Source organism: Olsenella porci, assembly GCF_009695875.1.
Taxonomy (GTDB): domain Bacteria; phylum Actinomycetota; class Coriobacteriia; order Coriobacteriales; family Atopobiaceae; genus Olsenella_H; species Olsenella_H porci.
Genome location: NZ_VUNC01000008.1, coordinates 1 through 57,671, shown reverse-complemented (window position 1 = coordinate 57,671; position 57,671 = coordinate 1). Strand labels below are relative to the sequence as shown.

The window sequence follows — 57,671 nt, the reverse complement described above, 5'->3', positions numbered from 1 at the left end:
ACGTGGAACTCGGCCATGAGGGTGGGAAACGTCACGTTCATGGCGGTCTCGACCACAACCCCCGAGAACGACATGATGCCCGCCGCCACCACGGACAGCACCAGCCTGACGTCCAGCCTTCGCTCGTATTCCATTTTGCAGTCCCTTCGAATCTTCCGGTACGCAACGGGAGACTCTAGGCCATGTTCGTCAGCGCGAAGGCCTCGGGACCCAACCTGAACGAAGGCTGACTGTCAGCCACGGAGCCCACGTCCGAGCGTGGCGAGAAGCGCCACCCCCGGGAGCAGCGCCAGCACGGCCGCCGTGCCGCCGTCGAGCCGTCCCTGCATCCCGAGCACGACCATGGGGATGCCCAGCGTGACGAGCAGCGCGACCATGGTCGCCCACGAGCCGCGCCCCGGCCGCGCGGTGGGCCCGAGGATGGCGCGCATCTCCCCCAACGGGAAGGCGACCATCGCGACGAGGCCGACGGCGCAGGCAACCGCCCGTGCCACGGGACCGAGAAGCTCGCACACCTGGAACACGACGCCCAGCACGATGGCCGTGGCCAGCGCGCCACCCGCAAGCCTGAGGATGAGGTCCCTCTCGTCCATGTAGCCCGCCTCCCCCGCCGGAACCAGGATCGTCTCGCCCGGCCGTTCTCGCACACTGCATATGTTCCCGCTGGGTCACGCAGGTTGCAGCTGGCAAACGAAAGACCGGCCAACAGCGTATCCCGTCAATGCCTTCACCTATATTTGTGCAGGCGCTTACGTGCGACCGCCCCGCGCTCGACGACGAGGCGGCAACGAGGAAAGGAGACGCATGGCGAGAGAGACGCGAGAGATCATTGGGGTGGACGACCGCGTGTCGGTCGGTCGCGCCATCCCGCTGGGTATCCAGCACATGATGAGCATGTTTGGCTCCACGGTGCTGGTCCCCGTGCTCACCGGGCTGGACCCCAACCTGGCGATCATGTGCTCGGGTATCGGCACCATCTGCTACCTGCTGGTCACGCGCAACAAGATCCCCAGCTACCTGGGCAGCTCGTTCGCGTTCATCAGCCCCATCGTGATCATCGGGGCGAGCAAGGGCCTGGACGCGGCGCTCTCGGGCGTCGTGGTGGCAGGCCTGGTGTTCCTGGCCGTGGCGGGCATCATCCACCTGGTGGGAACCGGCTGGCTCGACCGGCTGCTCCCACCCGTGCTAGTCGCCTCGGTCATGGTCGTGATCGGCGTGGGCCTCTCCGCCACCGCGGCCAAGATGGCGTTCCAGACCACCGCCGCCGACGGCACTACCAGCTTCTATGCGGCGGGCGCCATTGTCGCGGCGATCACGCTGCTCGCCGCCGTGGTCTTCTCCAGCATGGGCGGCCTCATCGGCACCGTGCCCGTCCTTCTCGCCATCATCGTGGGCTACCTGGTGGCCCTGGCCATGGGCATGGTCGACTTCTCGCCCGTGGTCCAGGCCGCCTGGATTGGCCTGCCCACCCTGCACCACCCGCAGTGGGACTGGGGCGCCGTCGCGCTCATCGGGCCGGTCGCCCTGGTCGTGGTGATCGAGCACATTGGCCACCTGCTTGCCGTGGGCGAGATCGTGGGCAAGGACTACCGCCCCATGCTGCCGCGCTCCCTTGCCGGCGACGGCATCTCCACGGTCATCTCGGGCTTCATCGGCGGACCCCCGACCACGACCTACGCCGAGAACATCGGCGTCATGAGCGTGACCCGCGTGTACTCCACGCAGGTCTTTTGGTACGCCGCCGGCTTCGCGCTGGTGGTGGGCGGCCTGTGCCCCAAGCTGGCGGCGCTCATACGCTCCATCCCCTCCCCGGTCATGGGCGGCGTGAGCCTGCTGCTGTTTGGCCTCATCGCGTCCAACGGCCTGCGCATGTACGTGACCAACAAGGTCGACTTTGGCATCAACCGCAACCTCATGATCGCCTCGGTGGTCGTGATCCTGGGCGTGGGCATGGAGACCTCCGGCATCTCCATCCCCATCGGCGACTACGCGCTGCCCGGCATGGCAACCTCCACGCTGGTGGGCATACTCATGAACCTGATCCTGCCCATGCCGGCAGACCCTGGCGAGGGCAAGGGCGTCGCTGCCGATGCAGCTGACGTTGAGGTCGAGGCCAAGGCGGATGGCAGGGAGGCTTCGCAGGCGAGATAGGCGTGGCATCGCGGGCCCGTGCCCGCTCACATGCTTGTCCGGCCAAGGCGGGGCCGTCGCAACCCAACGTGGGGGCGGCGGCCCCACTGCTGTAGGCGGGTGGTTGGGAGCAGTGGAATCATGACGGGGCTGGAGGCAGACGTGGAATCGGGAGTGACATGGAGAACGAGAAAGGGCTCAAAGAGGGCGGGGTCCTTTAGGGCAGTCGGGGGGTGACGGTCACGGTACCCCTCACCGTGCGCACGGGCGGGCGGGGGGGCGACGGTCACGGTGCGCTTTGCGCCATGCGAAGGCGGTCGCGACCGAAATGCCCAGGGCTTCTCCCCCACCGCACAGGTTAAGCCTCGACGCGCCTAACCTGCCCCGAGCTCGTGTGATCTGGGGCCCACGTGCTTAATGTCCCTAGCCCTCATGCTGATTCCACGCTGAAATGCTTAGACCTCTTAAACCTCTTGCACATTCTGCAACCGAATGCTTAACGTTCTTAGGCCTCGTGGTGATTTCGCCAGCACAACTCACATTGAGAGCTAGCGACGCTAAGCACCAGGCACCAAAATCCCCATGAGGCCTAGTGCGGCTAAGCACCAGGCATCCAGATCTACACGAGGGCTAGCATCGCTAAGCATCACGCGCCGGCATCCTCGAAGGATGGGTAACGCACCCAGGTCCACGCGGCTAACCGGGGGTAATTGCTTAGAGAAATCGGTGCCCGCACGGACAGTTGAGACAGCCCGTAGTGATTTTCGCAATTCGAGCAGGGGGAGAGACGCGCCGCCCCTCTCCCCCGCGCCATCACCCGCTGGTCGTGTACTCCACGTGGTCCAGGTCGGGCACGTGGACGCGGATCAGCCGCTCCACGCGCGTTCGATCATCCACCGAGAGCGCCTCGGACGTCCTCACGTGCGCCACCACCCGCGCGTCGCGGCCCGAGTGCCCCGCGTACTCCTCCCCCACGCTGTAGCCCTGCAGGCTGGGGCAGATGGCCTTGATCTCGTCTGCCGTGAGCGACGCCTCGTAGCGCTCCTCGGTGGGCGAGACTGACCTGCCCTGGGTGGCCTGCGCGCTCACCACGTTGCGCGTGAGCAGCACACAGGGGATGGCAAACACCACGGTCGCCGCCACGACCCTCCAGCGAATCCGACGCGCGCGCTCGCGGGTGGCGGCGGTCGCAACCTGCTTGGGCTCGCCGTCCTCACCCAGGTCGCGGGCGAGCGGCACGCGCAGGAGGAGGAGCACGAGCTCGCAGGCCAACGCGATGAACACCACGTTGATGGCGAACTCGTAGGTTGCGCCCAGGAAGCGCGTCAAGCTGCCCACTGCGATCCCGTAGCCCGCGGCGCAGAGCGGCGGCATCAGCGCGGTCGCCACCGCCACGCCAGAGATGATGGTCGCCGGCTCCTGGCGACGGGAGTTGCCGAGCCCACCCGCAAAGCCGCCGGCAAGGGCGATCATGAGGTCCCACACCGTGGGCGTGGACTTATCCAGGATCTGGCTCGTCTCGACCACCAACGGCGTGAGCCTAAAGTAGATGGTGGACGTGACCAGGCAGAACGCCACCTGCACCAGAAGGCCCTCCAGCGCGGTACGAAAGACCCTGCGGTCCGCAGTCGCCACCCCGTACGAGATGGCAAGGACCGAGTTCATGAGCGGGCATATGAGCATGGCGCCCACGATGGCCTCGGTCGAGTTGGTGTTGAGCCCGATGCAGGCGATGAGCATGGCCACCACCAGGATGCACAGGTGGGTGCCGTCCAGGCGGGCGCCGTTCACAAAACGGCGACGTATGACCAGGTACGAGGCGCGTCCCTCGCGGATGTTAAGGAGGTTCCTCAGGCGGCGCCTCAGCGTCGCGAACGCATGGGCAACGGGGCGCACACGCCGTCCCACGTTGCCGTCTGCCTTGCCCGAGCCTTGCGCCATGCCGTTCCCCCTCAAGCCGGGAGAGGAAACCTCTCGCCTGGCTTGGGATGTGCCGCGTTGGGGAGAGACCCTCTCACCCGTCCTTGTTCCCCAAAGAGCAGAGAGGAGACGGACTGAGACGCGTCGACGGCAGCTTAGGGGCGCCCGCACCCCGCGGGCATGCCAGGGCACTTTGGCGGGGCACCGTTGGCGGGAACCTCCGACGAACAACCACGCCCCTGGATCGGAGAACCTGCCGGCAACGCCGAACGACAGGGGCGTATGGCTTTTCCAGGCCGAACCACGGGGAAGGCTGTGACCCGCTACCTCGCCGCCAGCGCCGCGATGCCAAACGAGCCCGGGCCGGAGTGGCTGGCGATGACGCAGCCGGACTTGACCCACTCGATCTCCTGCGCTCCGTGGTCCAAGAGAATCTTCTCCACAACCGCACGCATCAGCGGATCAGGCGCGTTGCCCGAGGTATACGTGAGATTGACGCGCGAGAGGTCCATGGGTTCGCGCGTGACGAAGTCCTCCACCAGCTGGCCCACACACTTTACCATGGCGCCGCGGCGCTTCTTGGTAGCGACGAGCTTGCCATCGATTACCTCGACCGTAGGCTTAATGCGCAACAGCGTTGCTCCCAAAAAGGCGGCGTTGGAGAGCCTGCCGCCAGCGCGCAGGTAGTCGAGGTCGCCAGGAACGAAGGCAAAGCGAATGCGCCTCACCTGGTCGTCCACGAAGTCGACGATCTGCTGCTCGGTGGCGTCAGGGTCAACCTCGAGCATGCGCGCGACGTTGGTCACGACCAGACGCTGGGCGGACGACACCGCCTTGGTGTCGATCATCATGACATAGTCCCTGCCCTCGGCAGCCAGGTGCGCGCTGCGGAACGAGATGGTGGTCGCAGCAGAGTAGGCCAGGTAGAGGATCTTCGCCGTGGGGTAGGCAGCGTGCACGCGGTCGAAGGCCACCGTAAAGTCCTGCGGCGAACAGCCGGCGGTCTGGGGCAGCTTGCCCGTGGCCTTGTAGCTCTCGTAGAGCTCTTCGGGAGGAAAGCTGTCGTCGTCGCGCGACTGGTCGCCAAAGTTCACGTGCATGGGAACCACGACGATGCCGTGACGCCGGGCGGTCTCCTGGTGGATGTCGGATCCGGACTCGGCCATGAGGATGTAGTCTGCCATAGGACTCCCTCCGTGCGTGTTATTGAACACTCATTATGGCAGGAGTCCAAGTTTGAACGCATTTGCTCCGCTATGGCCCTACAACTTATTTGCGAACGGCACGTCGAGGCAGGCGAGAAGGGCGCGGCCCCTCGCTGAATCCTCCCGGGGCCGGCCTGTTTTCTCCCCTTTTCGGCATCACTCTCACCAGCGAGATTAAGCATCTCACGTGTCACTTCGCACGGGCACCGTGGCCCCGAAGCATCCGAGGGGCAAACCCCTCCTCCCGCTAGAACGGTGCCTTGGTCGAGCGGTGGATGCGAATCTCGTCCACCACGGCATCGGTCCGGTGCGTGAGCAGGTACTCCACGGCGTCCGCCATGTCGTCGGGCTCGATCATTGGCACGCTCGCCAGGTCGGGTCGGGCCTCTCCCACCATTGCCGTTCGCACGCCGCCGGGCGAGACCACATGAACGCGAATGCCCTGCTCGTACACCTCGTTTGCCAGCGACTTGCTCATGCCCAGGAGCGCGTGCTTGCTCGCAGCGTAGGCAGACTGCATGGGGTAGCCCTCGTGGGCGACCACCGAGCACACGTTCACGATCTCCGCCGCCGACGACTCGCGCAGCAGGGGGAGGCACTCGCGGCACAGGATGTAGGGGGCGCGCACGTTGGTTGCCAGGATGGCGTCGAGCTCGTCGGTCGTGGTCTCCTCCAGGCTCTTGCGGACCATGACCCCCGCGTCGTTCACCAGGACGTCCAGGCGACCGATGGTCTCGCGCACCTCTTGCACGAGGGAAACGATCGCCTCTGCGTCCGTGAGGTCACAGGGCATGGGATGAGCTGTCCTCCCCTTCTCCGCAACCATCGCGGCAGTCTCCTGTAACTTCGCGGCGTTCCTCCCCACGAGCACAATGTCGCAGCCCAGCTCCGCGAGCCGTACCGCGATTGCCCGCCCGATGCCCGAACCCGCACCCGTGACCAGTGCCACCTCTCCGTCGATGTCGTTGCGCATGGCAAGTCCCCTTTCCCCAAGGCCGTCGGATGCACCCATGGTAGCCCCGTCGCTGCCCGTGGCGCGGCTCCTCTCCCCTGTTTCCGGGAGGTGGCGGGAGACTCGCGCACGTATTTCCAGACACGACCGAGCGGCTAGAATCCCCTCAGGCGACGGCGATGGGAGGACGCGTGCCAACGAGGGTGCTACTTGTGGGAGGACGGGAGCGCTACCTGCGCTACCTGCCGACGGACGTTCCGGTTGCGATGGAGAGCGAGAAGGTCTTTGTGTCGCGCGACGCATCTGAGGACGAGGTCGTTGGGCGGGGACGCGGCTGCGAGTTCATGTCCGTGGACGCGATTGTGCCCGTGCGGGCGTCGGTCATCGACGAGCTGGCGGATGCCGGACTTCGCCTGATCCACTCCGAGGGCGTTGCCTACAACGCAATCGACGTCGAGGCAGCCGCACGGCGCGGGATTCCCGTCTGCAACTGCAAGGGTGCAAACGCGAGTGCGGTGGCGGAGCAGACCGTGATGCTCATGCTCGCAGCCCTGCGCGATGCCGCGTTCTGCGACGCCGCCGTGAGGGACGGCCGGCAGATGCAGGTGAAGGAGCAGATGATGCTGCGGGGCTACCGCGAGCTCGCGGACTGCCGCGTGGGACTCGTGGGGCTTGGCGACATCGGAACCCAGGTCGCACGGCACCTGCAACCGTTTGGCTGCGAGGTCGCCTACTGGTCGCGGCATCGGCGCAACGAGGGGACGGAGCGGGAGCTCGGGGTCCGCTACCTGCCGCTGGACGAGCTGCTGGCACAGAGCGACATCGTCTCCCTGCACGTGGCGGTCACCAACCAGACGCGCGGAATGGCAGGCGAGAGGTTCCTCTCCCTCATGCCCGAGGACTCCATCCTGGTGAACACCGCCCGCGGAGAGCTGGTGGACAACCACGCGCTCGCGGTCGCACTGGAGTCCGGCCACCTCGCCGGCGCCGGGATCGACACCCTGGCGCCCGAGCCGGTGACCTGCGACAACCCCGTGCTGCGCCTCTCTCCCCAGGCGATGCGCCACGTGGTCCTGTCGCCGCACATCGGGGGCAACTCCGCGGGGTGCTTTCGACGCGCACACCGCATGGTGTGGGAGAGCTTCCAGGACGTGCTCGACGGGCGCCGGCCCCAGTTCGTGGTCAACGGCGTGTAGCGGAGGTGCTTGAAGTCCCCCTCCCGTCTCGCGATGTCTGCAGGGGAGAAGTGCCGCCCGATCTCCCCCCAACCCCTCCCGCCGGCAGCAAGCGCGTCCCGCGCGTACGCGCGGGACGAGGTCTCCGGCATGGGCTTGCTTCGCCGACACGCGCTCCCCCGGCAGGGACTCGCTCGCGCGTGCGCCCCGGGAGGCCGGGCGGCCGTCGGGCGAGAGGGGCGTCCCGGCGTTTGGGCGGGTGGACGGCCTGACGATTTGTAGCCGCTCCCCGCTGGTGGCAGAAGACTCCCTGCGTGGGCACTCCCCGCGGGCGAGTTGCTGCCATGGGTCGATTGCTGATTCCACTCCCTCACCGCTGAACCCGGCAGAACACCCGGACAGCGGTAAGGCTGACTGTCTCCACCCTCATAGACCACGAGGAACAAGGAGCGTCCAACGCTGACGCGATTGACGTCACGTACTTCAAGCAACGAGGGCGGCAGTGGGACGACGATTACCGTTCGACGAGCATCACTCGTACAGCCTCTCGGCGTCCACGAATAACCAACCCTCTCCCATCTCTCTCTTGAGCTCGTTATCCAAGTGATTGCGCGAGAAGATTGCATAGGTCGTGGAGTCATACGCCCCCAGCAGCTCCGCACGGTGAGAGAGGTCCTTTGCCACTTGTCGGACGTCGAACCGATTGCGCCACTTGCACTCCCCCACCAACAGCTCGCCCCTGCGTTCGTTCGCGGCAACGACGTCTATGTCAGTCTGTTCATGAGCCGAGGGGTCAGTCCCCCACCAAGACCCAAAATGAACGGGCCGCAACGGCAGAGCACCTGCTTTTGCCTCTGCGACCACCCATTGCAAGCATATCTCCTCAAACCAGTGTCCGACGTAGGTGGGAATGTCACTGCTTCCCAGGAGGTCGTGGGCGACCAGCTCCCCTGCATCCATCTCGATTGAGTCAAGCTCCGGCTGTACAAAGCGATACCAGAAGGAGAACGCGGGCTCGCTGATTCGGTAGATACCCCTCCGCGACCTCTCCCTACTCTCCCCAAACGGGACGCGCTTCTCCACGAGCCGCATCGCGACGAGCGTCCTCAGATATTTGGTCAAGGAAGACCGCTCCTCACCTATTCGATCGGCAATTAGCTGCGGCTTGTTTGCCCCGGAGGCAATCGCGTCCAAGATGGAGCTATAGATTGCGGGCTCCCGCAGCTCTTGCCTCAGGAGCATGAGCGGCTCCTCGTAGAGCAGGCCCTCCTTGCGAAAGAACAACTCCTCGACATTGGTGAAGAAGTTCTCCCCAGGGTCGACCATCGACAGATAGTACGGAGTCCCACCAAACGTTGCGTAGTACCGAACTAGGTCATCGCGGCTCACCCCTGGAAGCATGAGCGCCGCCTCGCGATAGCCAAATGGCGCAAGGTGAATCTGTGCCGTACGGCGACCAAACAACGGGTTCTTCTCGCCCAGACTCCTTTGGACCCCCCGAGACCCCAGAACCTCCTCTTCCATGAACCCCTGGTTGCTTCCGGTAAGAATCATGAATACGTTCGTCGCGGAAAAGTACCTATCACAGGCGATCTGAAGCGTGGAAACGAGACCCGTATTCCTCTGGGCGGCATAGGGGAACTCGTCGAATACCACTACCAGATGCTGGTCTCCCACTTCGCTCGCCACGAACCGCAGGGCATCCTCCCACGTGTCAAACGAGCCAACGCCACGTGGGAGGCCAAAGTGCCCGTATATTGCGAGCGAGAAATCCGCGAGGTTCATAGAGTCACTCTGGACCTTCGCAGTAAAGGAGAGCGTAGGCTTGCCTTGGGTAAACCGCATCGTTAGAGCCGTCTTGCCAACCCGTCGCCGGCCGTAGAGAACGACCATCTGAAATCCGCCCTTTTTGTACAGGCGCTCGAGCTCGGCAAGCTCGTTTTCACGACCGACAAACATGGCCTTTCCCCTCCCCGCTTGGAGTTCTTTGTATGATTACGTTCATACTACTCGTAATCATACAATTTGAGAGTCGGCAGGGGGCGCGCTCCCCTGGACGGCGGGCGGGGTGGCGGCGGGAGCCCGACGCGGGCGGCCTGGAGGGCGGGCCGTCGGCGACGGGCCGAGACGGCCCGGCGTCTGCCCAGGCGGCATGCCCGACGGTCGCCGCAGCCGCAACCTCGATTGCAGAGGTCTCCCGATGTGCGCGCACACCTCGGGAGTTCCTTGCCATCCCGCCGCCGCCTCAGGCCCAAATGGCAGGGGAAGCCAGACTTGAGCGCTCATGTCGGGCGTCTCTCGCCAAGGCCGGGGACCGATGGTCCGCCGACTGGTCGAACGGGGGACTGCCCTCAGCTCGGGGGCAGGGGGGTCGCTCACATCGGGACCTGGCTGCCATGATCCGACCGTTGACGATGCCCGCCTCCACCGGACGTGCACGGCAGGGGCGCGGCGGGTAGCAGCTGTTCCGGGGGGCGCTCTCGCCGCGTTTGCCCTCCGGCTATCCCCGTCCTTAGGCTCCGACCGGCAGGAGCTCGCTCGCGCGTGCGCCCCGGGAGGCCGGGCGACCGTCGGGCGAGAGAGTCGTCCCGGCGCTTGGGCGGATAGACGGCCTGGAGATCTATAGCCGCTCCCTGCTGGTGGCAGAAGGCTCCCCGCGCAGGCACATCCCGCGGGCGAGTTGCCGCCATGGGTCGATTGCTAATGCCAGGAGCCAGGTCCGCACGGGACTCACCTCGATGAGGCTCCGGGAAGAAAGAGGAGTGACGGCCTCTTCCCCTTCTTAGACTTCACGGGAAACCACTCCGGAGTGCGCATGGGCATCATGATGTCGCCACCCACGTCGAAGTGGTCGATGCAGCCGGCCGCCGCGACCGGCAGGAAGGTCCCGTGGAACTTGAGGCTGCGGATGGCGTTGACCATCATGTACTGGTTGCCGGAGGTGTCCAAGGTGGCGTCAACGCCAGCGGGGCTTGCTCGCACCGCGGACCAAGGCGATCGCGCGGCGGGCGTGGGGCGAGGGTGATTCATCCGATGGAATTATCGGATACGCTCGAGTGGGGCGCGGTGACCGTTCCGCGAACGAGCTGCCAACGCGCCCGGACGCGGAATGACCATGCCCGTGCAGTCCGGTGCGCTGTCTGGCGGCATACGCAAGGAGGCAAGCACTGCGATCGCAGGGCAGGACCCTCAGTCCCGCGCTCCCCCCGGGCCCACGCCGCGCACGCCGAGAACCGCGGCGAGGCTCTTCCTAAAGGCAACGCGCCAATCGAGCAACCCACGGCTGATGCACCAGTAGCAGAAGTAGCCCGTGAACATACGGTCCGTCGCCTCGCGGAGCTGCCTGGCGTCGGAAGGGTTGTCAAACTCCCCGCTGGCCTGGCCACGCTCGATGATCGAGGTCATGGTGCGGCTGAGATAGGGTCGCTCGTCCAGGCTGTGGTGGTCCTCGCGCAGGTTGGTGATGAGCATGCGCCGCATGAGCTCCTCGCCAGCGCCCTCGGTCTCGTCGGCTATGGTGTCATAGCAGATGAGCAGCTGTTCCCACGCGCTCGTCGTTCCAATGAGCTCTCCAAGCTGGTCCCCAAGGCGCTCTGACACGCCATCGTAGAGGTTGACGATGATGTCGTCCTTGGAGTGGAAGCGGCTGTAGAAGGTCGGCTTGCTGATGCCACAGGCGTCGCAGACGTCCTGGACCGTGACGTTGGAGTACCCGCGCTCCTTGAAGAGCGAGAGCGCAGTCTCTTGGATTTGCTGCCTGTCCAATGCCCCTCCAAAGCTCAGACGATTACCAACCAACAGCTTCGCACCAGCGTCGTTCCAACGCAGTGAGAAGGGCTCGCATGAGCGCGCCGCAGTCGCCGCGACCATGCCGCCCTCATGATTATGTGCGAACGACCACGACGTCGCGTGTGCCGGCAAGAGAATATCAGCATCCTGAACTTACTTGGGTAAGGTCTTCCCTTACTATAGTCATACACCGATGCGCCAACGGGGACGAAGGTTGCATGCCGTCGCACGCCAGGGCAGGCAGGGGGCAAGCCATCTGACGATGGGACAACGTCGTCATCATGTCAGCGCCAAGTCGCACCACAAGGTCGCGATATCCCGAGGAGAGGGGAAAGCATGGACCACAGCGCACTGTTCACTCCGTTTTCCGTCGGCAGGATGCGGGTCAAGAACCGCATCGGAATGAGCCCGATGGGCACCAACTCCGCCTTCACAAACGGCAGGAAGGACGAGCAGGAGGTCGACTACTTCATCGAGCGAGCCAAGGGCGGCACCGGCGTCATCTTCATGGGCTGCCAGATGCTCAACGCGAAGGTCGCCCAGGGCTCGATGGAGGGTTACCTTGACTCCTTCACCGTTCTGCCCTCGCTCACGTCCGTCTGCGATGGGGTCCATCGCTACGGTGCCAAGATCGTGTGCCAGATAAGTCCCGGCACGGGCCGTAACGCGTTCCCGGACACCTTTGGCAACCCGCCGATCTCGTCGTCCGACACGCCCTCGGTCTTTGACCCGAGCGTCAAGTGCCACGCGCTCACCAAGGACGAGATCGCCGGCATCATGGATGGCTTCCGCTTTGCCGCCGGCGTCGCACGTGACGCGGGCTACGACGCAATCGAGGTGCACGCCCACGCAGGCTACCTCATCGACCAGTTCATGAGCCCGGTATGGAACCACCGTACCGACGAGTATGGCGGCACCCCGGAGGGCTTCGCCCGCTTCCCGGTCGAGATCGTCCACGCAATCAAGGACACGGTGGGCGATGCCCTGCCCGTCATCTTCCGCATCTCGCTCGACCACCGCTTCCCCGGTGGCCGCACCATCGAGGACTCCGTCGCCCTGCTCAAGATCCTGGAGCGCGAGGGCGTGGACGCCTTCGACGTGGACGCAGGCTGCTACGAGTCGCTCGACTACATCTTCCCTCCCAGCTACCTGGGAGAGAGCTGCATGAGCTACGTCTGCGACGCCGCGCGCAAGGCGGTGAGCGTTCCCCTCTTCACGGCAGGCACCCTCAACCCGGACGACGCGACCAGGCTCGTCGAGAGCGGCACGGTCGACTTCGTGAACTTTGGCCGCGCGCTCATCGCCGACCCCTACCTGCCCGTCAAGCTGCAGCAGGGCCATCCCGAGGACGTGAGGCCCTGCCTGCGCTGCAACGAGTACTGCATCGGCCGCATCTGGAACAGCCACACCAAGCTCAGCTGCGCCGTGAACCCCTCCGCGATGGAGGAGGTCCGCTTCAGGGTCGCACGCACCAACTCTCCCAAGGACGTCGTGGTCGTGGGCGGCGGCGTCGCGGGGATGGAGGCGGCGCGCGTTGCCGCCATCGAGGGGCACCGCGTCACGCTCCTCGAGGCACGCGACCACCTGGGGGGCACCGCCGGGGACATCAGCAGCGCCTCCTTCAAGCTCAACATCCGCAAGCTGGTCGAGTGGTACAGGGTGCAGCTCGACAAGTACAAGGTGAATGTGAGGCTCAATCACGCGGTCAGCGCGGACGACCCGCTGCTGGAGTCCGCCGACGCAATCGTCGTCGGCACCGGAGCAAAGCCCGTTGCCCCCAAGATCCCCGGCCTCGACGGCGCCAACGTGGTCCCTGTGCTCGACTTCGAGCGCGAGACGAGCCGCGCGACCGGCGAGAGGGTCGTCGTCTGCGGCGGTGGAGCCTCCGGGCTCGACTGCGCCCTCGAGCTTACCGCCGACCTCGGCAAGAGGGTGACCGTGGTAGAGATGCTGCCCGAGTGCGGCAAGGACGTCTTCTTCATCAACAAGATCACGCTCATGCGGCGCCTCCAGGAGGGTGGGGTGGAGCTCCGGACCTCCAACAAGGTCGTCTCCATTGACGCTACGGGCGTGACGGTCGAGCTCGCCGACGGCTCTCGCGAGCACCTGGACGCGGATTGCGTGATCGACGCCTTCGGCATGCGCCCCGACACCACGCTCGCCGACGCCATCGACGCGCGCTACCACGATAAGACCCGTGTGGTGGGAGACGTCCGTCGCCTTGGCAAGATCGGCGATGCCATCCGTGACGGCTTCTATGCCGCCACCAGCCTGGACATGGACCTCTACATCTAGGCAAGCAAGTAGGCAAGCGAACGAACGAGGAGAGGGCGGGACGTCCCAGATGGGTGCGTCCCGCCCTACGTTGTGGGGTCTCTCTCCCCTGCCCTCCCGAAACGTACGACGGGGATACGAGACGCATACCATGGGACGGAATAGACGCATCGGGCTGGCGCGAGACGCCCGTCCGAAACCGGAGGACAGCGATGGAAGGGGCTGGCAATGACACCAGAGGAGTTTGACGAGGCGGCACGCTACTGGACAAAGCGAGAGTCCGCTTCCGCCCGCATGCCCGAAGAGGAGCTGCGACAGGCAATTGACGCGTTTCTCGGCACGCACGATGTCTGCGCCCTGGCAACGGCATCGAGCGACCTCGTCCGCTGCACCCCACTCGAATACTCGTACCGAAACGGAAGGTTCTGGATCTTCTCCGAGGGTGGCCTCAAGTTCCACGCCCTGAAGGAGAATCGAAGCGTGTGCCTTTCTGTATTCAACCCCTCGTGCGACTTTGGAAAGCTCGAGAGTGTGCAGGTCACGGGTACCGCAGAGATTGTCGACCCCATGCGAGAGGAGTACGGGCGAGCGGCGGAGGCGAGGGGACTCACCGGCGAGTCGCTCGAGCGCATGCGCACGCGGCTTCACCTGATCGAGGTGACGCCCTTGCGCATCGACTACCTGTGCAGCGCCCTACGAAAGCGCGGGTTCGACGCACGTCAGTGGCTTGACCTGGGCGAGTAGGACCTACAACAGGCGAGATTACCGCGCAATACGAGAGGCCCATTTCCACACCTCGCCCGACAGAGTCACGATGCAGATCCGAAACTTTGCCGACAAGGGCTAGGCGGATCTCGTTTTGACGCTTTGGGACTCACGTTCCCCTCCCCTGCCGCGTCGCAAACCGCCATTTTTGGCCGTTTGCGATTTCGCGTTTAGCCATTTCTGGCGATTTGCGACTTCGCATTTGACCAAATATGGCTGTTTGCGAGATCCCGCAAGACGGCACACTTCCGGGCGGAGCCGCGCCACGCTTGGCAGACGCCCCACCAGTGTGAGAGGTGCCGTTAGCCTGCCCACCCAGAGCGTCCTACCTTGTTACAAAAGACGACCCCCGGACGAGTCGAGTTCGTCCGGGGGTCAAGGCCTGGGAAGGCCAGGGGGTGAGAAAGGGCGTAGGAAAGAGCCTACTGAATCGACGTGGAGTTGGCCTGGATGGTCTTGATGGCGTCGACCGTCTCGGCAATGTCAGTCTGGGCGAGGGTTGCCTTGCCGAGCTCGTTGCCCATGTCGATGGTGATGGTGCCGTCATCGTTCTTGGCAACTCCGAAGGTGAGGGTGTTGCCGGAGAGCTCGTCGGTGATGGTGACGAGGTTCTCGCCATCCTGCTGCGTCACGGTGGCGGGACCCATGAAGCTCACGTTAGCCTGGTTGTCAGCGTCGAGGAAGAAGATGCCGGTCTTGGAGCCGTCGTCATTGCCCACGTAGTAGACGGTCTCGCCTGCCTCGGAGGCACCCATGTAAGCCTCGGTAATCTCGCTCGTGGAGATGGAGTAGCTCTGGCCGGCGGAGCTGCTCGCGGAGCTATCGGCGGCCGTGGAGTCGCTCGACGCGGCGCTGTCTGCGGTTGCCTCCTCGGTCGCGGTGCTATCGGAGTCAGTGGACTCGGCAGCCGCGCTTGCGGAGTCAGAGGAGCTGGAGCCGCCGCAGGCCGTGAGGGCGAGAGGAGAGGCGGCCAGTGCGAAGGCGAGACCGATGGTGACGAAGCGATTCGTGTTGAGCATTGCGATTCCTTTCTCTCAGAGCATCTGGTTGGTTGGGCTCGTTGGTAGGCGTGCCCGAACTTCTGAAAGGAATCCTATAGAAGGGCCGATGAGTCTACATCATTCCAAAGTATGAGACGGCTTGACAATATGTAGGCTCGGTGGGAAGACAGGGGGACGTGCCAAAGCCCTGTCCCCTGTCTCATGCCCTACACCAGGTGAAGGCGCCGAGCTTCGCTTGCGGCCTGCGAGCGACGACTCACATCAAGCTTCGCAAGGATGTGGCTCACGTGCGTCTTTACCGTGGGAAGCTTGATGCTCAAGATCTCGCCGATCTCGGCATTGCTCTTGTCGCTGCAAATCAGGCGTAGCACCTGGAGTTCCGTGTCGGTGAGGGGCTCTGTTGGGCCCGAGGGCACCGCCATGAAGTTGGGGTAATGCGTTGCCTGCACACGCGTGGTCTTGATGAGACGTGACACCTGACTGGGATCGACGCCCATCTCCTCGGCATGCTTTTGCGTTTCGATGAGAAGCGGCAGCACGGCAGCCCCGTAGGTCGAGATGGTGCGCACATAGCCAAAGCGCTTTGCCATGTTGAGAGCCCGGACCATCCATTTCCTCCAGTCACCCTTGTTGCTTCGCCATGTGGCAATTGCGGCAAGGACGCTGTAGTTGATGAAGTCAATGAAGATGTCACGGGACTGCACGTATTCGCTGAGCGTGGACATGAGGCGCAGGGCCTCGTCGTAGCGGCACTCAGAGATCAGAACCTGGCTCACGGTCTTGTAGATGTAGCGGTTCAGGAAGTCGAGGGGCTTCGAGAGGTCTGGCTCGTTCTCCTCGAGCCATGCGTGAGCGCGTTCCGTCTGGTTCAAACGCAGCCAGATGCGGCAGCGCATGGCATCGAGGTTTGCGATGATGCGCCCGCACTCGTGTGGCTTCACCTGCAACAGGTGCCTGCGCTGGAGGTCGAGAAGGGAGAGTGCCTGTCGCGCGTCACCTTGGTCGACGAGGTTCCTGCACTCAATGCCCGTTGCGGCAAACTCGACTGAGGGGTCTCCGTTACGCCTGATCTTGGGGAGGACGGCGTTGACCTTGGAGATGTACGGCGTGACATCCTCGCCTTTCTCGAACTTGCTCTCGCACAAGGCCACCTCGGTGCAGCCCATGGCAAGCCTGCCAAGCGCCCGCCCGGCTAGCTTGCCAATGAGGATGCAGGTCTCTTCGTCTGAGGAAACCCAGGGGCTGAGGTCACGCCCGCCGTTGATGACACTGGGCATTGCGCTTGTCATGGACGGCATGAGCTCGGGATCGTTGCTGGCATTGACCCTCGCGAGTGCGGCCACGGCGTCGGTGAGACTGGTCAGCCGCCGGTGGGGCAGCGCGATGTCGAGGTACGCGAGGTTGGCGTTGGCGATCTTGAGCTCCTCGGGCGTTCGCTGGGGCGCATGCGCGTAGTCCTCGAGCTCCGAGTACCAACGCTCGGAGCCAACGGTGTCCATGAGCATGGAGTCCAGGAGGCTCATGATGCGCATGAGCCTGGGGGATGCGCACACAACGTCCTCGGGCAAGGCGTGATAGTAGTGCTCGAGCTCACAATAGCTGCCGTTTCCGGGGTTGAGCTTTGCGTGTTCCTCCAGGATGGCGAGCATGCGCTTGTTGTTCTTCGTGCGCGAGCACAGCTCCAGGGCCCTGATGTAGCTCCCGTGCGTCACGTAGTAGTCGACTGCGTGGTCGATGACGGAATAATACGAGGCGTCGTCATGCCGGCGCGTACGCTCCCACTCGAAGAACTTCCTTACGCCCGGGTTTACCGCCCATGCGTCACCCTCGGGGGTGACGAAGCATGTGGTGTGCTGGAGTACGTCGATAAGCTCCTTGCCGTCCTCCTCCCCAAGCACCCCCAAGACCAGATCCTTGTCGATGTAGTCAAAGAAGGGGACGAGCATCAAGAGCTCTTGCACCCTGGGGCTAAAGCGCCGCCTGAACTCCGCATCGAAGTAGCACATCACCTCTTTGAAGAGGCTTCTCTCCCAGGCGTCGCCATCGCCGCGCAGCATGTGGGCGACGGAGAGCGATACCGCCATGGGATAGCGAGACGTTACGTCGGCGATTCTCTCGACGAGCTCGGGCGTGGACGTAAGGTTGTTCGCGGCGAGGAGGTGCGCGATGTCCGTGTCCGTAAAGTACAGGTCCTCAGAGGTCACGACAAGCACTTCACCCTTGGCAAAGAACGGGGTGAGCCATCCGGGCATCGGTGCGCGGGACGTGAAGACAAAGCGCGTTCTGTCGCACTGCCTGATGACGGACGAGAGCTTCGACCCCTCTGCAGTCGAGAGGTCGTCATGGATGTTGTCCAGGAGGACGGCGTCATACCTGCTGGCGTTTTGCGTGGTCACGAGCTTGGTGACATCGTCCCTCTCGGCATCGATCTCAAGGACGTCCTGGTCCTGGAGCATGCGACGGGCAAACTCGGTCTTGCCAAAGCCCAGGGGTGCACATATAAACGCCAGGCGCGTGTAGCTCCACTGCGCCCAGATAATCTCGTCAAGCTCGAGGGCAACCATCTTTACCAAGGTAAACCACCACCCATAGAGATTTGCGACGCAGATGTCCTCGTCACCGATTCTATTAGGTGCAGGCCTTGCCCTCTTCCCGCAAACGGCAAGTACCCGACCGTCGTCTATCAAAGATAGACCACATCGGTCGGGTACGGAGAGAGGTATCGGTCCCCGATTATTTTCATGTGTTCAGTAGCGGCCTGAGGCCCAGGGCTAGAGGTTGAGCGCCTCGATCTCGGAAGCCGTAGCCTCGACGAGCTTTTCGATTTTCTTGGAGTTCTTCCCCATGATCGAGCCCACGGAGAACAGGCCGCCGGTCACGGCGTCGAACGCGGCATTGATGGCCTGGTCGGTAACGCCCACCACCTGGTTCTTCTGGATGATGATCTTGTTCTTGCCCTGGAGCATGACCCAGATCTGATTCTGACGGTCGAGGGGTGGGAATACGATCACGTCGGCAAAGCCGTTCTTCACGAGCTCGGGCTTGCCTGCGGTGAAGTCGACATCCTTGATGCGGTCGAAGAGCTGCTGGTAGTTCTCGAAGCTTTCCTTGGTCTTGACGGTCTTGAGCTTGAATCCAAATGCCATGATGAACTCCTATCCACGATGGTCGGGAAGGCGGTACCCTGCCCCGCCTGACTGAGCCCAGTTTGCCGTCGCGGACATCTCCTGTCCTCATTCCAAAGTATGAGGTGCCGCCTGCGGCGCGCAATTGGCCTACGGCATCTGACCCTCATACTTTGGTATGAGGTATGACGCTTCCAGCCTTCCTAGAATCACGGCAACGTTCAACCCCCCACCCAACAGCCTGAAAGGAATGATCATGGAAGCAATCTCGATGAAGTGCCCCAACTGCATGGGTGACGTCGTCCCGTTTGGCAACGGAGTCTATGGTCGCTGCAACAGCTGCGACAGCGTCTTCAAGCTCAAGGACGACGAGAGCGGCGTCACCGCCGGTTCCGAGGACTTTGACGAAGACGACAGTGACGACGAGGAGGTCTTCGACTTTGAGCAGTTCTTCCGGGACGCCTACGACGAGTATGTGGACGACGAGTCCGACCTGTCCGACGCCTACTTCGCAGACCGCCTAGAAGACAACTCGGACAAGGTCAGCGCTGCCGTCAAGCACTTCGACATCGACAAGGACGACGCCGACGAGGTCTACTGCGTTGTCGACACCACGATCTTCGGTAGCTGCAAGGTCGGCTTTGCCGTGACCGTCTCGGGAGTCTACATGGTCGACGAGGACGGGGACTCCGCGTTCGTCGACTGGGACGACTACGACGACTGCAGGATCGAGCGCAACGGAGGCAAGCTCATCATTGGCGGCCACCCCTTCATCATGTCCAGCGATGAGGCCAAGATCATGGCTCGCGTGATGCGCGACCTGCAGGAGTAGCGTGAGGCGCCACAAGTAAGGAGGCTTTCCCATGGCACTCATCAAGGCGGCCCTTGGTGCCCTCACGGGCAATCTCGCCGACCAGTGGAAGGAAATGATCTACTGCGAGTCGCTCGATGCTGATGTCCTGTGCGCCAAGGGTCAGAAGCGCGTCGGGTCTCGCAGCTCCAACACAAAGGGTGACGACAACATCATCTCGAACGGCTCGATCGTCGTGGTCAACGATGGGCAGTGCATGGTTATCGTCGAGCAGGGCAAGGTCGTGGACTTCTGTGCCGAGCCGGGCGAGTTCACCTACGACTCCAAGGCTGCCCCCTCCGTCTTTGCGGGCAGTCTCGGCTCTGGCATCGTCGATACGTTCAAGAACATAGGCAAGCGCTTCACCTTTGGTGGCGACACTGGCCTTGACCAGCGCGTGTACTACTTCAACACCAAGGAGGTCATGGGCAACCGCTATGGCACTCCAACGCCGGTGCCCTTCCGCGTGGTCGACAACAACATCGGTCTGGACATGGACATTGCCGTGCGGTGCAACGGCGAGTTCTCGTTCAAGCTTGCCGACCCGCTGCTGTTCTACCAGAACGTATGCGGAAACGTCGAGGACGAGTTTACGCGCGACCAGATTGCCTCTCAGCTGAGAAGCGAGCTGCTCACCGCCCTGCAGCCGGCGTTCGCGCGCATCTCCGAGATGGGCATTCGCTACTCCGCCGTCCCGGCGCACACCGAAGAGGTCTCCCAGGCGCTTTCGGACATCCTCTCGAAGAAGTGGCGAGAGACCCGCGGCATCCAGATCGTGGCGTTTGGAGTCAATGCCATTGCGGCAGACCCCGAGGACGAGAAGGCCATCAAGAACCTGCAGCGCACTGCGGTCATGCGTGACCCGCGCATGGCGGCCGCCAACCTCGCCTCTGCCCAAGGTGACGCCATGCGCACTGCCGCCGGCAACAGCAACGGGGCCATGTTGGGTTTTGCCGGCATGAACATGGCTCAGATGGCAGGCGGCATGGGTGGCATGAACCCCCAGAACCTCTTCCAGATGGGCCAGGGCGGCTATCCCGGTGGCGGTTATCCGCAGGGCGGACAAGGCTATCCGCAGCAGGGTGGCTATCCGCAGGGTGGACAAGGCGGGTTCCCCCAGGGACAGGACGGCTACCCCAACGCGCCCCAGGGAGGCATGGCTGGCGCCCCCGCGGGTGCCGGAGCGGACCTCTCCGCGGGTGTTGCCGCCGGCGCCGTGTCAGCGGACGTTGCGACCACCGGAGCAGGGGATGCGCCCGCTCCGGGCATGACCTCACCAGAGCCTGCGGCACAGCCCGGCGTTGCAGCTCACCAAGGCGCCGCCACTGCTGATGACGGGTGGACCTGTCCCGCATGCGGAACGACCAACAAGGGCAAGTTCTGCCAGGAGTGCGGTACGCCCAGGCCGCAGCCGGCGCCCCAACCTCGCTATCGCTGCGACAAGTGTGGGTGGGTGCCGGAAGACCAGACCCACCCGCCCAAGTTCTGCCCCGAGTGCGGCGATCGCTTCGACTCCAACGACGTCGAATAGGCACGCCAAGATCCTCGTAACCGGAGTTGCAAAGACCCATAGCACCGCCCTCCAAGCCCCCTTCCACAGGGGGGCGGTGCTTCCTGTGCCCGCATGGGCCGCCGAGGAGACCCGCATCACGCTCCCGCATGATGCCCGGCTTTTGGCACCTAAGCAGCCCGTCTTCAGGCGCGCCAAGTATTATTTCGCCTCACCGCCGCCAGTCATACTTTGGTATGACGCATCGGCAAGCGCAACTCCATAACATTCCTGAAAGCGAAGGGCAACGGGCCCTCGCCGTGATAACTCGCAAAGGAGAGATCAATGGATCAGAACAGCAGCAGCAAGCCTACCGGTAGCAGCGTACTGCGCGTGGCTTCGATCATCATGATCGTGTTTGCCGTCATCAACCTCGTGGTTGGCCTGCTCATGATGATGGGCGTCTTCTTCGCCTCGGCGGATGAGGAGCTGGGCATCGCGGCCGGCGTTGCGGCAGTCATCGGCGTGGTGGCCTTCATCGGTGGACTTCTCAACCTCTTCGTGGGCGTCGTTGGCCTCAAGGCGTCCAAGCGCAACGACAAGAACACTCTCGCCTTCATCCTCGGTGTCATCAGCGTCATCTACGGCATCTACGGCATCGTGAGCGCCGTCAGCACCGGTGACGGTGGCTCCATCGCAAATGCGTTTGTCGGCATCATCCTGCCTGCGCTTTACCTCTACGGCGTCATCCAGACCAGGAAGGCCATCGCGTAGGGCCAGGGAGACAAAGGGGGCAGCCCCCTGCCCCGCGTCGCAAGGAAACGCATCCCTAGGCACGCAAGGAGAGAATGAAGATGACGAAGAGCAGGGTGTGGGGCACGCGTGGGATGGCAACGCTTGCCCTGGCATGCATCCTTTCTCTCTCGTGCTTGGGGCTTGCGGGATGCGCGGACGAGACGCCCGCAGGCACGCCTGCGGGCGTCTCGGGAACAGACCTTAGCACGGCGGGCCTACGCGATTACTATGTGGACGTCGCTTCGGCAAAGAGCGCAACGGTGATGGTCTACATGTGCGGGTCGGACCTGGAGTCCGGCTACGGCGCGGCATCAGCCGACATCGAGGAGATGCTCGAGGCCGACCTCGGTGACAACGTGAACGTGGTCTTGGAGACGGGCGGGGCATCAGAGTGGTCCTTCTCGCCTGAGGCCGACCCCTCCACGCGCCAACGGTGGGTCCTCGAGGATGGCGAGGCAAGCCTCGTCCAGGATGCCGGAGAGGGCACGATGCTCGACGAGGACGAGGTTACGGACTTCTGCTCGTGGGCTGCCAAAGAGTACCCCGCGGACCGCTACATCCTCATCTTCTGGGACCACGGCGGCGGCACCATTGGCGGCTTTGGCTACGACGAGAACTATCCCGACGCCTCCGCCCTCACGCTCTCACAGCTGCGCAATGCCATCAAGGCGAGTGGCGTGGCGTTTGACATGGTGGGCTTTGACGCCTGCCTCATGGCCACGGTCGAGTGCGCCTGGGCCATGGAGCCCGTGGCAGACTACCTCGTGGCCTCCGAGCAGACCGAGCCTGGAGACGGCTGGTCGTGGACCGGCTTCCTCAATCAGCTGGGGTCTGATCCCTCCACCGCCACGACGGATCTTGGCAAGACCATCATCGATGACTTTTCGGCCCACTACGCGGAGACGGGCGAGGAGGATACGACCCTCTCCCTCATCGACCTGCGCGAGATCAGCCGTGTCTACGAGCGCCTCTCGTCGTTCCTTGACGAGGCCGCCGATAGCATCGAGGCGGATAACGCCCTCTTCACGACCATGTCTGGCGCCCGCTCCCGCGCGAAGTCCTATGCAGAGGACTCCGTGGACCAGGTCGACCTCGTTGACATGGTCGACCGCTCGGACTTCGAGGGGGCTGACGATGTGTCCGAGGCGGTAGCGAGCTGCGTCAAGTACCGAAGCGACACGTCTTCGGGCTCCAACGGCATTGCGATGTACTTCCCGTACTCCGAGGTCTCCCAGTACTCTGACGTACGCCAGGTTCTTGAGGACATCGGCTATACGGGGCCCGTCGCCTTCTATGACTACTTCTTGAGCGTCATGGGCAACTCTCCCACATCATCGAGCCATGGCATCGTCAGCTCGTATGCGAGCACGCAGGTCGCCCAGGACTCGGGCACGGCGGCAAGCGCGTCGTCATCGAGCGACAGCTATGCGAACGAATCCCTCTCGTCTGAGGGCTGGTTCGAGGACCTCTCGAACGAATTCTCCTACCAGGAGCTTCCCGACGAGCTGGAGCTTGCCTCGGACGGCTCGAACTGGGTCGTGGAGATGGACGACAGCCTGTGGGGTGACTTCGCAGACTTCCAGATAACGGTCATGCAGAACTATGACGACGGCTACCTCATGCTGGGCACCGATGATGCCTACCAGGTAACGGATGACGGGAACATCGCGGTGGACTTTGACGGCGAGTGGCTCTCGATTGACGGCAGCTTCTTCTCGTTCTATTGCGACGCGCCCGAGGAGACCGAGGATGGCGAGATTCGCTACTCCGGAACCATTCCGGCGATTCTCAACGGCGGGGAGCGGGTCGATCTGGTGGTGACCTGGCCCACGGCAAGCGAGCGCGGTGATGGCGAGACCATCGGGTACGTTCAGGGCTATCGGATGTCTGGGCAGGACTACGTCCTCGGTCGCGGCCTGGGGCAACTCGAGGCGGGCGACACGCTGACACCGGTCTTTGATTACTTCGACTCCGAGGGCAACTGGGTCGAGACGCTCCAAGGCGATGCCATCACGGTATCCGACCCATCGGACGTCGAGGTGCGCTACGAGGACACCGGCGATGCTAGCGTGCTGTTCTGGGGAACGCTGACCACGGTCTATGGCTCCCAGGTTGATACCGAGGTCCTGACCACGAAGTAGTGCGTCTTTTTTAGCTGATGAGGGTTCGGCCGTGCGATGGACGCGGCCGAACCCTCTTTTACAGCTTGCGGGCGGGACGGGGGGCGACATGGGGTGCAGAGGGGGGTCTCGGACCCCAGCGACGAACCACCAGCTCGGCCGAGACGAGCCCGGCGCGCACCGCTCCCGCTAGCCGCGCAGCCGGCGCACCCTGAGCGAGAGCTCGGCCAGCTCTTCCTGCGTCAGCTGGTCCAGGTGCTCCAGCTTGTCCAGGTACAGGGCCAGGCTCTCGTTGCGCCGCGCCAGCATGAGCTCGTTGCAGTAGCTGACCACCGCAGCCGTGAGCACCGCCACGAACAGAATCCCCACCACGCTGAGCGCCACCACGATCATGCGGCCGACGGCGCTCGTGACGGTGATGTCCCCGTAGCCGATGGTCGTGACGGACTGGAAACAGCACCACAGGGCGTCGCCAAAGCCGTCCACGCCTGGGTCCACCAGCGCGAGCAGCGCGGACGCCGCGACGAACGTCGCCAGAAACCCCCACGTGGCGCGGGCAAGGCCAGTGTTGCGCAGCACGGCGCGCAGCAGTTTTTGGTTGAGCATCGAAGCCTCCGTCTCGAACAAGGCCCCCGTCCGCCCAAAGGGACGGACGGGGGCCTGCGGCAGCGAGTCACCGTCTGCCGCAGCGTGGAAATCCCGGGTGCCGGGTCCTCTCACCCGACGCAGGTCCCCGCAGGTCGCTAGCCACGGTCCCTGGAACGGTGACGGAGCACCAGCGCAGCAACCAGGGACACAGCTCCGCCCAGGGCGATGAGGGCCAGCGCCCCGGTGCCCAGCGAGCTGTCGCCCGTCTGGGGCGTGCCCGATGCGGAGGCCGCCTTTGTGGAGCCGGTTGCAGTGCCCGTGTCAACGGAAGCGCTGGCTCCGCCACCGGTCGTGGCGTCGGTCGCGGTGCCGTTGCCTGCGGCACCTCCAGTCGTAGCGTCACCGGTCGCGGTGCCGTTGCCCGTGGCGCCGCCCTCATCCGGCTTGAGTCCGGACACGCTCTCGGCTGCGACCGGCTTGAAGAACCTGAGCAGGTCGGCATTCAGGTAGTTGAGACGCTTCCTGGTTGCCGAGTACGTGTTGGCAGAATCGACGATCGAGTAGGTGTGCGTGACATCAAGGGTGACCGTCTGGGACGAGACCACGATGTTGTTGTAACTCACGTCACAGCGATACACCGTGCCATCGTCCTCCGCCGTCACCTCGTCAATGGCGTAGGTGGACGTGTAGGTCTTGTTGTCCTGGGTGCTGACAGTGGGCCCGGACGAGATCTCTTGCCAGGTGGGCTTGGAGGCCTCCTTGCGATACCAGCGGAAGAGCGGCTGCTTGTCCGGATTGGCGGAGCCGGAGTCGTAGTAGCTGCCGCTCATGTCAAGCGTGAGGGACTCCCCCATCCTGCGCGTCGCCTTGCTGGTGGACGTGTCGCTCGCGTCGTTTGTGTTGGCCTGCCCCTGGATGTTGACGCCGCTCACGGCCATCGCGTCGCCGGTCGGCAGCGTGGTCACGCTCACGATGGGCGAGCGCAGGCTCGCCTGCCTGCCCGTGCCGTCCACGACAAACACCGCAAAGCGGTAGTTGCTGCTGGTGGAGAGGCCGGCCCAGACGTAGCTTGTGGCGGAGCCGTCCAGCGTGTAGGCGTAGCTGTAGTGGTCATCATCGTTCGCGGGGTACATGGCGACCGCGTACCTGTAGCCATTCGCCTTCTGGTCGGAGGTCAGGATATCGTTCCAAGACAGGGTGACCGCATCCTTGCCCGTGGTGGCATCGTAGCCGGTGCCGGTCATGGCAAAGCCACTCACCATGGGGACTTCGGGCTGCTTCACGTTGGTGACGTCGTAGCCCACGATCCAGAACTGGTTGGTGGCGGGGCGCGTGCCGTCGCTGGGCATGTCGGAGGAGCTCTGGTCTACCGCGAGCCTCCAGCTGAAGCCGTAGCCCTCGGCAGCCTCGGGCAGGTTGTCCACGGTGCCCGTGAACGAGAAGCCCGTGGAACTGGACCTCAGCGTCGTGTAGCCACCCGACAGCCCAAACACCATACCGGTAACGATCTCGTTTTCCCCAATGCCGAAGCCGGCACCTATCTGCAGAGCAACGGCACCGCCCACGTCGACGGTCTTCTCGGTCTCGTTCTCGGCCGCGATGGTCTGCGCCGTGGCGACGCCCTCCTCGTTCGAGGCTATGGACCAGGCGTCCTTCCCGTCAAGCTGGTACGTGAAGGCACGCTTGGCGGTAGGCAGCAGGGTCGTCTTGGTCAGGGTGTCGACGCCGTAGCTGGCGGGGTCGCCCTGCCTGTTGTTGAGGACGTCGGAGACCTTGTAGGTGAGCGGCTCGGAGCTGCCGCTGCCCACGCTGGCGTTGAGGTTGTACTTGTCGACCGTCTCGTCCCAGGTCTCCTGACTCACGACCGAGGTGACCGGCGTGAGGAACACGGGCATGACGACGTCCGTCCACTCCGGGTCGTTGGAGTCGCTGACCTCGTACCAGTAGTACATGATGGGCACGGCGTACACCACGGCCTTGTTGCCTTCGGCCGCGTGCGCGTCGTAGTCCACACCGTACGAGAGCGTCGAGGAGCTCTGGTACTCGTAGCCCGCATGGCCCGTAAGCTCCCCCTCGAGCTCCACGCGCCCAAGGAAGCCGCCCGACGCCTCGCCGAAGACGCCGGCCTCTCCCTCGATGGACCAGCCGGAGCCAGAGGCGCTGCTGGACTCGGAGCCAAACGCGGTGCCGCCGTAGTTGAGGTAGCCATAGCTGTCCTGGAGGTCCTGAAAGTACGGGGACCCCTGGAGCACCGCGAGCAGCTGCGGCGCAGTGTAGTACTCGGCCGCCGCCTTGAAGCGCACCTGCATGCCGTCGTGGTCCACGTTGGGCAGGCACAAGCTGATCCAGCATCCGTACTGCGTCGTGCCGTGGACACGGACGCTCTCGTTTATGACGCCCTCCTCACCGGTGGTGTAGCCGCGGAGTTTGCCGCCAGACCACTTGGCAGAGAAGTGCGAGACGTCCATCCAGTAGTAGTCGTCATCCTTGCCGAGGTCCTCGTCGCGGTGGACGCCCGTGACGGCGAGGAAGCTCTCCTCGTACTGGCTGGAGCCCGACACGGCGCCCACGCGCACGTCGCCGATCCAGACCTGCTCCTTGCCCTTTGTGTAACGGTTCGAGTTCACCTGGTCAGAGGTGAGGCTGATGCTGCCGAGAGTGTCGAGGCTCACCCCAGCGGAGAGACTGAACGAGTAGATGTCTCCGCCCATGAGAACGTCGTCGTTCTCGGCGGCACCCTGGTTGAGGCCGGTTAAGCGTGCGGCGCCCAGGGCGAAGGGCGCCAGGGTCGGACGGTATCGGCCGCCCTGGTTCGCGTCCTTGCAGGCGGTCTCGCTGATGTGCGCAGCGTCCTTGCCGAGGGCCTTGCGGATGTAGTCGGAGATGACGAACTCGTCCCTGGACGCGTCATAGTACACGTAGCGGTAGCCGAAGTTGGCATACTCCGCGTTTGAGCTGCCACCGCAGTCCCAGCCGGCAATGATGAGGGTCGTGGCCGTGTCGGTGTCGCTCGTCCTGAAGGTTCCGAAGGTGCAGTTGGCAGAGACCATGGCGGAGGCTGCCCCGACGGTCGTGCTCAGGGGGATATAGTCGTCGCCCAAGCCGTCGTTTACGGCGGCGGAGAGTCGCTTTGCGGTGTCATCCCAGGTGTAGATGTAGCAGCGGGCTGCGTTGGTCGGGTTGTCGTGGTTCGTGGGCGCGGAGACAGTAATGGCAAGCTCTTCTCCGCCGCGGCGGTCGAGGTCGCCGCCGGCAAGGGTGACCACCGGGGCCTTCATGAGCTGCATTCGAGCGGTGGGGTCATCCTTGCTGTTGCGAATCTGGTTAAGCTCATCATCTGTGACGTAGTAGGACGCCTGGCCGCAGTCCACCCACTCCTGGGTGTGGCTCCAGGAGCTGTCGGACTGCAGGTCCCACATGTCGACGCAGGCCAGGCGCTCGCCGTTCTCGTCCTTGTAGCAGCCCGCGTAGCAGAAGACCTCGTCCACGCCGTCTGCGTCCACGTCCGCGGCGGCCACTTCGAAGTAGGCGTCGTACTCCTGCAGGTAGCCGGCCCGGAGGTATGCCAGCTCGTCAGTGTAATCATTCACCTGGATCTGACTGTCATTGACCGTGGGGCTGAGGCTCGCGACTTCCGTGCGGTTCCCCTTTGCGTCAAGCGAGAATACCTTTACCGCAAAGGCGCCGCTCAACTGTCGGTTGCCGACCATGGTGTAGTACTGGCTCCCATAGGCACGCAGCTCGACGACGTGGTCCTTGTAGCCACTGCCGAGGTCTGCCGAGACGCTGGTTGCGTACTTGCCGCTGAATCCGTTGTAGGTGGAGCCCTTGATGACGTCATTCTCGTTGTCGCTGAGTGGCGAGTAGTAGCTAACGCCCTTTTCAACCATATCCACGGCTGTCCCTGAATTGCTGCTCGTACCGTAGAGCTCGTTGATGGGCCAGAACAGATAAGCTCCGCTCATCCCCCCGTAGTCGTCAGAGATCGTGGTGTAGCCAATCAAACCTTCCACGTTCGTATTGGCATCGTAGAGCTGGTTGAGCTTCCCCCGCAGCGTGTATACGTTGTTTCTGGCGCCGTTGGCTGCCATGTAGACCTCGTCGTCGCTCAACAGGGTGGTGCTCACGTTCTCGTCTTTGCCATAGGGGGCATAGGTGCCGGCGTCACCGGTATCGTCCGAGACGGTGAGGCCAAGGTCTGAGTATGCATCGGTGCTCAGCTGACTGCCCTGCGAGTAGGGTCCGGGGCTCAGCTCGTCGTTTGCCAGCGCCGTCATGGGCAGGGCGGCAAATGCGAGCACCGCCGCGACCGCACCGGATACGACGGGCAGCCACCGCGTGCGTGTGAGGCGCGTTGCCATGGTCGCTCCAATCCTAGGAGGTCCGTTGATACTTTCTGGGTAGCGTCCAGCTCTAGGAGATTTTCAGCGGCATGCAGGCAAAGCGCATCGTTCCAAAGTATGATGCTTCAGCGAACACCAGACGGTCGCAGCGAGCGGGTGGATGCGAGCGTTGGGAACCCTGACCCGGGCACCGTCCGTTCTGGTTTGTGGCGGACGCCCTCCGCCGTGGCATCGAACGCGGCCGCGCTTCCCACACGGGGATGCGCGGCCGCGCCAGAACGCGTCGCCTGTCTCGCCCCTACCTCACGTGCCCCCTTGATCCAGTCGAAGATGAGGCCGGAGGTCTGGCGGCTGTTGCCCTCGAGCATAATGGCATGTGTGTTGCCGTGGATGTCACTCGGCGCTATCGCACGGCCCTCTGGCTCACGATGCCGAGGACGTCGACTACCTCCACACCATCAGCGCCCCTCTCGCCACGCTCGTAGAGCACGTCAAGACCCGCAGCCGCGACCTTAAGGCAAGCTGGGCCATACGCACGCCTGAGCGTTGGCTCGACCAGTGACGAGCCCACACCCGGGAAGCTCTCCACAAGCGCAAGCTTCTCCCATACGGACTCCTCGACCCGCCCATCAAGCCTGGCAAGAGACTCGAGGAACTCCTCGGAAAACCTAAGCCGCGCCACCGGAAGCCCGCCTGCTCGCGACTGCGGCCTTGGCCGCCTCGATGCCCTCCACACAGCGGCCAGCGGCGATGTCTGCGCGACCACGGTCGATTGCGTCGGAGACGCGCTGGGCGTAGAGCGCCCGCTCGACGGCGTCGTCCACCTCCCGCTGGAAAACCTCCTCGGAGCAGAACACGTAGGCGCCGTTGCCGTTCTCCGTGATTCTTACGAGGCGTTCGCGGGCAGCCTGCTTCACCTCGCGCGGATGGTCGCGCAGCGCTGTCGCGGAATAGATGGCATCCATGCGATTCCTCCCATGATGTGTCCGTTTCTGTACATGATAACGTACATACCTCGAGGGGGGCGGAGGTGGACGCGTAGTCGGTATCGATAGGCGATGCATATCCGTTGCGCCACGGCATCGGCCTGCGAGACGGGCCTCGGCAGCAAGCGCAAGCTCCTACGCGAGCCCCGTGCCTGGTCATTTGCGGAAGTAGCGTGGAGGGGGTCTGTCGCGGATGTGTGCGTCCCGTGAATCTGTGAACCGTTTTGTGAAGTAGCCGGATGTACCAGACGGTGCTCGCGCCGCGTAATCTCGCGTAAATCGGACAGGTTTTACGCGAGGCCCCAGTGCGAGGAGGACCGATCGAAGGAGAGGACCCCACCCTTCCTCATCTTGCGCAGGAGGTTGCCGACTTTGTCGTAGCGCTGCTCATCGGTGAGGTCTGCGGAGAGGGCCGGGTAGACGGCCTCGTTGATCTCCGCCCTCGTGGCGGGGCCATGCTGCCCGATGAGGTCGGTGACGAGCGCCATGCAGTACTCCTCGGACTTCCCTCGCTTCTCGACGTAGGCGGCCTTAGTACTTGTAGCCTCGGCGACGGAGGCGGCGACCCGCAGGCGGGGCCTGCGGCCCTCCACCAAGCCCTTTCGACGCAGCCGGCGCAAGGCGGCATCCGATACTGGCCTTCCCTTCTGCACGCGATCGAGGGCGAGCACGTCCTCGAAGGGGAGGTCGCTGTGGGCCATGAGGGCGCGCGTGTAAGACTCGTCAACAACGCTCCCGTAGATGGTGAGCCTCACCTCGTTCGGGTTCGAGAGGTCGTAGTCGGGCAGGGGCAGGTAGCGGCTGGCCTGCGAGCGGTTCATGCGCTCGATGCCATAGCCCAGGTGGTCAATCATGTTGAGCTGGGTCATGGCCTGCACGAGGGCGGGGTTGCGGTAGCGCCGGGGCATGTGACCCTCCACGGCGTAGTCGTCGGGCTCGCCCTCGTAGAAGGAGCCCACGCTCACGAACTCGAGGCGGTCAGGGTACTCGGTTACGCTCACCCGCGACGCCTGCGCGTAGTCCTGGTGCGCGATGCAGTTGTGCATGGCCTCCAGCACGCTCTTCTGGTCATACTTCTCGACCTCACAGCGCACCAGCTCGTCGGGAGGGAGCAGCTGGGTCTTGATGTTGCGGATGCGCGAGTAGAGGGCCGTGGTGGCGAGCACGAAGGGGATGGTGAAGTGCTCGTAGGCCTCCTCCTGCCCCACGAGGCGCCAGGTGAGCTCAGCCATGAGGGGGCTCAGCAGCCAGGCCGACTCCGGCCTTCCGAGGAGCAGGACAGCGGCCCTGTTGAGCTCGCGCCTGTCGTCCGCCGGCAGCGCGAGCGCCTCCCGCGGTATGCCGTTGTCCATCCGGGCCTCCTGCCCCTCGGCATCTTGGTCGAACCGAAGGCTGGCGGGGGCCCGGACACTTATATCAGGACCGGTTTGGCAGCGGTTATTGGGCATACCCCGGCATGTAGCGACTCACGCCTTTGGCAAAGCAGATCTTCCATCGCTATCTTCTGCGAGTGAGAATCTGCCTTGACACAAATTCGGCAACACACCCCACCAACACCACGACGAATAAGCTGTTGAAAACGGCATCGTTCTCGCGAACAAACCCAGCAAGGCCCCCAATGCATCCTGCAATCTGCATCCACGAGTAGGCCATAGCTTGCGACTCATGCTTAATCTGAACGAGACGTTCGTCCTTGCTCTCCGTCATGCTCTCGCGTACCAAATTGTCACTTCGCATCTTCCACATTCCGTAGAAGACTTTCGCAAGCTGAATTACGGCAAATGTAGCGACGCCGATTGCCAAGCTTCTCGGCAGTCCTTTCAATAGGCACAACACCACGACTGCGACGCCAACCAAGCAACTACCAATATCACACTTGATATCAAATCGCATTTCCGACCTGTACTCGTCTAATTCTGGACTGACCCGACTCGGGCCCAGATGCTTTCCGCCCTTGTGCTCAGTTTGACCCAGCATTGCATCCTCCTAGTCGAACTCGGAAAAGTCGAATACCTCTTCGATGGAAAGTCCAAAGTAGTGGGAAATTTTATATGCAAGGGGCAGTGACGCCGTGTACCTTCCCGTCTCGATGGAATTAATGGTCTGACGAGTAACGCCAACCACGTCGGCAAGTTCCTTTTGGGAGATGTGTCTTCTCCTTCTCAACTCCGTGACCCTGTTCCTCAATGTCAAGCTCCTTGATGACAAGTTGACTTGACATTCAGTGTAAAGCCAACTTGTCGTTTGTCAAGTATGCTTTACATATCCAGAATGTCTGCCAGTGGACGTGAGGAGCGTTTTCCTCGCCGCCCTCCTCGCGCGCTTGAGAACCCAGCGAGACATGCCATCACCCGAGAATCGAACTACGTTGCAAGCCAGCATCAAACGGCGCGGTGTCAAGGCCATCGTGTCCCGCCCACACAGCCCCACGCGGCGTGGCGAGGACTCTAATGTGTTGCGGCTCCGTGAAGGCCTAGTAGGGCAAGCCGCATCGATTTCCAAGCAAATTGTGTGGACCAAAGTCGTGGATCAAACGTGGACCAAAAGAAAACAGCCCAGAGACATGGCCTCTGAGCTGCGAATGTATGGTGGGCGTTAGAAGATTTGAACTTCTGACCTCTTCCGTGTCAGAACGCTTATATGGGGTATCCGCATCGTGCTCATTCATGCCAAATCGTGCCAAAAGGGCTGGTAGACAGGCCAGATGACCGTCCACCCAGTATCATTTCGTGTCGAGCTTAACCGGGTTGCGTGCACTCCGCGTGCACTCTTCGCGTGCACCCGCGTGCACTCGGGGCGGAGGGTAGCTTTTCGCATACATGGCCCCTCCACTTGCAGGTTCCGAACGCCGGGGAGCCGACGGGGGCGCCCGCAGCAGCGTGGCATGGAGGCAGGGGATGTACCAGGCAAAAGAAGACATCTGGTCCGAAGGGTCGCTGATAGACCTCGGCAACGGCCGCTGGAAGTGCCGATACTCCCGCACGGAAGACGGCAAGAGGCACCAGACCACCCGCAGCTTCCGAGCGTCGGGGAAGCGCGCCGCGAGGAGGAGGGCAGACGAGATACGAAAGGAGCTCGACGACGAGGTGCGCAGGCAGGAGCTCCCCCTAGGCATCACGAGGGAGGACATGTTCGTGCCCACCTTTCTCGAGCGCTACATCCGCTCGCTCGAGAGCGGGGCGGGCATCGCCCAGACCACCGCTGCGAACTACCGCCACTGTGCGAAGCACGTCTCGCGCTACCTGAGCGCCATGCGGATAGACGAGATCACCGGGGACACCATCCTCCAGATGCAGGCGGCGCTCCTGGAAGATGGGCTCTGCAACAACACGGTCGCCAAAGCACATCGCTTCCTCAAGCAGGCGCTCCAGTACGCGGCGGACAGCGGGATCATCGAGCGGAGCCCCTTCACGAGGCGGATCAAGCCGCCGAAGCGCGAGGCGAGGGAGCCAAACGCACTCGACACTGACGGGCGTGAGAGGCTGCTACTCGCACTCGACTCCATGCAGGACACCGAGGTGACGCTCGCGATAAGGCTGGGGCTCGCCTGCGGGTTGCGCAGGGAGGAGATGTGCGGCCTCAGGTGGAGGGACGTCGACCTCGATCGCGGCGTCCTGCGGGTGAGGGTCGCAGTCTGCCAGTGCGAGGGCAAGGCTGTGGTGAAGGAGCCCAAGACGCCAACGAGCCGACGCGAGGTCCCGCTCGAGCCGGACCTGGCGTCGAGGCTCGCGAGGCGCAGGCGTCGCCTCGTCACGCTGCTGGGCGGAGGGCCAGAGGCAATAGAGGACCTCTACGTCCTGGGCGACTCCAGTGGAGCGTTCTACTACCCCGACCGCCTCACGAAGGAGTTCGCCTCCATCGCGAAGATGCTCGATCTGGTGGGCACCACCGGGAGGAGGGTGACGCTGCACGACCTCAGGCACACCTATGCCACCTACCTCGTCGCCGCGGGCACCGACATCAAGACGGTGAGCTCGCTCATGGGTCACGCGAACGCGGCGATGACGCTCAACACCTACGCGAGCGCCGACCCGCACGCGAGGAGGTCCGCCGCCAGGACGATCGCCGAGCAGATGGCGGCAAGACCCGGCAGCGGACAGGACGAAGGGAGCGAGACGATGCTGCGCGTCGTGTAGCCGGGCGGTTGTGTCCCCTTTCTGGTGGGGAACGCACGGGAAGCCCGGGAAACGCAGCGCCCCGAGGCGACGGCCGCACACTTCGGCATGCGACGTAACGTCTCGGCATGGCACGGAATCTCGAAGGAGGAGGTACGCGAGATGGACAGGAAGCCGACGGGCCCCACGGAGAGGTCGCTTTCGGACACGTCGCCGCTCTGCGACAGGCCCGAATGGCTCGGGCCAAGGGACATCCAAGAGGTGTTCGGCGTCGGGAGGACGAAGAGCTACCAGCTGATCAATGCCCTCCCGCACATCCGTGTTGGCGGGCTCCTCAGGGTCAACAGGAGGACCGTGCAGAAGGAGCTCCTCGACAAGGGTAGGCTTCCGTAGATGTGAACGACAACTCGTACGTGTGACTAATCCATCGCGCAGAGTCATATTTCAATCGGAGAATCGCCGCGGGGACGCGTGACGCATCGGTCACGCGTCCCCGCTTCTCTTCAGAGAGCAGCGTTTCCGACACGCCGCTGCGCCGGGGACTGTGAGGGGTCCCCTGTCCTCGCGCCCCGTCGAAAACGCAAAGGGCAAGGGCATGACCTCCGGGCCCCCGTTGGGACCAAGGTAGCACAGGGGGCAAGCACCTCTTCCCGCCCCCTGGCGCCACGCCACCGCGGAGCCCGCAGCGCCACGCCCGCAAGGGCGCGGCCCCCGCGTCGCCGTGGCTTGCTCCCTGGGCCCCAACGGGGGCAAAGGGAGCCCCCACGTCCTAGGGAGGTCAGCCATGACCAGCACAAGCGAGAGCCAGGCCGCAACGACCATGACCGAGGAGGAGCTCCGCCAGACGGCACTCGGGCTCTGCACGGACTACCTGCAAGGGAGGGGCCTGCGCGACGTCCACGCCGACGGCGACCGCATCGTGGCCACGGACGGCGGCGAGACCGTCCTCGTAACCGTCAGGGCGACCATGGAGCCGGGCTCCGAGGCCCTGCCGACGCTCGACCTCGAGGACGAGGACGTCGCCGCCATGCGCCGCGCGTGCCTCCTCTACCTCGCAGACCACGGCGACGTGGACGCAATCCGCCACGACGCCATATCCATCGCCATAACGGGAGAGCGCCGTGCGAAGCTGCGCCACCTCGTGGGGGTCTGGCAGTGGGCGGAGCGCATGTGACCTAGGACGTCTAGACGATAAAAAACCGCTCACGGTCGGAAAGGGGCCGCTCGGGGAAGTCCCGAGTGGCCCCAATCTCCTCCCGCCACGGCCGCAGCCAAGCCCTCCCGCGGCCGCCCTCCCCGCCGTCAGGAACACCTAACGACGGCGGGGAGGGGAAATGGCAACCACCGACTCGCTAGGTGAGTGGGTAGGTCGTATTCTTATCTATCTTTACGAAGCCGTCTGTACACGACCTCGAACTGCTTGACGCGACGAAACTCCGGCATCCCCGCCTCCACGCAGAACGCGTCGCCGGCATCGAAGCGCTGCCATATGTCCAGCCCGCGGTCGAGCATCACGTCCCACTGGCAGTTTATCCTCACGTGCCGCGCGTGGATGGTGTGTGACTCGTCCAGCTCGTAGGTAAAATTCAGCCCCATCGGCCTCGTGGCGTCCGCGATCTGGTCCAGGTAGTACGTCTGCTTGGAGTCCGGGAAGTCGTCGGGCGCGGTCAGCAGGTGCACCTGAATCTCCGGCACCCGGTAGTCGAAGTGCCTCAGGATAACCTCGAGCAGCTCCATCAGGTTGCGGCACTGGTAGAACTGGCGAATGTAGGGATCAGTAATGTCAACCTCCCGCACGCCATCGAGGTACGGGCCAAGGAGCGTCTCGTACGAGACGCCGCGCTGGTTCTCGCGGAACTCCTTGTGCCCCTCGAAGAGCCTGGAATCCGCCGGCGCCTGGGAAGAACTTGTCTCGGTCGGTGTAGAAGCAGACGCTGCCACCGACGCCGCTGATGCATCCTCGCCGAGAAGAGCCCGGCTTTCCTCCGCATCCCCTGCGGCCTGATCGTCACTAGCAAAGGAGGCACACTCGGCAGCCTTTGCCGCCGGGGCGACCGTCTCGCCGTCGAGGGGAACCCTGTCGCGCGAATGGTACGTCTTGGGATAGTCCGTCTCCTCAAGCGTGGCCACGACATGCCACTCCCCACCCTTCGGGCGGTAGCAGAAGTGCACGCGCACGAACGTCTCGTCTATGCGGTAGAGCTGGTCCTTCACGCGCTTGCGCAGCTCCATCGCGAACTCCAGGATCTTGGCCTCCTCCTCGGCGGTAGCGTCCTTTCCCGGGAAGATGATCTTCATGAGGCCGGAGTAGGTCTTCAAGATGCCGTCGCGGTCGCGCGTGGAGAGGTCGTCGGAGAGCTCGAAGCGCTCGCGGTACAGGCCGGAGTAGTCCAGGTTCCGCAGTGCGCGCAGGGCCTCGGCCAGGTAGTCCACGATGAAGCCGTAGCTCGAGGAGAACATGTCGCCGCGGATTATGTCCACCTCCCAGCCCGGGATGTAGGCGTGGATGCGGTCGATGAAGGCGGAGTCGTGGTAGACGGCCGGCAGGTCCTCGAAGAGGTCCGTCTGGTTGATCATGTAGCCCACGTCGTGGCTGGTGTTGCCCACGAAGGCGAGAGACGCCTCGGCCGTGATCTGCTCGATCCCTCGGCTGAAGCTCTTGTTGGCCATGTAGTTCTTCAGGATGTCCACGATGTCGGGCTTGGGGCGCTTGTTCTTCCCCGCGAACTCGTCGAAGGCCACGCAGTCCCAGAATCCCACCAGGCCAATCTTGCCGTTCGAGTTGTTCACGAACAGCTTGGCGGGCGTCACCTCGCCCCCGGAGATGAGGATGCCGTGCGGCGAGAACTCGCTGAACACGTGCGACTTGCCCGTGCCCTTAGGGCCCAGCTCCACCAGGTTGTAGTTGCGCTCACAGTACGGAATCAGGCGCGTCAGCTGGAACAGCTTGGCCCGCTCCCCCAGCTGCGCCGGGTCCAGACCGATGGAGCGGATCAGGACGTCAATCCACTCGCCGGCGCTAAACTGCCGTCGCCCGTCCACGTAGCCGTCCAGGTCGAACCGGGCCATCTGGATGGGCTTCAGGGACTTCAGGATGTAGGGGCTCTCGTCCTTGGCCTCGTTCGCCGAGTAGGACAGGTCGGCGATGCACCACACGCCCGAGACCAGGAGGCGACGGTTGCGCTTCACGGTGTCCGCGGTCACGAGCACGTGCGAGATGCCCAGGTTCTCGAAGGTGGCCTCGTAGGCGTCGCGCTTCTCGACCAGGTCCACGGAGACCTTGTCGATCACGCGCTGGAAGCCGGTCTGCTTGATGTCGCTGCGGATGGCACCGGCCTCGGCGCGCTGCACGTAGTGCTTGGCGAGAATGTCACGCACGCGCTCGACGCCGGCCTGAATCTCCTCCTCGTCGTCGGTCGCGCAGTTCTGGCCGAGAAGGTACTCCAGCACGTAGCTCGGCACGGCCGCGTTGCCGCGCACGAGCTTCACGAGGTCCTTGCGCACCACGTAGCCGGGGAATACGTCATTGAGCTTCGTGTCGAGGCTATTCACATGCGTCACCTTGCAATCGTGTCGCGAGCACTTTCAGCGAACTCGACATCGCACCTTGATCTTTAGAGATGTCCTCGAGTCTATGTGCGATTTCGTGCATGTCGCTCTTCGTGTACGTCGACCCCGCAAAGGAGTAGTAGTCGAGGACGCATCTATCCTCGACCGTCTTCTGCCTGCCCCAGAATGACCTGACGTGATACTTCAGAACGATCTCGTTCGATGAGTCGGAGAACTCTGAAAGGTCCCTCCCACACAGGATGACGGTGCTCCTGGACGCACCTGGTACCAGCATTGGGACACCTCGGACTATGAAGCTCTTTGCAATGTACTCGCTAAGCCTCTTGTCTGAGGTGGGGCAATCGAATCCGTCGATCTCGATGTCACGCGCGATGCCGGATCCGAAGTTCTTGACCATCAGCAACATGGCACCATGGTCCCTATCATGTTCGAGATAGGCGGCGACCTGGGCGGTCTTGGAATCATGGTGAACGTATAGCGCTACGAAGACAGCGGCAATCGTCGCCGCCGTACTAGCTATCTGGATGGCAATCGATAAATCCATTCCTACTTCCAGTTGCTCAGCCCCGGCACCTTCGCCAGCGCGTGGGGGAACTTGTTGTAGTTGACCTTCACACCGTCGTCCAGGTCGATGGAGACGCGCTCGTGCGCCAGCGGGTAGATCACGTCTCGCTCCCAGTCGGCGAGCTCCTGCACCTGGGCGCGGAGCCTGTTGGCCTCCCTCGCGTCCCTCGCAGACTTCGACTTCTCCAGCAGCTCGATGCGCGAGCGGAGCTTCCCCTGCAGGGGTCTGAGGTAGCCGGTAAGGATCTCGCCCACCGTGCTCTCGTCGTAGCGGTGCATGTAGACCAGGCACGAGAACGACTTCCTCGGGCTCTGGAAGAGCCAGTAGATGGGCCGCTTCTGATAGACCCTCAGGTGGTCGGCATAGAAGTGCCCCGAGAAGTACGTGCGCAGGTCGCAGCCGAGTGCCCCCTCGATGAACGCGACGTTGTCGCCGAGGGAGTCCTCCCCGTAGGCGGCTACCAGGAAGCGGTAGAAGCTGTCCACGATGTCGTCCTCGAACCACGCGGCGTCCGTGATGGGAAGTATGTTGTCCGCGTCGGGCACGAGCGTGGGCTCGGGCACCTTCTCGAGGTAGTCCGCGACCGTGGATCCCTGGTCGGCGAGCACGAGCCCGGGCCTGTCGAGCGAGTAGCGCCCGAGGATGCATCCCACGCCGTATGAGACGAGCGACCGCACATCGCGGGCGAGGTCGGCGCGGCGCACCGACACCTTGTCGTCCGGCACCTCGATGGGCACCTCGTCCTCCATGTGGTAGATGCGGGCGAAGATGCGGTTCAGTTCCTCCTCGTTTGCCTTCAGCTCGTCGAAGCGAGACTGGCACTCCCGCCGCCAGCGCTCGAACTGGCGCTCGACCAGCGACTCGCCAGGCTGTGCAAGGGGGTGGGACTCGAAGTCCCAGGAGGTCTCGAAGGCGTCCCAGTCGATTTTGCACGTTTCAATGGATGCGCTGACTATACCGTCCACCTTGGAGTCCTGCTCAATGAGAAGAGGGAGTCGAACTATGTCTGTAATCTGGTAGTTCATTGTCGGGTTTAAATACTCAACAAGGTTTTGCATGACGCTTGAGACGAGAAAACCTAGGAGATAATTAGTCACGCCTTTGCTAGTGAAGCCAACAGGTCCCGCGTCCCCAAACAAAGTTCCTTTTGCGACCTTTCTAAAGGCAATATCTGAAGACGATATTCGGCCCCATGTCAGGCCCATCTTGAAATACAGCTTGGGTTCACGGAGCCGAAAATTACCACCATTTCTGATGACGTCTACGCCTTCGTGCCACAAATCAACAACCTTAGAGTTGTTGCCGTAGAACAATCTGTAATCGCCCCCGCTGTTCATCGGAAACCAGCGATAATCGGCCATATCTTCCGATGAAGTACAGTCAGTCTTGAGGGCGGAACGGGAAACCTCAGTCCAATATCGTACGAACTTCTGCGTATTTACCGAAATACCAGAATGACAGTCCATGTATTGATTGATTGGCTTGCCGTTGTTAAAGGCATTTATCACATTACGTGTCGCCCAATAGGCGATGGGCCACCCGGGAATCGCCTTGAAGGACTCGGCGTCGGCCTCGTAGCGCCAGGGGCAATCGGCATCGGCTGCAGCCTCCCGAATCTTCTCGGCCTTGACGTCCTCCCCAGCCTCGTCGACCAGGCGAATGTATAAGCCCGCGGTTTCCCTCTTGCCCCTCTCGAACACCGTCGCCGTAGTGGAGACCACCTCGCCGCCGATGGCGTCGAAGCCGCGAGCGCCGATGTGCGCCATCGCCACGATGCCGTGGTTCTCGACGATGTCCCTGCGCATCTTCTCGTAGGATCCTAGGAACATCCAGCTCTGCATCGTGACCTCGGCGGCGTAACCGCCCTCCACGGCCATCCCCAACCCCCGCTTGATGAAGCAGGTGCAGAGGTCGCCCTTCTCGTCCGGGTAGTTCTCCTTGACCCAGGCCGAGAGCCACGGCCCCATGTTGCCGCTGCCCATATAGGGCGGGTTGGCGATCACGCAGTGGTAGGTACCGGAGAGCGCCTCGACGTTGGCGAGCATGGTCTCGAGCTTCCTGCGCAGCAGCCCCCGGAGCATATCGCCGTGGGGGTCTCCCAGACGCCCCAGCTCGTGGCGGACGGCGTCCGCATCGCCCGGGTCCGGCACGTAGAGGCTCCCCACCTCACCCATGTGCGCCATGGCCTCGAGGAGCGCCGTCCGCTCCCTGAACGCCCCAGACATTTGCGAGAGTTCCCGAGGCTCGAGCTCCACGGGTTCGAGGACGGTAATGTCCGCGTCCACGTCTCGCTCGAGGAAGCGCGGGTCGTGCTCGCGGGCCTTCATCTCCAGGGCGAACTTGGCGATCTCCGCCGCGCGGGGGTCGATCTCAAGGCCCCTGAGGTTCTTCCCCAGGATCAGGGCGGGGATGTCCTCGGGGTTGTAGCCCTCCTCCTCGTACATGGCGAAGAGCATGTCGAAGGCGTATACCAGGATGTGGCCGCTGCCGCAGGCGGGGTCGAGAACGCGTATGTCCTCCGCGCCGTCGATGTCGACGTGGGGCTCGTCGTCCTTGGGGGCGATGTAGTACTCCATCCGCCCCGCCAGGCCGGAGCCGGGGTTGTTGAGCATCCACAGGCGCCCGAGCGAGTTCTGCGTGAGGAAGCGCACGATGTACTCGGGCGTGAAGAGCTGCGTGGCGGGGGCTATGTCATCCGGGCGCGCCTTGCGCTTGCTGGCGAAGTACTCGTCCTTGCGCTCGGCGATGTAGAACTGGTAGAGCCAGCCCAAAACCTCGACCGAGGAGCACGCCTCGGCATCCATGTCCTCCACGATGCGTCGGAGGATCGACCCCTCGGCGAGGAGCCCCTGCGGCATGAGGAGCGGGCTCGCGGACTCCTCGGAGAAGAGGTAGCCCATGGCCCTCTCGTAGTGCCTGCACACGGCACGCAGGAGCGTGGCGTAGGCGTCCTCGGTTGCGTTCGTGCTGAAGACGGAGCCCACGAGCAGCGCCGCCACGCGGTCGCGCACCATGCGGTCGAGGCTGTAGGCGGGGTCGAACATACCCTGCGCGGCGTCCGCCAGGATGGCCGGCAGCGTGGAGCTCTCCCTGGGCGTCACCACGGGCGTGGGGTTGTAGCCGTTCGCGTCCATGAAGCGGAGTGCGCACAAGCGGTTGAACCACGTGTATGCCGTGCCGTCTACGACCTGGTCGCGTCCGCGCTCGGCGACGGTGGCCTCCAGCTCTTGCACGGCCTGCGGGTCCAGGAGCCGCTCGGGGCTGCCTTCCGTCAGGACCGCGTCGAGCCTCCCCCCGACCTCGCGGCGGAGCTCCTCGCGCGCGCCGGTGGCGAGCGCCCTGACCTTGCTCGTGTCCATGGGGCACGTCCCTTCTAGAAGTCGCTGCCGAACGCGCGGTTAACGGAGTACTCCCGCTCCCACGCAGTGCGGTACCTGGTGGTCGCGCCGACCCTCGCGCTGATGCGCACCCAGGCAGTCGCATGTGCGTCAACCTCGTCGGTCAGACGCAGGGTCACGCGGGTCTTCCTCTGCTCGGGGTCGTCCGAGTCGCTCGAGAGTTCGAGCTCCCTCTCGTGGGCGCAGAGCAGCGTGCCGTCGTCCGCATACGCCCCGACGCGCACCGCGAGCGGCGAGGTCCCGTTGCCGCAGGGCTTCGTCTGGTAGACGACGAGCGAGACGGACGGGCCCGTTATCACGGTGCGTCCGGTCGGGAAGCCCTCGACCCCCGTGGGAGAGTCGGCTTCCCCACGCGACGACGCGACCTCGACCGTCACGACCGGTATCACGTCCTCCTGCGGCGAGGCGCCACCGTGCACGAAGCGGGCGCCAGACCCCTGCAGGCGGAGCCTCGTTATGCCCCTGGGCATGGCGACCTCGTAGTCGCCCTCGAGCGAGAGCTGACCGGCTCCGTAGACGAGGAGGCTCTCGTCGCGCGGCAGGCCGCGACCCACCGCGAAGCGCCTCGTCCGGGCGGATTCGCCCTGGGCGGAGAGCGCCTGCGCGAGCCCCGGGACGTCCGCGTACGCGTAGGACTCGGGCTCCGGCCTCTGGAAGAGGAACCCGTGGTCCGACGTGACGAAGACCTTCCCGCATCCCGCGCGGACGAGCACCTGGACCAGTCTCTCGACCTCGGCGCAGGCGGTCTCGACCGCCTCGAACGTGCGGCCCTCGCTGTCGCGCGAGTCCCCGGTCTTGTCGATGACGTTGTGGTACACGACGGCCAGCGGCGCGTCCCCCAGGTCGACGGAGCCGGCGTCGAGGAGGCCGTCCGCCCCGAGCGCGACGGCACCGGGGACGCGGGAGGCGAGCGCCTCCTGCCTGTTTACCCTGCCCTGGGTGGGGCGTCCGGACTTCTCGACGAGGGACGATGACGGGTCTATTCGCATCGGGCCGTCCGGCAGGAGCGCCGCCATGCCCAGCTGCGTGTAGCTCGGCAGCATGCAGACGGCGGCGTCGCAGGAGACGCTCACCTTGCCGGAGAGGCCCGTCGCGCCCGACGCCGAGAGCCGCTCGGAGAGCTCACGCCCCGCCTCGTAGCGCAGGGCGTCCGAGACGATGACGCCGACCCTGCGACCCGGCCGCGCCTCGGGGAACGAGAGCTCCACCAGCTCGTGGAAGAGCCCGTCCTGGGAGCGGGCGGAGGGCGGCGGCCACGTGCCCTCGTCCATGAGGTGCGACTGCCAGCGGTCGGTGAGGTCCTCGAGGAAGTCGGCGTAGTCCTTCTCGACGCCGTCCACGGCGGGTTCGAGGTCCTCCCTGAACCTGCCCGGCCTCATCCCGTCGCGCGCCAGCAGGAGCTCCCGGTAGCGGCGGTCGACCTCGTGCCAGCGCTCGGCGTAGGCCGAGAGGAGTCCCGGCAGGCCGTCCGCGTCGCCGACGGTGCCCCGGTAGCCGTCGAGCGCCCTGGAGAACCGGGCGAGCGCGAGGAGCGCCTCGTAGTGGTGGCTGTAGCGGTCGGCGAACAGCATGTAGCGCCGCCTTGCCCAGACGCCCTCGAGCTGGGCGAGGTCGAGGCCGCTCCCGAGCTCAGCCTGGAGGAAGTGGCCGAGGATCCACTCGTCCACCTGCGGGATCGCGTCGACGTCCGCAAGGAGCTCTGGGGTCCTCCCCTCCTGCGGGATGGCGTCGGCAACGTCGTCCGCGTACTCGCGCACGACGACATCGAAGGCAGGCCTCGTCTGCCTGCCCCTCGCCATGCCCCCGAGCACCCTCGCGGACTCAGCGGGGTCCGCCTTGCCGGCGTCCTCCACCGTGTCGCCGCACATGCCCTCGAGCATGCGGAACGCCATGTCGCCGACGGAGGCGTCCTCGGGCCTGGCCGGCGCGTATCCAAGATGCGCCCTCATGGCGTCCCAGAAGGCGGGCGCGAGGCCCGCGGCGGAGATGGCCCTCATGGCGGCCTCGTCCCCGCGGGACCACTCCAGGATGGCGCGCGTGGCCATGGAGCGGGCCGCGTCGCGCGGCTCGGAATCGGCGGCACGCAGCGTCGCCGCGCACATGGCGAAGCGGAGCTCCCCTGCCGTCTCCTTGGGCAGCGACGTGGCAGCCAGCGCCTGCCTCCTCTCCTTGCTCCTGAAGAACGCCGCGTGGTCCGAGACGACCTGCGCGAGCTCGAGTGGAACACCGCACTCTTCGGCCCAGGACCCCTCCATCGTGCAGGTGAAGGGCCGGGCCTCGAGCTTGAGGTCGAGCACGAGGTCGTCGACGGGGTCCGGGGCGCCGCCGGCGCGGTAGACGACGAACCTGCCCCGCGGCTCCCCGCGCAGGACGAGCCGCTTGGTGGCGAGCTCGCGGTGGGTGGCGTCCACGACCGTCGCGCCGTCGGGCCTAATCTCCCCCAGCGCGTCGGCGTAGTCGCCCGCCTCGTCCTCCCAGAAGACGAGGCGGTTGCCCTCAGACAGTGCCTCCTCCAGCCGGCGCGTGACGTCGGCCGCGTCTATTCTCTCGTCCATGTCTCCCCTAGACCGTCACCGTCTCGCCCCGGTCGAGCGCCTCGATGATCGACGCCCTGAGCGTGGCGAGGTACTCGTCCGCGTCCTCCGCGCTCCCTATCACGGGACGCCCGAACCCGCTCGTGTCGAGCCTCCTGACCGAGACCGTGCGGGGTTGCCTCGGCTTGGGGGGCTCCGCTGCGGGAGCCGTTGCCCCGCCGCCCTCCGCCGGCTTCTCGGCGCTCGTCCCGGTCGCGGCGGGCTCGGGCGCCGGCTTCCTCAGCAGGGCGATGAGGGCCCCGGCGTTGCGGTCCTTGAAGGTGTCGACGAACGACCTGATGGCGAGCGGCGAGGACATGGATTCGAGCTGCCCCCTCGCTGTGTCGAAGACGCGCTCGAAGCTCGCCCGCCTTTCCTCGGGGAGGGCGGCGAGGTCGTAGCTCTGCTCGTACGTGGAGCGGTACGCGGCGAGGTCGGAGAGCGCGCGCCCCCTGAGCCCGGCAATCCTCTCGTCGGCGTCGGCCTGGACCCTCTGCATGGCCTTGTACGCGCCGGGAATCCTTCCGCTCCTGTAGCAGTCGGGGTCCTCGACCACGGAGCGGATCTCGTCGATGCCCTCCTGGTCGAGGTCCAGCCCCACGAGGGCGGGCAGCTTCTGCCCCAGGAAGTCCCTGAGCTCCTTCCAGCGGACGGCCATGGGCGAGCCGCTGCAGAAGGCGGTCATCTTCTTGAGGTCCTCGCTCGCCTGCGCGAGCTCGGGGGCCCTCTCGGGGAAGGAGCCGACCACCCACGACCTGTCGCGCGCCTTCTCGGCGCACTCGCGCACCCTCTTGAGGGCGGCGTCGAACTGGGCGGCGAACGGGTAGTGCCGGGCGTCCACCTCGGAGCGGGCGGCGTCGACCGCCAGGTCGTCCGCGACGTGTGCGAGCTCGGCGGAGATCGACTTGGGGTCGGTCTCCTTGGGGTTCGTCCCCGCGAATGCGCGGAACGCCCGCTGGATCTGGCCCATGCGCTCCGGGGAGACCTCCTCGACGACCTTGATAGTGAGCTTGTCCAGGTCCCTCTTTCGGGCGAGCGCCTCCGCGAGCTGCGTGCCGTCCAGGACCATGCCGGCCTTGCGCACCTCGATGCGGTTGGCGACATAGAGCCTGGCCACCGCCGAGCGCACGGCGACCTCGGGCCAGCCGTACTCGTTCTTCGAGAACCAGGAGGTGAGGCTCCCGACGCCGTCCCCGGCGACCGTGACCGTCCCCGGCGTCATCTTGACGCGCGCGAGCACGCTCTGGCAGTAGTCCTCCAGGGCGCCGCCAAGCCCCATCTGGGCGTTGGTGACCTGGCTGTAGATGTCGTTGTCCGTGTAGTTGCAGGTGATCTGCTGAAGGCCCGTGTACGAACGGCGGACCAGCTCCAGCAGCGCGGAGTTCACGGCGTCCCTGCCCGCCCCGGTGACCTGGCCCGTCACGTCCACGCCGCCGGCGTTGTACGTGGCGTGGGTCAAGAGATCGCGCAGCTGGCCCACGAGGGTCCTCTGGAGCTTGAGGTTGGCCGTCTGCTTATCCACGATGATGGCCTGGCGCACCTCGGTGGCGCCGCTGTTGACGTGCGTGTAGTGGTCGGTCTTCTTGTACGTCCCCACGTCGTGGAGGAAGTCGCGGGCCCCGCGTAGCGCGACCGTAAGGGTCTTGGGCGGCGTGGGGACCTGGTCGGCGAAGAGCCCGTCCGCCTCGTAGTCCGTGACGAGGTTGAGGGTGAGGTCGTTTCTCTGCAGCCCGACGGCCTCCCCGTCTATGCGCAGGTTGTACGGGTAGGCGTGCTCGAACGAGCCGCTCCTGTAGGACACCTTGGTGACGCCGCACACCTCGCGGAAGAGGTCGGCGATGACGTCGCGGATCTCCTTCTCGGGCAGCACGAGGTTGGAGATCTCCTGCTCGACCTCCTTCTCGTCGTTCGTGAGGTACTCGTACACGTTGCCGTTGCGGCGCACGTACACCTGGCGCTCCAGCTCGTCGAGCGCCCCATGGATCCTCTGGTTGAGCTCGGAGGTGTTCTCCTTGAACGAGCCGTACAAAAGCACGCGCAGGTTGGCGGGCGTCGCGCGGAAGTCGTCGATGTACTTGACCAACAGGAGCGCCTTGAGGAGCCGGACGGCGCACTTGTCGTCCAGCTGGTCCTCCGCCGTCGTGATGTCGGCGTAGACCTCCCCGCGCAGGTCGTTGCGCAGCCCCTCGAACATGTAGTCGAACGGGGCGAGCGTCCCGTCCTGAGTGCTGGCGCCCTCGTCGCAGATGCGCTCCGCGACCATCTGGAACACGCCCAGCATAGAGCGCGCCCCGGTTGAGTTGTGGCGTCCCGTGAAGCAGTTGTGGTCGGAGAGCCCGCGCATGGCCGACATGAAGAGCTCGAACTGGTACGGCACGAAGGGGTACGTGCTGCAGAACTCGTCGCAGTCCTGGTAGCTCTTGTAGGTCTTGGCGCCGTCCGCGAAGTCGAAGAGCACGCCGAAGTCGCCCCGGTACCTCTCGTACAGCGCCTCGAAGTCGACCCGGTCCTCGTCCTTCTTTGCGAGCAGGCGGTCGCGGATGACCTCCTTGGCGTCCGAGGAGGTGAGTGGCATCTTCACGTGGAAGCGCGCCTGGATCTTGGAGAAGTCGTTTGCCGAGATGGACTTCATCTGGCCAACGATGTCGTCCATGTTCTCCTGGGAGGTAACGATGACCCAGGAGTCGCCCCCGCAGTAGCGGTCCAGCTCCTCGGCGATGGTCTGCAGGTTCACCATGAGGTTGGCGTTCTGGGCTATGAACTGGCCCACCTCGTCCACGAAGAAGTTGACGCGGTAGCCCCTCTGGCCCTTCGACCTAATGTACTCCGCGACGCGCTGGGCGAACATGCGGATGTCGGGGTGGTAGTCCTCCTTGTAGTCCCTGACGACGTCCGTGGTGTAGCCCTCCGGGTTGCCCGAGACCTCGTCGAACGCGGCGGAGATCTGCCGGCGGTAGAGCGGCGCGGACTTGCGGATCTTCTCCCAGTCCTTGTTGGGGACCCTTGCCTCGACGGCCGAGCGGAAGGCGTCGAGCCTGCCCTCCTGGTCGAGGTCGTACTCCATCTTGGCTATGTGCTGCTGGTCGCCGTCGAAGTAGCCGCAGTGGTGGTTGAACGCCTTGATGAACGCCGAGAGCAGCGCCCCCGTCTCGGCGCGGCCGGAGTTCGGGGCATAGCTGTCGATGTTGAAGATGACGCTCTCGGAGGGGTGGCGCCTCGGCGCCAGCTCCATGGCACTAGCCAGGGCTGGCATGTCGGCGACCTTGGGCACGAGGTAGTCCATCGTGTGCCTGGTGGTGCCGTCCGCATCCGTGACCTCTCGGTTCTCGAGGGCCGCGGCGAGGATCTTGAGGAGGTGCGACTTTCCCGACCCGAAGAAGCCCGAGATCCAGGCGCCGTTGCTCACGCTCGCCGGCTCGTTGTACTCGTCCAGGAAGTCCAGCAGGTGCTGCCGGACCTCGTTGGTGACGACGAACTCCTCGAGCTCGTTTGCCAGGTGGGCGTCGTCGGTCTCGTTGGCCTTGACCACGGGGTCGATGGCGCGGTAGATGTCCTTCTCGAATGCGTCCCTAAGAAGCATTGCTAGCCGTCCTTACAGGTCGAACACGCGGGTCGCGCGGTAGTAGCCGCCGGTGGAGGCCTGGGTCAGCCCCAGGATGTTGAGCGCCGTCGATCCGTCGCTGTGCTGCTCGTAGCGCCCCGGGAACACCAGGACCACGGGGATGGGCGACGAGATCTCCTCGAGCAGCGTGTGGGTGCGCACGTAGGGGAAGGTCTCCCCGACGCCGGTGACGAACGCGATGTCCGCCTCCGGGTGGGAGGCGATGGCCTCGTTCACGCGAGGCGCCACGACGTCCTTGACGCCCACGGTGTCCTGAAGCATCTGGATGAGGTCGAGGCGTGGCGTATCCGGCTCCGCCTCCACAAGCGGCTCCCAGAGGTCCTGCTCGTCCAGGTAGCCGAGCACCAGGTCGTAGAGGTTCACGACTACGGGCGTGACGCCCCTGCGGGGGAGGTCGCCCGTGTCCTTCTCGCATATGGCCCTGACTAGGTCCGCCGCGTACTGCTGCTGGGCGGGGTCGTAGTCGATGATGTAGAGCGCCTGGCGCATCATGTAGCCGTTGCGGCCAAGCAGGGCGTCGTCGGAGAGCTTGTCCACGATGAAGCCGCGCGCGTCGTTTATGTGCTTGAACTCGATACCCATCAGGCGATCGCCCCCGGGAACGAGGCGAGGTCCTCGACGCCCTTGTCGCCCAGCGCGGCGGCGAACGCCGACGTTGGGTGGAGCGGCGTGATAGTGCCCTCGTCGTCGAGGAGGCGGCACTCGCGGAGCATTTTGAAGACGACGGTGCGCATCTTGTCGCGGCCGAGCTTCGTCATCCTCGCGAGCTCGGGGTGGATTGCCTCCTGCTCCTCGAAGAAGACGTCGTAGGCGGCGCGCGGCAGGGTGGGCATGGAGTGGTCGTAGCGCTCCGCCAGGACCTGCTGCGAGAAGTCCCGCACGAACTGGTAGGTGCGGCAGATGGAGACCCAGATCATGGCGTGGCGGTCGTCCCCGACGGCAGACGCGAGGAACTCGGCCTCGTCGTCCGTGAGGGTGCGCAGGCGCTTGACAATCTCGCTTGCCACACGCTTGCGGGAGCTCGGGGCGTTGAGCTGGAAGAGGTTGTCTTCGACGATGGACTTACGGACGGCATTCCAGTCCCCGAGCTCGAGGTAGGTACGGGCAGCGATGAGACACTCCTGTACGCGTGCGGTCGATCCGCTCATGGAGAGGGCGTACTTACCCGACACTTGCGGCACCCCCCTTGCCAGCCTCGGGCGCCAGGTCCGCAATCATGCACATGCGGGCGTAGGCGGAGAAGCTGATTCCCTTGAGGGAGGCACGCTCCGCCGCGGCGTCCTTCAGGTTCTTCGGGATGCGGATGGTGATGGCGGTCATCTCGCCACCGGTAAGGAACTCCTGCTTCTCCGTGAGGGTGGTGTTGCCCTCCACGAGCTCCGAGTACTTCACGCGCACCTCCCATATGCCACAGTGCAATACAAACGAAAACAGGTTACCATACGCGACCAAGATGCAATCAGAAGGCTGGCAGGTGGTTACTAAACATATCCTGAATGTCCTACAGAAGCCCAGCAAGTAGCCTAACTTGTACGTACCGTCCAAGTTAGTGGGGTCCACGGCGCCCTCGCGCGGCACCTCGCCCGCACGGGCCGGCGCACTGCCTCGCAACCGTCGCCCCATGACGTCCCGTCATGGGGTCTCCTCGCGGGGGATCCCCCGCGCCCCTATACTTGTACGTACCGCGCCAGGCACGTCACAGCCCCCACCCCTTCCCCCGGGAGGGCCATGGGCAGGTACACCTCCAGGTTCGAGCTCAGGCTCGGCGAAGGCGACGAGCGGGCACTGCGCGACGCCGCCGCGCGCTTCGGCATGGGCAGGGCGGAGCTCGTGCGCACCCTCGTGCGCGCTGCCGCCCAGTCGGACGCCGGCGACGCGGGCCAGGTGCTCGTGGACCCGCGGACCGCCGTGCGCATCGAGCGCGACGTGCGCTCGCTCGGCTACCTCCTGAACCAGTGCGCGCACGCCCTGAACGGCATCGCCAAGTCCTGCCGGGAGCAGGAGGTGGACCCCGCCGCGCTCGCGGAGGCCCTCGAGGGCGTGAGGTGGGACCTCGCCGCCGTCTCGGAGGGGGCGCGGGCCGTCCAGGAGGGCCTGGGGCGGCTCGCCGGCAGGCAGGCCCTGCGGATGCGGCCGTGACGTACCTCAAGGCCATATCCGGACACACCGGCGCCGGCGGGATCAGGCGCTACCTCGAGAGGGGCGGGCGCGCGCTCGCCGTGGACCTCCTGAACCTGGGAGACCCCGCGCTCTGCGAGGACTGGGCAGCGGAGATGGACCGCACGAGGAGGCTCGCCGGCAACGACCGCGCATGGGGCGACAGGCGCGCTCGGACGTTCAAGCACTACGTCGTGTCCCCCTCACCGGAGGACGGCATCGGCCTGGACGCCCTGAGGGAGCTCGCCACCGAGTGGGCGCGGCGGAGCTTCCCCGACCACGAGATCGCGATCGTCTACCACGACGACAACCAGAACCACGTCCCCCACGCCCACGTCGTCGTCAACAACACCAACCTCGAGACGGGCCGCAGGCTGCAGGACCCCGACCCCGGCGCCCTGAACGGGTCGCTCCAGGAGATCTCCCGCGGGCTCGGCCTCTCGCACTTCCGCGGTCGCGTGGACGGCGGGCCCAGGACGGATGACCACACGCAGAGGCGCGCCGAGGGCAGGCAGGAGCGGGCGATCTCGGGACGCGACGCCTACTCGTGGGTCGCGGACATCCGCTCGCGCGTCGCCGTCGCCAGGGACACCTCCACGAGCGAGCGGGAGTTCCTGCAGGCCCTCGAGGGGCTCGGCGTGGAGGCGAGGCCCGCCAGCGCTAGGACGGGCGGCGGCTGGGTCTACCAGCTCGCTGGCATGACGTCTCGTCAGGTGTCGGGCGCGAGGCTCGGCACCGCCTACACGAGGGAGGGCGTGAGGGCGCGCATGGCGTCTGCCGCCCTCCCGCGTCAGGTGGCGTTCGACGCCGTCGCGGCCGCCAGGGACGCCGTCGAGGTGCGCGACCTCTCGGAGCTCGCGAGGGTCGCCTCCGCCGTCGAGGCGGTTCGGTCTAGGGGGCTCAGGAGCCTGCATGGCATCGACGCGGCAATCGCGAAGGCGGAGGCGGAGGGGCGCGCCAAGGACGCCAGGCTCCTCTCTGACGTGCGGGAGTGCTGCGAGGAGCACGGACTCCTACCCGAGGCGGCACCACGCACCAGCGGAAGCGCGAGGGCCTCGAAGCGCCACGCAACCAAGAGGCGCTCCACCGTCGCAGGCGGCACGCCTCACACGGACGGCACGGGACGGAGGCAGCGGGAGGTCCGGAGGGACGGCCGCGGGGAGAGGGGCGACTCAAGGTGAGGATCACGGTCTGGTACGAGGACGGCGGACTCGAGGAGTTCGACACGACGGCTCTCACCACCGCCGGGGCGCTCGGTGCGCCGGACGCGATGACCGACGTTGCCGTCCGGCTCGTGGAGGGCGACGGCATGTGGGCCGAGCTCAGCTGGTACGACTCCGCGTGCAGCGGCGGCGGTGACGAGCAGCTCGCCCCCAGGCGCGCCGGCTGCAGGGCGCACCTGCTCTCGGAGGACGAGCTCGCGCGCGTGAGGTCGTGCGACGTCGACGGCACGCGCTGGCTCACGCGCGTGGGGCCGGACCTCGTCGACGAGCGCAGGCTCTCCGAGCTACTCTCGCTCCTCTACGAGCCCCCGGTCGAGGGGATGTCCCTCGCGAGGAGGGCCGTATGGCTGCTCGGACACCTCGCGGACGCGGACGACGGCCTCGGCATGGATGGTGCACTCTCGCTCATGGGCATGACGCGGGCGAGCTACCAATTCCTGTCCCGCCACGATGCTATCGTCCCAGACGAGGTGGGATAGCCGTCCGGCAGGAGGGGGCAACCATGGCAAGAAGACTGCTCAGGCTCGTGTTCTCGTTCTTCCGCTGGCTCTGCAGGGTCGTGCTCTTCTGGGTGTGAGGAGGGGCTCTAACGAGGAAGCGGCGTGAGCCCGCTCGATCACAGCCTCTCGAACGCCTCCTTGATCAGCCTCGCCATGAGCACGCGCCTCTTACCCAGGAACTCCTCGTAGTCCATGTTCTCGAAGCCGAGCGGGAGCGCGTGCTCGCGGCAGTTGCGCTCGTACTCGTCCTCCCCCAAGTCCTTGCGGTACCTGGCGACGTACTCCGAGGGGGCGTCGTCCGAGATGTAGATGTTGTTCTGGTAGTCGACGAGCGTGAAGTTCGCCCTGTTGCTCCTGTTGCCGAGGTATCCCCTCTCCTCCAGGTAGTGGTCCGGGAAGATGTGGTGCTTGTCGACGGCGTTCTTCGACCCCGACGAGCCGATGGTGATCAGCTGGGAGATCGGCATCGTGCTGAAGAGTGCCTTGCACCCGAGGACGACCTGCGCGGCGACGAAGCCGTGCCACGACGGGCCGTTGGCCTCGCGCGCGTCGAGCTCGTTCACGAGGGTCTGCTCGAAGTAGTCGTCCGTGAGGAGGGCGGAGATGCTGCGGTCGAAGTAGCCGACGAACTCCTCGGCGGTCCCCATCCTCGAGATTTCGACCAGCTGGCGCTCGAAGACCGTCTCGAACGACCCGACGTAGTACCCCGTGAGGCTCGAGGCGAAGAACCACCTCCTCGCCAGCCTCTTGAGCGAGAGCGGGTCCATGCCGAACTCGTGCCTGCCGATGAGGTAGAGGGCGTAGTTGTACATGAGCGCGTTGTCGGAGGAGATCTGCGACGACGACACGTACCCCGCCTCGCCCACGGTGTTGATGAAGGCGTGCCAGTTGTTGAGGTCGAGGACCCTGTCGAGCGCCGCCCCGAAGGTCTCGAAGCTCTTCTCCCTCGTCTCGGGCGAGGTCTCCTTGGTCTCGAGGTCTCTCCCCCTCAGGATCTGGTAGGCGTAGCGCAGGCGGCCGCGCTTGAAGCCGACTCCCACGGTGGCCCTGATCACGTGCGTGGGCGTGATCGTGATGAGCGGGTTGTACGAGGTCCCCTTGGCGGGCCTGTGGCTGTCCTCGCAGAACCCCTCGATGCGGTTCCTCATCCCGGGCTCGTAGACGGAGAGCAGGGTCATGATGAAGTCGTCCTGCTTGAGCGTCTGGCCCTGCGAGTTCACCCTCACGAAGATGTCGGCGACCATCTCCTCGTCCGCGCTCTCGCTGATCTGCAGCGTTGGCAGGAGGTAGCGCTCGAGCCCGAGGAGGTCGTTGAGGCCCTGCTCGATGGCGTCCTCCTCGTCGTCGGTGAGCGGAGCGGCGCCCTTCTTCTCGTTCGAGGCGTTGATCGCCTTGACGAACTTGCGGCGGAACTTGCTCAGGCCGTTGAGCCGGTTGCTCTCGAACACGTCCGAGACGGAGGAGATCCAGCGCGGGTCCTTCTCCGTCGAGGCGTCGGCGTTCTTGAATGCCCTGCCGATGGGGTCGTAGGCGATGCGTATGGAGCGTCGCTCGAAGTTCTTGTCCATCACCTCGATGCCGTAGAGCGCCGCGAGGAGGGCCGTCAGGCGCTGCTGGCCGTCTATGACGAGGTCCTTGGGGGCGGAGAACGCCTTCTCGTTCGCCCCGATCTGAGACTTCTTGTCGTCCTCCGCCGGGGAGTCCCAGAGCATGATGTAGCCGATGGGGTACCCCCGGAGCATCGAGTCGAGGAGGTCCCTCACCTTGCTGTTGGTCCAGACGAACGGCCTCTGCAGGTCGGGCAGGCCGATCCTGCCCGACTTGACGTCCTTCAGAATGTTCCCCACCTCGAGGGTGACGGGGTTGTAGATCGAGTTTGCCATGCTCACGCTCCACGGCTCGCGACGGATACACGGGAACCATTCTATTGCGCCGCTGGCACGCGAAGGCGCGTCGAATGGATGGCATGGGCGCTGGCCCCGGCCTAATGCCGCCGCACTGGCCCGTCCGTCCCTCGAGCGTCAGGCTCCCGCCTGAACACGAGCGCGTGCGAGAGGAGCGTCCTGGGCTCGACGCCGAGCTCCTTCGCCAGGGCCCGGAGGCGGTCGTCTATCAGGCCGAGGCTGTTCTCCTCGATGAGGGCGAGGAGGCTCGGGTCGGAGAATATCGGGGCGTCGACTCCCACGGGGGCGAACCCCAGCCCGCTGAACAGGCGCTGGCTCGCGACGTTCCCCGAGTCGATCTTGGCGACGAAGGCCTGCGGTCCGGAAACGCGCTCGACCCCGCGCATGAGCGCCCGCACGGCGTCCGCCCCCACGCCCCTTCCCCGCCATTCGGGAAGGAGGCGGACCCCTATCTCCGGGTCCTCGTCGGCAAGGTCTTCGATGCAGCAGAACCCTGCGCGTTCGTGGCAGGCGTCATCCACGATGGTGCAGAAGAGGGAGCCCTCGGACATGACGTCAGACCAGTAGCCTTCACGTAGCTCCTGGCCCTTCTCGCCCTCCTCGAGGTACGCGTCCCTGAGGCCGGGAGCAAACGTGCCGATGTAAGAGGCCAGGTCCGAGCGAACGGGTGCGCGCAGGACGATTCGGTCCGTATCGGTCAACGTACCGTCAGCACCGAAGAAGTCTCCTGCTGTTTGCTTCATGATGTGGCATCTCCCATTACATGTCCAAGCCCCTGCATGCCGTATCCCAAGACAAGCGGAAACGACCGCACAACACGCAGCTCGCTCAGGGCAATGCGGACAAGGCGGCATGGCGCATGCATGTCAACACGCTTCCGAAAGGCTGCCTCCGCTTTCTAGACGGAGATGATGTTGTCTCTGCTGCGCTCCGCCCCGTCGGCGTCAATCCACCTCGTGGTGATGTGAAACTTGCTGGGTGAGCCACCGACAAAGGTGACCACCTCGTCGAAGCTCTCGCCGGGTTCCAACCTCTCGTATGGCTCCTTGTCCTGCCGGAAATAGTAGGGACCACCTTCGCAGGAGCAGGTTATGTCAGTCACCGTCGTGCCGCCGGTATTCGACACCCTGATGCGATGAGACTTCGCTCCCATCAGTACGTGCCGGGCCTCCACCTTGGACGACGCCCGCATGCGAGCTTCCTCTTCTTCTCTCTCGAGCTGCAGTTCGCTAAGATGTGCTTGCAGCCTTCGCAGTTCGGCGCCCTGCTCCTCGTCGCGCTTGTGCAGACGATAGTTCAATATGAACTCGACAATTGAGAGCGCGAGACTGATTGCCGAGATTGCGATGGGAACCACTTCGGAAAAGGTCGTCAAGTCCTTCACCTCACATCCCAGCCCTGCTTCTTGAAGGCCCTCCCCAGCTCCTTGGAGAGCGCACTTACCAACTCGTCCCCCATTTCGTCGACGGCCACGCTGATCGACTCTTGGTTCGACTCTATGAGCTCGGCGTACGTGAAGGTCCTTCCGCAGTGGGCGCACGTGAATGGCCAATCGTCGGGATAGTCCTGTTCCTGCTCGAGAATCTCAAACTTGAACTCCGTGCATCCGCACGTCGGACAGGAGAGATTCACCTGCATTGACAAATCGTCCATTGCCGCTCCGTTCATGGCTTTTCCGTTATTCCGACCACTTTACAGCCATGCCGGGACATCAAAACTCTCTCGTAGTGTCTGCCTCGCCTCACAGGCAAGATCATGCTTCTCAAACGCTTGTTCTGCATGGCCTGATTCTTGCTCCTGTGGGAAGCTGACAAATGCTCAGCCCTCACGGCGGTGGGGCCGTCTGCTAAAGCAGGAAATTCTTCTTGTAACGTCATTATTGATCCAGACGATATCGAGTGGCCGACTGGCGGAGGCAGACAATGGCGGCATGATATTCCATCGAGCTCTTACTCTTGTTCTTCTTCCTGCTGTTCGGGGTTGTGTAACCGCAAGGGGATGCTTGCCGTCGGCATTGGGCTCCGATTCTCCTAGCGTGAGGGTCGCCACGTTTGCGGTTACATCTGAAGAAAAACTTATGGCAGCACTGTAAACTACTGTTCATGGTTGGTATCGACCGCAGTCGGACCGACGGGACGTTTTCATGCCGATTGAAACGGAGAACTAGGTATGCCTAATCTCGATCCCAATCCTCGCATCGCGACGGAAGAGCTCAAGGAATTCAAAACTGTGACTCCCGACAGTGAGTTCCAGTGCGATGACGGCACGGTGCGCACGTGGTCAGAGATGGTTGACGGCATCGATCCTGATCTTGCTCCTGACGCATCCGACATCCCGGACGACGAGCGCGCTTCGAGGTACCACGAGCTGCTCTGGAGCTTCGGCGCCCAGCGAATCTCCTAGCGACTCCTTGACTTCGTACACCCTTTAGTCTCGCGCGGCACGGGGCATATGCATTTAGAGAACCGTCCAGCAGGAGCGACAGCTAGGCTAGTGCCGTTGTCCTTTCGCGGGCTCCACCAAAGCATCCTTTCTGGGTAAACGGCTTGTAGTGGGCACGGCTGAGTCTGCACATTTCTTGGCGTTGAGGCGTTAGCTTACACAAAACATCGACAGCTAGTGAACGGAGTACCTCATCGAGGAGCAAACGAATGACGTGCAGAGCAATCCAGATGCATCGGAGGTAACGGCTCGTCAGGGGAACGGCGAAGCCATCTCAATCGGTAACCATGAGAAAGATGCCTCTGCTTCCAGAGATCTCCCTCAATGCAACAGAGCTGAGGCGGAAGAGCCCTTCTCTGAGAGCGGCGAAGCAGAACTAGGCAGGCCAGCAAGCACGGTCGTCAGCCCAGCAGTTTCCATACTCGGCGGCATCGACAGAGAGAGGCTCGTCGCGCTCTCGCGAAACGTAAGTGCGACAGCAAACCATATTGCGGCGATGGGCGCGGCTGTCCAACTGCCAGAGGTGAAACCCCCTATAGCGAATATCCAAGGAACCTCAGAGCTGCTTCGAGGGTTTACGAAGGATATCGTCACACAGATGTCGGGCGTTGACCGGCTCTCGAGCGCCATGGTCAGCACTGTTCAATCCGCCATCTCGACGGATTCTGCCATCTCTTCTGCCATGGGCGGGATTGCTGCAATCATGCAGAAATTGACCTCAAGTGGCAGCACCCTCGCGAACGCCATTACCACAGCGTCGAGTGTATCTTCGGAGCTAGGACAGATATCAGAGTTTCAGCTCCCAGGCAGTCTAGAGTTCGGTAAAGACATTGCAGCCAAGATGGCGGCCAACAACGAGGCCATCGAGTCGTCCGTCAGCAGCATGGCGAAAGCGCTCAGAAGCGTCTGGGGCCACTATGGCGGTATTGCTGACGCGGTCGTCGCAAGGCTGAGGTCGACGATTCCGCCAGTCCTCGACCAACTTGCAGTGCTGCCCGGTTTCGATTGGAACTCGATTCAGGATGGACTCGTCAAGTGGGGCGAATATGGCTGGGTCTTTGTCGCCGAGGCACCGATAGACCTCCTACTCCACGTTCCGGGGAGTCGCAAAGATGCCGACAGGATCATGCGCTCATACGCATCGCCGAGGCACCTCGTGAAGGTGCGGGCAAGGCTGGCGGAGAAGGCACGTAAGAGAAGGGACCTTGAAGAGGCCCTTTGGCTGTTCGATAGCAAGCATTACAAACCCTGCGCGATGATGCTGTGCGCGCTCATCGAGGGCGAGCTCCTCGTCAGGGCGCGCAAGGGAGAGGGACGAAGGGGCAAGCGTAGGCCCAAGGAACCCATAGAAAGGATGAAGAGTCAATGTCGCCCGACTGACCCAGAGGCATTTGAGGCTCTCGGAGCCTTTGCCTCGTTTGATCACTTCTTCGCACAAGGAAACGACTTCGACCGTTCCGTCGAGGACGACCTGAACAGGAACTTCCTCCAGCACGGCATGATGTACAAGCCAGTAACCCGTACGGTATGCGTGAAGCTGATCCTCTTGCTCGACGCTCTGATCGTCTCGTTCGACACGTATCTCTAAGATAGCCGGGCCTCTTTACGTCCGGCCGTCTGCCGAATATTTTGCGGCTCGATTCCTCTGGCATTTGTCTTTACGCTTCTCGCAGACTCTGTTGCCTCCCGTGCGGACCGCGCGCGCGATGTGAGCGGCACCCTATCGAGGGCATTTGCCCTTGCGGCATCCTCTCTCGAGGCCACCAGCCTCTCCCTCCTGTCCGTGACGAAGTCCGCGGCCTTGGACGCTTGCGTTGCGGCCTTCGCGAGCGCGGACGGGTCGTCGCGGATAGCGGTGAGCCACCCCTGCAGGTAGGCGGCATGGTTCTCGAGGAACGTCCTGCCCATGTCGGCGTTGGCGTAGGCGCCCATGTCCAGGCCCGCGTCCGCCGCGGCGAAGGCGGAGCCTGTTGAAGTCAAGATAGATTTCACCAGACTAGACAGCGAACCGCCCCCATCCGCACCAACGTACATTCGCCAGTCCCGTCACCGCGGGGCGCCGGAATCGGCGACCACTGCCGGCGAGGCCCTGTCC

Annotated in this window: 47 protein-coding genes (1 of these 47 running past the window's edge); 16 read left to right on the top strand and 31 right to left on the bottom strand. The window is 64.2% G+C overall.

All coding sequences use genetic code 11. The features are described 5' to 3' along the window. Positions 1-134: the 5' portion of a DHA2 family efflux MFS transporter permease subunit gene (locus FYJ68_RS09270; RefSeq protein WP_154436003.1), read on the bottom strand. Its footprint begins 1,282 nt before the window's first position; only the first 134 of its 1,416 coding nucleotides appear in the window; its start codon is at positions 132-134; the stop codon falls past the left edge of the window. A gap of 99 nt (positions 135-233) precedes the next feature. Continuing rightward, positions 234-593 (bottom strand): hypothetical protein, encoded by a 360-nt coding sequence (locus FYJ68_RS09265; RefSeq protein ID WP_154436001.1) that lies wholly within the window; start codon positions 591-593, stop codon positions 234-236. Between the two features lie 211 nt (positions 594-804). Between FYJ68_RS09265 and FYJ68_RS09260 the strand changes: the two genes are divergently transcribed. Further along, positions 805-2,151, top strand: a complete 1,347-nt coding sequence (locus tag FYJ68_RS09260) for a solute carrier family 23 protein (protein ID WP_154435999.1) — start codon at positions 805-807, stop codon at positions 2,149-2,151. Between the two features lie 792 nt (positions 2,152-2,943). On the opposite strand, the gene FYJ68_RS09255 is transcribed toward FYJ68_RS09260, so the two are convergent. The 3 genes from FYJ68_RS09255 to FYJ68_RS09245 all read right to left on the bottom strand — a co-directional run bounded on the left by FYJ68_RS09255 (position 2,944) and on the right by FYJ68_RS09245 (position 6,228). Next, positions 2,944-4,071, bottom strand: a complete 1,128-nt coding sequence (locus tag FYJ68_RS09255) for a DUF389 domain-containing protein (RefSeq protein WP_154435997.1) — start codon at positions 4,069-4,071, stop codon at positions 2,944-2,946. A gap of 302 nt (positions 4,072-4,373) precedes the next feature. Then, complete coding sequence (locus FYJ68_RS09250; protein WP_154435995.1) at positions 4,374-5,234, bottom strand: DegV family protein; 861 nt, start codon at positions 5,232-5,234, stop codon at positions 4,374-4,376. A gap of 268 nt (positions 5,235-5,502) precedes the next feature. After that, positions 5,503-6,228 carry an SDR family NAD(P)-dependent oxidoreductase gene (locus FYJ68_RS09245; protein ID WP_195837790.1) on the bottom strand — a complete coding sequence of 242 codons (726 nt, stop codon included), beginning with the start codon at positions 6,226-6,228 and terminating at the stop codon, positions 5,503-5,505. Between the two features lie 170 nt (positions 6,229-6,398). Between FYJ68_RS09245 and FYJ68_RS09240 the strand changes: the two genes are divergently transcribed. Continuing rightward, positions 6,399-7,403: a 2-hydroxyacid dehydrogenase gene (locus FYJ68_RS09240; RefSeq protein ID WP_195837789.1), complete on the top strand. Its 1,005-nt coding sequence runs from the start codon at positions 6,399-6,401 to the stop codon at positions 7,401-7,403. Positions 7,404-7,913: 510 nt separating this feature from the next. Here FYJ68_RS09240 and FYJ68_RS09235 read toward each other — a convergent pair. The 3 genes from FYJ68_RS09235 to FYJ68_RS09225 all read right to left on the bottom strand — a co-directional run bounded on the left by FYJ68_RS09235 (position 7,914) and on the right by FYJ68_RS09225 (position 11,147). Continuing rightward, positions 7,914-9,341, bottom strand: a complete 1,428-nt coding sequence (locus FYJ68_RS09235; protein ID WP_154435989.1) for an ATP-binding protein — start codon at positions 9,339-9,341, stop codon at positions 7,914-7,916. A gap of 771 nt (positions 9,342-10,112) precedes the next feature. Beyond that, positions 10,113-10,364 (bottom strand): hypothetical protein, encoded by a 252-nt coding sequence (locus FYJ68_RS10010; RefSeq protein WP_229772167.1) that lies wholly within the window; start codon positions 10,362-10,364, stop codon positions 10,113-10,115. Between the two features lie 207 nt (positions 10,365-10,571). Next, positions 10,572-11,147 (bottom strand): TetR/AcrR family transcriptional regulator, encoded by a 576-nt coding sequence (locus tag FYJ68_RS09225; RefSeq protein ID WP_195837787.1) that lies wholly within the window; start codon positions 11,145-11,147, stop codon positions 10,572-10,574. Between the two features lie 360 nt (positions 11,148-11,507). Between FYJ68_RS09225 and FYJ68_RS09220 the strand changes: the two genes are divergently transcribed. Both FYJ68_RS09220 and FYJ68_RS09215 read left to right on the top strand, forming a co-directional pair. Further along, entirely contained in the window at positions 11,508-13,466 is a 1,959-nt protein-coding gene (locus FYJ68_RS09220; RefSeq protein WP_154435985.1) for an NAD(P)/FAD-dependent oxidoreductase, read from the top strand. Between the two features lie 207 nt (positions 13,467-13,673). After that, the gene (locus FYJ68_RS09215; protein ID WP_154435983.1) at positions 13,674-14,189 is read left to right on the top strand and encodes a pyridoxamine 5'-phosphate oxidase family protein; all 516 of its coding nucleotides are present in this window, start codon (positions 13,674-13,676) and stop codon (positions 14,187-14,189) included. 443 nt (positions 14,190-14,632) lie between these two features. Here FYJ68_RS09215 and FYJ68_RS09210 read toward each other — a convergent pair whose 3' ends face one another. From FYJ68_RS09210 to FYJ68_RS09200, 3 genes are all read right to left on the bottom strand, one after another. Beyond that, positions 14,633-15,229 carry a hypothetical protein gene (locus FYJ68_RS09210; protein ID WP_154435981.1) on the bottom strand — a complete coding sequence of 199 codons (597 nt, stop codon included), beginning with the start codon at positions 15,227-15,229 and terminating at the stop codon, positions 14,633-14,635. Positions 15,230-15,417: 188 nt separating this feature from the next. Continuing rightward, positions 15,418-17,775 (bottom strand): helix-turn-helix transcriptional regulator, encoded by a 2,358-nt coding sequence (locus FYJ68_RS09205; protein WP_229772174.1) that lies wholly within the window; start codon positions 17,773-17,775, stop codon positions 15,418-15,420. 207 nt (positions 17,776-17,982) lie between these two features. Continuing rightward, positions 17,983-18,357, bottom strand: a complete 375-nt coding sequence (locus tag FYJ68_RS09200) for a hypothetical protein (RefSeq protein ID WP_154435977.1) — start codon at positions 18,355-18,357, stop codon at positions 17,983-17,985. Between the two features lie 235 nt (positions 18,358-18,592). On the opposite strand from FYJ68_RS09200, the gene FYJ68_RS09195 reads away from it, so the two are divergent. The 4 genes from FYJ68_RS09195 (at position 18,593) to FYJ68_RS09180 (ending at position 23,611) form a co-directional block, all read left to right on the top strand. Then, positions 18,593-19,168 carry a hypothetical protein gene (locus tag FYJ68_RS09195; RefSeq protein ID WP_154435975.1) on the top strand — a complete coding sequence of 192 codons (576 nt, stop codon included), beginning with the start codon at positions 18,593-18,595 and terminating at the stop codon, positions 19,166-19,168. 31 nt (positions 19,169-19,199) lie between these two features. After that, on the top strand, positions 19,200-20,717 hold the full coding sequence (locus tag FYJ68_RS09190) for an SPFH domain-containing protein (protein WP_154435973.1): 1,518 nt from the start codon (positions 19,200-19,202) through the stop codon (positions 20,715-20,717). 303 nt (positions 20,718-21,020) lie between these two features. After that, complete coding sequence (locus tag FYJ68_RS09185) at positions 21,021-21,449, top strand: hypothetical protein (RefSeq protein WP_154435971.1); 429 nt, start codon at positions 21,021-21,023, stop codon at positions 21,447-21,449. 80 nt (positions 21,450-21,529) lie between these two features. After that, positions 21,530-23,611: a clostripain-related cysteine peptidase gene (locus FYJ68_RS09180; protein ID WP_195837786.1), complete on the top strand. Its 2,082-nt coding sequence runs from the start codon at positions 21,530-21,532 to the stop codon at positions 23,609-23,611. A gap of 168 nt (positions 23,612-23,779) precedes the next feature. Here FYJ68_RS09180 and FYJ68_RS09175 read toward each other — a convergent pair whose 3' ends face one another. The 7 genes from FYJ68_RS09175 to FYJ68_RS09145 form a co-directional block, all read right to left on the bottom strand. Further along, a complete protein-coding gene (locus tag FYJ68_RS09175) occupies positions 23,780-24,196 on the bottom strand; it encodes a potassium channel family protein (protein ID WP_154435967.1) in 417 nt (138 codons plus the stop codon). 137 nt (positions 24,197-24,333) lie between these two features. Next, positions 24,334-28,539 carry a hypothetical protein gene (locus FYJ68_RS09170; RefSeq protein ID WP_154435965.1) on the bottom strand — a complete coding sequence of 1,402 codons (4,206 nt, stop codon included), beginning with the start codon at positions 28,537-28,539 and terminating at the stop codon, positions 24,334-24,336. Between the two features lie 385 nt (positions 28,540-28,924). Further along, positions 28,925-29,203 carry a hypothetical protein gene (locus FYJ68_RS09165; protein ID WP_154435963.1) on the bottom strand — a complete coding sequence of 93 codons (279 nt, stop codon included), beginning with the start codon at positions 29,201-29,203 and terminating at the stop codon, positions 28,925-28,927. After that, positions 29,190-29,486, bottom strand: a complete 297-nt coding sequence (locus FYJ68_RS09160) for a hypothetical protein (RefSeq protein ID WP_154435961.1) — start codon at positions 29,484-29,486, stop codon at positions 29,190-29,192. The genes FYJ68_RS09165 and FYJ68_RS09160 overlap by 14 nt, the downstream gene beginning before the upstream one ends. Positions 29,487-29,797: 311 nt before the next feature. Further along, positions 29,798-30,859, bottom strand: coding sequence for an ATP-binding protein (locus FYJ68_RS09155; RefSeq protein ID WP_195837785.1), 1,062 nt, complete (start codon positions 30,857-30,859; stop codon positions 29,798-29,800). A 145-nt stretch (positions 30,860-31,004) separates the two neighbouring features. Beyond that, positions 31,005-31,484 (bottom strand): hypothetical protein, encoded by a 480-nt coding sequence (locus FYJ68_RS09150; protein ID WP_154435957.1) that lies wholly within the window; start codon positions 31,482-31,484, stop codon positions 31,005-31,007. Positions 31,485-31,493: 9 nt separating this feature from the next. Beyond that, positions 31,494-31,694: a helix-turn-helix transcriptional regulator gene (locus tag FYJ68_RS09145; protein ID WP_154435955.1), complete on the bottom strand. Its 201-nt coding sequence runs from the start codon at positions 31,692-31,694 to the stop codon at positions 31,494-31,496. A gap of 710 nt (positions 31,695-32,404) precedes the next feature. Here FYJ68_RS09145 and FYJ68_RS09140 point away from each other — a divergent pair. From FYJ68_RS09140 to FYJ68_RS09130, 3 genes are all read left to right on the top strand, one after another. Beyond that, on the top strand, positions 32,405-33,643 hold the full coding sequence (locus tag FYJ68_RS09140) for a tyrosine-type recombinase/integrase (RefSeq protein WP_195837784.1): 1,239 nt from the start codon (positions 32,405-32,407) through the stop codon (positions 33,641-33,643). Positions 33,644-33,730: 87 nt separating this feature from the next. Beyond that, a complete protein-coding gene (locus tag FYJ68_RS09135; protein WP_229772166.1) occupies positions 33,731-34,015 on the top strand; it encodes a hypothetical protein in 285 nt (94 codons plus the stop codon). A 391-nt stretch (positions 34,016-34,406) separates the two neighbouring features. Further along, positions 34,407-34,796, top strand: coding sequence for a hypothetical protein (locus FYJ68_RS09130; protein ID WP_090862517.1), 390 nt, complete (start codon positions 34,407-34,409; stop codon positions 34,794-34,796). 203 nt (positions 34,797-34,999) lie between these two features. Here FYJ68_RS09130 and brxL read toward each other — a convergent pair whose 3' ends face one another. Genes brxL through FYJ68_RS09090 form a run of 8 tightly spaced genes read right to left on the bottom strand, consistent with a single transcriptional unit; the run spans position 35,000 to position 48,742 of the window. Continuing rightward, entirely contained in the window at positions 35,000-37,174 is a 2,175-nt protein-coding gene (brxL, locus tag FYJ68_RS10385) for a BREX system Lon protease-like protein BrxL (RefSeq protein ID WP_326832309.1), read from the bottom strand. Further along, positions 37,167-37,736: a hypothetical protein gene (locus FYJ68_RS09120; protein WP_154435951.1), complete on the bottom strand. Its 570-nt coding sequence runs from the start codon at positions 37,734-37,736 to the stop codon at positions 37,167-37,169. The genes brxL and FYJ68_RS09120 overlap by 8 nt, the downstream gene beginning before the upstream one ends. Before the next feature lie 2 nt (positions 37,737-37,738). Beyond that, positions 37,739-41,116 carry a BREX-1 system adenine-specific DNA-methyltransferase PglX gene (gene pglX, locus FYJ68_RS09115; RefSeq protein ID WP_154435949.1) on the bottom strand — a complete coding sequence of 1,126 codons (3,378 nt, stop codon included), beginning with the start codon at positions 41,114-41,116 and terminating at the stop codon, positions 37,739-37,741. A gap of 14 nt (positions 41,117-41,130) precedes the next feature. After that, a complete protein-coding gene (gene pglZ / locus FYJ68_RS09110; RefSeq protein ID WP_154435947.1) occupies positions 41,131-43,710 on the bottom strand; it encodes a BREX-1 system phosphatase PglZ type A in 2,580 nt (859 codons plus the stop codon). 7 nt (positions 43,711-43,717) lie between these two features. Then, positions 43,718-47,308, bottom strand: a complete 3,591-nt coding sequence (brxC, locus tag FYJ68_RS09105) for a BREX system P-loop protein BrxC (RefSeq protein ID WP_154435944.1) — start codon at positions 47,306-47,308, stop codon at positions 43,718-43,720. Between the two features lie 12 nt (positions 47,309-47,320). Continuing rightward, positions 47,321-47,932 carry a DUF1788 domain-containing protein gene (locus FYJ68_RS09100; protein WP_154435942.1) on the bottom strand — a complete coding sequence of 204 codons (612 nt, stop codon included), beginning with the start codon at positions 47,930-47,932 and terminating at the stop codon, positions 47,321-47,323. After that, positions 47,932-48,522 carry a DUF1819 family protein gene (locus tag FYJ68_RS09095; protein WP_154435940.1) on the bottom strand — a complete coding sequence of 197 codons (591 nt, stop codon included), beginning with the start codon at positions 48,520-48,522 and terminating at the stop codon, positions 47,932-47,934. The genes FYJ68_RS09100 and FYJ68_RS09095 overlap by 1 nt, the downstream gene beginning before the upstream one ends. Then, positions 48,512-48,742, bottom strand: a complete 231-nt coding sequence (locus FYJ68_RS09090; RefSeq protein WP_229772165.1) for a hypothetical protein — start codon at positions 48,740-48,742, stop codon at positions 48,512-48,514. Before FYJ68_RS09090 ends, FYJ68_RS09095 begins: the two co-directional genes overlap by 11 nt. Before the next feature lie 336 nt (positions 48,743-49,078). On the opposite strand from FYJ68_RS09090, the gene FYJ68_RS09085 reads away from it, so the two are divergent. The 3 genes from FYJ68_RS09085 to FYJ68_RS09075 are packed head-to-tail and all read left to right on the top strand — an operon-like array spanning position 49,079 to position 51,209. Next, positions 49,079-49,489, top strand: a complete 411-nt coding sequence (locus FYJ68_RS09085) for a hypothetical protein (protein WP_059053524.1) — start codon at positions 49,079-49,081, stop codon at positions 49,487-49,489. Further along, positions 49,486-50,688 carry a relaxase/mobilization nuclease domain-containing protein gene (locus FYJ68_RS09080; RefSeq protein WP_154435935.1) on the top strand — a complete coding sequence of 401 codons (1,203 nt, stop codon included), beginning with the start codon at positions 49,486-49,488 and terminating at the stop codon, positions 50,686-50,688. Before FYJ68_RS09085 ends, FYJ68_RS09080 begins: the two co-directional genes overlap by 4 nt. After that, the gene (locus FYJ68_RS09075; RefSeq protein ID WP_059053520.1) at positions 50,685-51,209 is read left to right on the top strand and encodes a hypothetical protein; all 525 of its coding nucleotides are present in this window, start codon (positions 50,685-50,687) and stop codon (positions 51,207-51,209) included. Before FYJ68_RS09080 ends, FYJ68_RS09075 begins: the two co-directional genes overlap by 4 nt. A gap of 137 nt (positions 51,210-51,346) precedes the next feature. Here FYJ68_RS09075 and FYJ68_RS09070 read toward each other — a convergent pair whose 3' ends face one another. The 4 genes from FYJ68_RS09070 to FYJ68_RS09055 form a co-directional block, all read right to left on the bottom strand. After that, positions 51,347-53,113 (bottom strand): GmrSD restriction endonuclease domain-containing protein, encoded by a 1,767-nt coding sequence (locus FYJ68_RS09070; protein WP_154435933.1) that lies wholly within the window; start codon positions 53,111-53,113, stop codon positions 51,347-51,349. A gap of 101 nt (positions 53,114-53,214) precedes the next feature. Next, on the bottom strand, positions 53,215-53,877 hold the full coding sequence (locus FYJ68_RS09065) for a GNAT family N-acetyltransferase (RefSeq protein WP_195837783.1): 663 nt from the start codon (positions 53,875-53,877) through the stop codon (positions 53,215-53,217). A gap of 155 nt (positions 53,878-54,032) precedes the next feature. Next, entirely contained in the window at positions 54,033-54,518 is a 486-nt protein-coding gene (locus FYJ68_RS09060) for a hypothetical protein (protein WP_059053513.1), read from the bottom strand. Then, positions 54,515-54,787: an ECs_2282 family putative zinc-binding protein gene (locus FYJ68_RS09055; protein ID WP_059053511.1), complete on the bottom strand. Its 273-nt coding sequence runs from the start codon at positions 54,785-54,787 to the stop codon at positions 54,515-54,517. Before FYJ68_RS09055 ends, FYJ68_RS09060 begins: the two co-directional genes overlap by 4 nt. A 576-nt stretch (positions 54,788-55,363) precedes the next feature. Between FYJ68_RS09055 and FYJ68_RS09050 the strand changes: the two genes are divergently transcribed. Together FYJ68_RS09050 and FYJ68_RS09045 are read left to right on the top strand one after the other, a co-directional pair. Further along, positions 55,364-55,537, top strand: coding sequence for a hypothetical protein (locus FYJ68_RS09050; protein ID WP_154435929.1), 174 nt, complete (start codon positions 55,364-55,366; stop codon positions 55,535-55,537). A gap of 253 nt (positions 55,538-55,790) precedes the next feature. Further along, positions 55,791-57,164, top strand: coding sequence for a hypothetical protein (locus tag FYJ68_RS09045; protein WP_154435927.1), 1,374 nt, complete (start codon positions 55,791-55,793; stop codon positions 57,162-57,164). Here FYJ68_RS09045 and FYJ68_RS09040 read toward each other — a convergent pair. Further along, positions 57,161-57,556 (bottom strand): zincin-like metallopeptidase domain-containing protein, encoded by a 396-nt coding sequence (locus FYJ68_RS09040; protein ID WP_154435925.1) that lies wholly within the window; start codon positions 57,554-57,556, stop codon positions 57,161-57,163. The genes FYJ68_RS09045 and FYJ68_RS09040 overlap by 4 nt on opposite strands. Positions 57,557-57,671: the final 115 nt, after the last annotated feature.

What these genes read in the sequence shown, in the direction of transcription:
- FYJ68_RS09265 (WP_154436001.1), bottom strand. Translation starts at nt 593, where the DNA reads ATGGACGAGAGGGACCTCATCCTCAGGCTTGCGGGTGGCGCGCTGGCC.
- FYJ68_RS09260 (WP_154435999.1), top strand. Translation starts at nt 805, where the DNA reads ATGGCGAGAGAGACGCGAGAGATCATTGGGGTGGACGACCGCGTGTCG.
- FYJ68_RS09255 (WP_154435997.1), bottom strand. Translation starts at nt 4,071, where the DNA reads ATGGCGCAAGGCTCGGGCAAGGCAGACGGCAACGTGGGACGGCGTGTG.
- FYJ68_RS09250 (WP_154435995.1), bottom strand. Translation starts at nt 5,234, where the DNA reads ATGGCAGACTACATCCTCATGGCCGAGTCCGGATCCGACATCCACCAG.
- FYJ68_RS09245 (WP_195837790.1), bottom strand. Translation starts at nt 6,228, where the DNA reads ATGCGCAACGACATCGACGGAGAGGTGGCACTGGTCACGGGTGCGGGT.
- FYJ68_RS09235 (WP_154435989.1), bottom strand. Translation starts at nt 9,341, where the DNA reads ATGTTTGTCGGTCGTGAAAACGAGCTTGCCGAGCTCGAGCGCCTGTAC.
- FYJ68_RS09220 (WP_154435985.1), top strand. Translation starts at nt 11,508, where the DNA reads ATGGACCACAGCGCACTGTTCACTCCGTTTTCCGTCGGCAGGATGCGG.
- FYJ68_RS09215 (WP_154435983.1), top strand. Translation starts at nt 13,674, where the DNA reads ATGACACCAGAGGAGTTTGACGAGGCGGCACGCTACTGGACAAAGCGA.
- FYJ68_RS09210 (WP_154435981.1), bottom strand. Translation starts at nt 15,229, where the DNA reads ATGCTCAACACGAATCGCTTCGTCACCATCGGTCTCGCCTTCGCACTG.
- FYJ68_RS09205 (WP_229772174.1), bottom strand. Translation starts at nt 17,775, where the DNA reads ATGGTTGCCCTCGAGCTTGACGAGATTATCTGGGCGCAGTGGAGCTAC.
- FYJ68_RS09200 (WP_154435977.1), bottom strand. Translation starts at nt 18,357, where the DNA reads ATGGCATTTGGATTCAAGCTCAAGACCGTCAAGACCAAGGAAAGCTTC.
- FYJ68_RS09195 (WP_154435975.1), top strand. Translation starts at nt 18,593, where the DNA reads ATGGAAGCAATCTCGATGAAGTGCCCCAACTGCATGGGTGACGTCGTC.
- FYJ68_RS09190 (WP_154435973.1), top strand. Translation starts at nt 19,200, where the DNA reads ATGGCACTCATCAAGGCGGCCCTTGGTGCCCTCACGGGCAATCTCGCC.
- FYJ68_RS09185 (WP_154435971.1), top strand. Translation starts at nt 21,021, where the DNA reads ATGGATCAGAACAGCAGCAGCAAGCCTACCGGTAGCAGCGTACTGCGC.
- FYJ68_RS09180 (WP_195837786.1), top strand. Translation starts at nt 21,530, where the DNA reads ATGACGAAGAGCAGGGTGTGGGGCACGCGTGGGATGGCAACGCTTGCC.
- FYJ68_RS09175 (WP_154435967.1), bottom strand. Translation starts at nt 24,196, where the DNA reads ATGCTCAACCAAAAACTGCTGCGCGCCGTGCTGCGCAACACTGGCCTT.
- FYJ68_RS09170 (WP_154435965.1), bottom strand. Translation starts at nt 28,539, where the DNA reads ATGGCAACGCGCCTCACACGCACGCGGTGGCTGCCCGTCGTATCCGGT.
- FYJ68_RS09160 (WP_154435961.1), bottom strand. Translation starts at nt 29,486, where the DNA reads ATGGATGCCATCTATTCCGCGACAGCGCTGCGCGACCATCCGCGCGAG.
- FYJ68_RS09155 (WP_195837785.1), bottom strand. Translation starts at nt 30,859, where the DNA reads ATGGACAACGGCATACCGCGGGAGGCGCTCGCGCTGCCGGCGGACGAC.
- FYJ68_RS09150 (WP_154435957.1), bottom strand. Translation starts at nt 31,484, where the DNA reads ATGCTGGGTCAAACTGAGCACAAGGGCGGAAAGCATCTGGGCCCGAGT.
- FYJ68_RS09140 (WP_195837784.1), top strand. Translation starts at nt 32,405, where the DNA reads ATGTACCAGGCAAAAGAAGACATCTGGTCCGAAGGGTCGCTGATAGAC.
- FYJ68_RS09135 (WP_229772166.1), top strand. Translation starts at nt 33,731, where the DNA reads ATGCGACGTAACGTCTCGGCATGGCACGGAATCTCGAAGGAGGAGGTA.
- FYJ68_RS09130 (WP_090862517.1), top strand. Translation starts at nt 34,407, where the DNA reads ATGACCAGCACAAGCGAGAGCCAGGCCGCAACGACCATGACCGAGGAG.
- FYJ68_RS09120 (WP_154435951.1), bottom strand. Translation starts at nt 37,736, where the DNA reads ATGGATTTATCGATTGCCATCCAGATAGCTAGTACGGCGGCGACGATT.
- pglX (WP_154435949.1), bottom strand. Translation starts at nt 41,116, where the DNA reads ATGGACACGAGCAAGGTCAGGGCGCTCGCCACCGGCGCGCGCGAGGAG.
- pglZ (WP_154435947.1), bottom strand. Translation starts at nt 43,710, where the DNA reads ATGGACGAGAGAATAGACGCGGCCGACGTCACGCGCCGGCTGGAGGAG.
- brxC (WP_154435944.1), bottom strand. Translation starts at nt 47,308, where the DNA reads ATGCTTCTTAGGGACGCATTCGAGAAGGACATCTACCGCGCCATCGAC.
- FYJ68_RS09100 (WP_154435942.1), bottom strand. Translation starts at nt 47,932, where the DNA reads ATGGGTATCGAGTTCAAGCACATAAACGACGCGCGCGGCTTCATCGTG.
- FYJ68_RS09085 (WP_059053524.1), top strand. Translation starts at nt 49,079, where the DNA reads ATGGGCAGGTACACCTCCAGGTTCGAGCTCAGGCTCGGCGAAGGCGAC.
- FYJ68_RS09070 (WP_154435933.1), bottom strand. Translation starts at nt 53,113, where the DNA reads ATGGCAAACTCGATCTACAACCCCGTCACCCTCGAGGTGGGGAACATT.
- FYJ68_RS09065 (WP_195837783.1), bottom strand. Translation starts at nt 53,877, where the DNA reads ATGAAGCAAACAGCAGGAGACTTCTTCGGTGCTGACGGTACGTTGACC.
- FYJ68_RS09055 (WP_059053511.1), bottom strand. Translation starts at nt 54,787, where the DNA reads ATGGACGATTTGTCAATGCAGGTGAATCTCTCCTGTCCGACGTGCGGA.